A 51734-nucleotide genomic window follows, 5' to 3' on the forward strand; every position below is an offset into this window, starting at 1 on the left:
TGTTGTGGTGACTATATTATACAAAAAAGAGAGCTGAGTAAAACATTTTTTTTAAAATGTTACTCAGCTTTTTTTATGAAATATTCTTAAAAAAATTTCTCAATGATTATTTTTAAAAGTGTAATAGTAGTGACCCCAATGAAAAAAGGCTTTATAAGTTTACTACCTTTTTTTATAGCAAACTTAGTTCCAATTTGTCCTCCTAAAAACATAAAAAATCCTACTATAAAACCATAGATATAATTAACTCTTTCATAATAGATAAACATCATTAAACTAGAAAGGTTACTAACTAAATTTAAAATTTTTGCATTTCCACTAGAAAGAATAAAATCCATTCCATAAATTTTAATGAAAGCAAACAATAGGAAAGACCCACCACCAGGACCAAAAAAACCTATGTAAAAACCTATTATAAAAGATATGATAGACCCCAATATTGTAGATTTTAAAGTTGTTTTAGTAAAATTATTTTTTAATCCTATTTCTTTGTTAACAATAGTATAAATTAGTATTAAAATTAAAAGAAAAATAATAATAGGTTCTAAGAAATTTTCATCTATCTTATTAAGAATATAAACTCCTAAACATGCACCTATTAAATGAAAAGGAACTAAATATTTTAAGATATTAAAATTTAATTTTCCATGTCTAAAGAAACCAACACTACTACCTAAAGTGGATAAAGTAGCTGAAAATTTATGAGTTCCCATAACTAAATGTATAGGAAATCCAGCAGAAATATAAGCTGGAAGACTTATAAGTCCACCACCACCAGCTATGGCATCAACAAAAGAAGCTAAAAAACATAAAATAATTAAAATAATGAGATTTTCTATTGAGATATCAGAAAACATAAACTCACCTTATTTAAAATAAAATTTCTAAATAGTATTTATAAGATTTTTCTAAATGATTTCTAAATGCTTTAACAGATTCTTCTTTTTTACCAGATAAAATTAAATTAATAATTTCTATATGTTCTTTATTAGATTCAGCAATTCTCTCTTTACTTTTTTTATCAAAGGATAATCTTCTAACTCTAACTAAATGCTCAAAAGTTGTATTTAACATATTTTTAACAAAAATATTATCAACAGAATTAAAAATATATAAATGAAAATCATTATCTAATTTATCTCTTTCACTTTGGTCACAGTTTTCATAAGCTTCAAATCTACTTTTGAATAATTGTAATTTAACAGAAGAGAGATTAGAAAATGCAATTTCTAAAACAGCAGGTTCAAAGTGTATTCTCACTTCAAAAATATCATTTAAAAGATGTTCATCTACTTCTGTAACAAAAATCCCCTTACGAGGCATATTTTTTACCCACATTTCATTTTCTAATCTAGATAATGCTTCTCTAATAGGAGTTCTACTTATTTCTAAAAGTTCTCCTAATTTTTTTTCTTCTAAATATTCTCCAGGCTGAAAATCAAGATTAATAATTTTATTTTTTATAATATCATAAGCTTTTTCTTTTAAATTGACATAATTCCCCATAAAGAACTCCTTGTTAAGATAAAATATCGTTTTTTATAGTATACTCTTTTTATAAAAAACTATCAAGCTATAAAAAAACCTTTTAATCATTAAGATTAAAAGGTTTATAATTTAAATTGGCTGGGATGGCTGGATTCGAACCAACGCATAACGGAGTCAAAGTCCGTTGCCTTACCGCTTGGCGACATCCCAATTATTAAGCTATTTTAAATTATAGCAAAATAAAAATATATTGTCAATATTATTTTTGAGTTTTTTCTATTAATTTATTAACTATTTCTTCTAAAGCATCATGAGAGGCATTTTTTTCTTGAGAACCAATATATGGAATTCCAGAATCTCCTGCTATAACAATAGATGGATTCATAGGAACTTTTCCTAAAAATTCAACATTAAGTTCTTTAGCAGTTTTTTCTCCACCACCAGTTTTGAAAATATCTATTCTTTCTCCACAATGAGGACAAACAAATCCACTCATATTTTCAACTATTCCTAAAATAGGAAGATTTATAAGTTTTGAGAATTTTATAGATTTTCTTGAATCTAAAATAGATACATCTTGAGGAGTAGTAACAATAACACTACCATCAGCTTTTCCGATAGATTGAGCTATTGTTAAAGGTTCATCACCTGTTCCAGGAGGTAAGTCAACTACAAGATAATCTAATTCTCCCCATTGAACATCTCCTAAAAATTGATGTATAGCTCCTATTTTAGCTGGACCTCTCCAAATGATAGGGTCATCAGAAGAACCTATAAAGAAACTTAAAGAAATAACTTTTAAATTTCCATCAAGTAAAGAGATTGGAGCAAATGATGTGGCTTTAACTCCCTCTTTTCCTAACATAAGAGCTACGTTAGGTCCATGAATATCGGCATCTAAAATTCCAACTTTATATCCTTTTAGAGCTAGTCCATAAGCAATATTAGTAGATATAGTAGATTTTCCAACTCCACCTTTTCCACTCATAACAACTATTTTATGTTTTATTTTTTCCATATTATTTTTAACTTTTATATCAAGTTCGCTCATTTGTTTGTTATTGGCCATTAATTTTTTCATCCCCTTATTTAATTTTTATATCTAAGAAATTTTACTACTGAAAATATATATTGTCAAATATATTTTATTATGATTTTTATAAAGGTTTTTCTCTTTCAAAATCCCAAGGATATTTATTTGTGTAAAAATCAGCAAAAGGAATAAATATAGAAATAATTGTTAAAATAAATAAAAGTCCTTGATACCATAAAAATGGAAAGACATCAAAAAAGCTTATGGCTCCTCCAGTAAAACCGATTAATATTAACATTTGAGCTCCATAAGGAATAACTCCTTGAGCTACACAAGAGAATATATCTAAAATAGTAGCTGTTTTTCTAGGGTCAACCTTATATTTATAACTAATTTTTTTGGCAATAGGACCATTAATAATAATAGCAATAGTATTATTAGCAACAGCCATATCAATAACTCCAACTAAAACTCCTATTCCTAAAAGAGCTGATTTTTTTCCTTTGATAAAAGATTGGATTTTATCTATTAACCAATTTATTCCACCAGCATTTTTTACAAGTTGAGCTAATCCACCAGTAAGAAGGGAAAGTAAGAAAATTTCATTCATACTTATAAAACCACCATATATTTCATTAGCTAATTTTAAAATAGTAAATTCTCCATATATTAAACCAATAATTCCAGAACTAATAATTCCTAAAGTAAGAACTAAAAATACATTTATTCCTATTAGAGAAAGGACTAAAACTAAAATATAAGGTAAGATTTTAATGAAATTATATGTATAATTTTGAGCTTCAACTATAATTTCAGGTCTACCATAAATAATTAGTAATATAACAGTAATTATAGCACTAGGAGCAGCTATCATAATATTTACTCTAAATTTATCTCTCATATCAACCCCTTGAGTTCTAGTAGCAGCAATAGTTGTATCAGAAATAACAGATAAATTATCTCCAAATATTGCTCCACCTATTAAAGAGGCCATTACAAGAGCCATAGAAACTCCAGATTTTTCAGCTAAACCTACACCAATAGGACCAAGAGAAACAATAGCTCCTACAGAAGTTCCAGTAGCAGTAGAAATAAAAGCAGCAATAATAAAGATACCAGCAGCTATGTATTGTGGTGGGATAAAAGTAAGCCCAAAATTAACAGCTGAATCTACTCCACCCATAGCCTTTGAAACACTTGCAAAAGCTCCAGCCAAAAGATAAACAATACACATAATTAAAATATCTTCATTTCCACAACCTTTCAAAAAATTATCAAATTTGTCATTAAAATTTTCTTTTAATATAATAAAGGCAGATATTATTCCAATAAAAATTGCTACAGGAGAAGGAAGTTGATAAAAAGCCATGTCTACTCCTCTAAAATGAAGAAAAATACCTGTTCCAAGGTATATTAAAATAAATATCAGAAAAGGTACTAAACCTAAAAAGTTACTTTTTTCTTGTTCTTTCATATTAATGTCTCCTTATTAAAGTAAAAAAATAATAATCATTATATTATAAAACAAAATATAAATAAAAGTCAATTTTTCATTTATTAAAATAAAAAGAGTGTAATAAAAAATCTATGGAAATTAGATAATTTTTATGATATAATTTACAAGTTAAATATAAGAAAAAGTAAGGAGAAAAAAATGTTTGGAAAATTAGATGAAGTTGTAAAAAGACATGAAGAGTTAACAGCATTATTAGGAACTGTTGAAGTAGCTAGTGATACAAAAAAAATGATAGAGTATAATAAAGCTTTAAACGAAATAACTCCTATAGTTGAAAAATATAATGAGTATAAAACTTATAAAGAAGATTTAGATTTTATAAAAGAGAATATAAAATCAGAAAAAGACCCAGAAATGAAAGCTATGATGAATGAAGAAATGGCTGAACTAGAAAGTAAATTACCAGAATTAGAAAATGAATTAAGAATTTTACTTCTTCCAAAAGACCCTAATGATGAAAGAAACGTTATCATAGAAATTAGAGGTGGAGCAGGAGGAGATGAGGCTGCTCTATTTGCTGGAGACCTATATAGAATGTATACAAGATATGCTGAAAGAAAAAGATGGAAGATTGATGTAATAGAATTCCAAGAAATTGGAGTAGGTGGAGTAAAAGAGGTAGTATTTTCAATCAGTGGACAAGGAGCTTACTCTAAATTAAAATATGAATCTGGAGTTCATAGAGTACAAAGAGTTCCTGAAACAGAAGCTGCTGGAAGAGTTCACACTTCAACAGCAACAGTTGCTGTATTACCAGAAGTAGATGAAATAGAGCAAATTCAAAGTATTAACCCTTCAGAACTAAAAATAGATACTTATAGGTCTGGTGGAGCAGGAGGACAACATGTTAATATGACAGACTCAGCTGTTAGAATTACTCATTTACCTACAGGAATAGTAGTACAATGTCAAGATGAAAGGTCTCAATTAAAAAATAGAGAAAAAGCAATGAAACACTTACTTTCAAAATTATATGAGATGGAATGTGAAAAACAAAGATCTCAAGTTGAAAATGAAAGAAAGTTACAAGTAGGTAGTGGAGCTAGATCTGAAAAAATAAGAACATATAATTTCCCTCAAGGAAGAATAACAGACCATAGAATAAAATATACTGTTTATCAATTAGAAGCTTTCTTAGATGGAGATTTAGAAGAAATGATAGATGCCCTAACAACATTTGACCAAGCTGAAAAGTTAAAAAATATTGCGGGGTAATTATGAAATTATTAGAAATAATAAACTTTTCGAAGGAGTATTTGGAAAAATACTCCTTTTCAAAATCTAGGGTAGAAAGTGAAAAATTAATTTCATATGTTCTTCAAATGGAAAGAGTAAATCTTTATTCAAATTTTGAAATGGAACTTACAGAAGATGAAAAAACAAAAATAAAATCTTTTTTAAAAGAAATGGCTAGAAAAAGAAAAACTTTTGATGAAATATTAAAAGGTAGAAAAGAAATAGAAAAAAATGAAATAGAAATTTCTAAAAATTATAAAAATGAAAATATTGAAATTTTAAGTAAGTCTATTCAATATTTAAAAAAATTTGGTGTAGAAAATGCTAGAATAGATACTGAATATATTTTTGCATATGTTTTAAATGTTAAAAGAAATTCTCTTATGTTAAATTTTAATAGAGAGATAACAAAAGATGAGAGAGAAAAAATAAAAGAATTTTTAATAAGAAGAGGAAAAAGAAGAGAGCCACTTCAATATATATTAAAAGAGTGGGAATTTTATGGATTGCCTTTTATAGTAGATGAAAGAGTACTTATCCCAAGACCAGATACTGAAATATTAGTTGAAGAGTGCAAATTTTTGTTAGAAGAGGTTGAAAGTCCAAAAATTTTAGATATAGGAACAGGAAGTGGAGCAATAGCTATTACTTTAGCTAAATTATTTCCTAATTCCAAAGTAATAGGTGTAGATATAAGTTCAGAAGCTTTAGAAATTGCTAATAAAAATAAAGAATTAAATAATATCAATAATGTAGAATTTATTTTATCAGATGTTTTTGAAAAAATATTAGAAAAAGATTTTGATTTAATAGTTTCTAATCCACCTTATATTTCAATAGATGAATATAGAGAATTAATGCCAGAAGTAAAAAATTATGAACCTAGATTAGCTTTAACTGACAATGGAGATGGGTATTATTTTTATAAAAAAATATCAAAAGAAGCTTTTGAATATTTAAAGAAAGGTGGATATCTAGCTTTTGAAATTGGGTATAATCAAGGAGAAGAAGTAAGTAAATTAATGAAAAAAGATGGTTATGATGTAAAAGGTGTAATTAGAGATTATGGAGATAACCAAAGAGTAGTGGTAGGTAGAAAGGAGTAAAATGTCTACATTATTAAAAGATTATGATTATAATTTACCAGCACATTTAATAGGACAACATCCTACAGAGCCAAGAGACCATTCAAGATTAATGGCTGTCAATAAGAAAACAATGACTACAGAGGATAAACATTTTTATAATATAATAGATTATCTTAATGAGGGAGATGTTTTAGTAAGAAATTCTACAAAAGTTATTCCAGCTAGATTAATTGGAAGAAAAGAAACAGGAGCTGTTTTAGAAATCTTTTTACTAAAAAGGCAAAATTTAGATACTTGGGAATGTTTAATAGGCCATGCTAAAAAATTAAAATTAAATCAAAAAGTGTATATAGGTGAAAATAATGAGCTTATAGGTGAATTATTAGAAATAAAAGATGATGGAAATAGAATAATAAAATTTCATTATGAAGGGGTATTTGAAGAAGTTTTAGATAAGTTAGGAGAAATGCCTTTACCACCATATATAGTTGAAAAATTAGAAGACCAAAGTAGATATCAAACTGTATATGCTAAAAGAGGAGAGTCTGTAGCTGCTCCTACAGCTGGACTTCATTTTACAAAAGAATTATTAGAAAAAATAAAAAATAAGGGAATTACAATAGTAGATATTTATTTGGAAGTTGGATTGGGAACTTTTAGACCTGTTCAAGTAGAAGATGTATTACAACATAAAATGCATACAGAAAAATTTGAAATTCCTAAGGAAGCTTGTGAAATTATAAATAAAGCTAAGAAAGAGGGAAGAAGAATAGTAGCTGTGGGAACTACTACAGTTAGGGCTTTAGAATCAGCAGTTAATGAAAATGGAGAATTAATAGAAGAAGTAGCAGATACAGATATATTTATTTATCCTGGATATAAATTTAAAATGATAGATGCTCTTATTACTAATTTTCATCTTCCAAAATCAACTTTATTAATGTTAGTTTCAGCTTTTAGTTCTAGAGAATTTATGTTAAAAGTATATAAAGAAGCAGTTGAAAAAGAATATCATTTCTTTAGTTTTGGAGATGCAATGTTTATATATTAATTATAGGAGGTAGATTTTTGAAAATAATAGCAGGAGAGGCAAAAGGAAGAAAATTAAAAAGTAGAAAAGGAACAGACACAAGACCAACATTAGCTAATGTAAAAGAATCTTTATTTTCTATAATTCAAAATTATATAGAGGGATGTAGATTTTTAGATTTATTTAGTGGCACAGGAAATATTGCTTTAGAAGCTTTGAGTAGAGGAGCTGAAAAAGCAGTTATGATAGAAAAAGACCCAGAAGCCTTGAAAATTATAATAGAAAATATAAATGATTTAGGTTTTGAAAATAGATGTAGAGCTTATAAAAATGATGTAATAAGAGCTATTGAAATATTAGGGAAAAAGAATGAGAAATTTGATATAATATTTATGGACCCTCCATATAAAGAGGAACTTTGTAGAAAAGTTTTGAAAGCTATAAGAAAGGCTGATATAATAGAAAAAAATGGACTTATTATTTGTGAACATCATATATTTGAAGATTTAACAGCTGATGAAGAGGGATTTAAGTTTACTGATAGAAGACTTTACAATAAAAAAGCTATATCTTTTTTTGTAAATGAATAAAAAGAGAAGGAGGAAGTTATGAAAAAAATAGTACTTTTAGTATTTTTTATTTTAGAAATTTTTTCTTATGCCAGTAACAAAATTACAACTGTTGACGAAGGATTTCTTATTAATAATTATGAAAAAACAAAAAAATATAACTTCCTTTTAGAAGAGAAAAAAAGATATTTAGAAGAAAAATATTCTTTAAATTTTAATGATAATGTAGAAGAACTTCGGAAAAATGAAGAATATCTAGAATATGAAAAATTAAGAGAAGAATATGTGAGAGAAATAAAATCAGATGTAGAATGGGTAATGTTTTTAACTTGTGAAGAAGAATTTTTATTTGATAAAAGATTGGTTTTATTTGGAAAAACTAAAGATATAAGTAAAAAAACTTTAAAAAATTTAAATAAAATTTATAAATTTGAAAATCAATTTAAAAATTTTGATAAAAACAAAAACCTAGAAACATTGGTATAATAAAAAAGACTATTACAATTTTGTAGTAGTCTTTTTTTATAAAAATAAATATTTTGATAGAATTTATTGAATGTTTATTTCTAAAATATTTTCTTGTTTATTTGTATCCATATCTAAAGCTTGATATTTTACTTTTTCAAAATCAATTTTTTTTAAGTCAATCTTTCTTATTTGACTGTTGTACATAGTCTTATAATAAAATTCTTTATTATTCAAATCACTTACAGCAGTCCATTGTGTAGCACTAATAACATCCTTTGGAATATGATTTTTGTATTCTTTAGGAAATTCAGCTTCAATAGGAATATCAAAATTATTTAAAATATGAAATGCTTTATTTACAGCAAGTTGTGAATTTTCTGGATTTCCAACTGAATTTAAATAGAAAAATGCTCTTATAAATCTTGAAGGAGGAGTTATATCTCCAGGTAAACCTAAAGCACCTGTTCCAGCTCCGAAAGAAAATATTTTTTCTTCATTAAATTCAAAAGAAGGGGCATTCCCAGTATAAAGATTAATATAATTATTTAGATTTTTTATATGCCAAGGATAATCTGGAGAATTTGTTAAAACGCCCACTTTATTTTCATATATTTTAATTTCTCCATTATTGATAATTTCAATAACAATATTTTTTCCAAAAGAATCAGATACTCTCCAATGTGCAGTAGGTAGAGGATTTCCCTTCTCATCAAATCCAATATTAACTATTTTTATATTTTTTAATCCATCAATAACTTCATCTACAGAAGAAAAATTTGAAAGTATCCAACCAACTAATTCTACATCAGCAATAGATTTGTTAGAATACTTTTGATTGTATCTTTCTAAGCTTCCATAGTGAGGAAAATAAAATAAACCAGCATTCAATCCTTTTTCATTAATTCCTTCTCCAATAAATTTATCTAAGACTACAGTAGCACCAACAAAACCATATTTAGAATTCCATTTAAGTCCATTTTCTTTTCCATCTGGAGTAAGAGAAATATATTCTTTTCCTCTAGGAGAAATAACAATTTTACTATTAAGATTACTTTCACCATATTCTATGGTTCTTCCTTGAATAAAATTTTTGTCTTGAGTTTTTATACTAATTCCTGTACAACCAAAAGAAAATAGTGATATACAAAAAAATATTCCAACAATAGATAATAAAAAATTTAACATATTTCCTCCTCTTTAAATATTAGTTATAACAATTTTTAGACTTGTATAATTAAAATAAGGTTTATTTTTTATATATTTTATAATTTCTAAAATAAAGTGATGATTTTTTTTAAAAAATATAGTAAAATATATTTAGAAACATTGTTGTATAGGTGATACTGTGGAAAAATTATTACATTCAATTGATATAATTGCTTTATATAAAATAATAATTATGTTTATAGCTTTTAATGTAGGAATAAAATTTCCTGATTGGGATTTTCAATTAAATTTGAAACATAGAAATATAATAACACATAGTCCAATTATTTTATTAATATTTTTACAATTTTATCAACTTGATAAGAGTGAGTTTCTTAGAGTTTTTATAAGTAGTTTTTCAATGGCAATGGCAGTACATTTTATTTTTGATATTTTTCCAAAAGGTTGGTCAAGAGGTGCTTTATTACACGTTCCAATTTTAAAATTAGAGCTTAGTCCAAATATATCAAAACTTAGTTTTTTTATTTTTATAATAATATCTATGTTTATATGTTTAAATACTACTGAAAATTTTGAAGAATACATAGTTCTTGGAATTTTTTCAATGATAAAAATAATAAGAGATATAAAAAGAGAAGGAAAAATAATTAGACCTTTTCTATTATTTTTGTTGTTTTTTTGTTTATTAGGTAGTATGAAATATAAAGAATTTGAGAGGAAAATGATTAAAAGTAGCTCAATTTTAGTTAAAAAAATTGACAAAATAAGTAAAAAAATAATATAATAAATATATTATTAATATTGAAAGGGGTAAATTTTAAATGAAGGATATTAATCTTTTATCAACAAAAGCTAATGAAATCAGAAAAGATATTGTTACTATGATTACAGAAGCTAAATCTGGACATCCAGGAGGGTCTTTATCAGCAACTGATATTTTAACAACATTATATTTCTATGAAATGAATGTTGACCCAAAAAATTTAAAAATGGAAAATAGAGACAGATTTGTTTTATCAAAAGGACATGCAGCTCCAGCTCTATATTCTGTGTTAGCAGAGAGAGGATATTTTGATAAAGAAATTCTAAAAACTCTTAGAAAATATGGTTCTATTTTACAAGGACATCCTGATATGAAAAAAGTTCCAGGAGTAGAAATTTCTACAGGTTCATTAGGACAAGGATTATCTGTAGCTAATGGAATGGCATTAAATTCTAAAATTTATAATATAGATTATAGAGTTTATGTATTAATGGGAGATGGAGAAACTCAAGAAGGACAAATTTGGGAAGCAGCTATGACAGCCTCTCATTACAAATTAGATAACTTATGTGCTTTCATTGATTGTAACAATCTTCAAATAGATGGAAATGTTGATAAAGTGATGAACATAGAGCCAATTTCTGATAAATGGAGAGCATTTGGTTGGCATGTAATTGAGATAGATGGACATAATTTTGAACAAATTATAGGTGCTCTTGATGAGGCAAAAACAGTAAAAGGAAAGCCAACTTTAATTGTAGCAAGAACAGTAAAAGGAAAAGGAGTTTCATTTATGGAAAATGTTTGTGGTTTCCATGGAGTAGCTCCAACAAAAGAAGAGTGTGAAAAAGCTTTAGAAGAATTATCTTGTAATGATTAGTAAAAATAAATTGAGTTTATATTATTTGGAGGAAAAAGAATGATAAAAAAAGCAACGAGAGAAGCTTATGGAGAAGCTTTAGTTGAACTTGGAAAAATAAATAAAGATGTAGTAGTTTTAGATGCTGACCTTTCTGGGTCAACAAAAACTAGTATGTTTAAAAAAGTATTTCCAGAAAGACATATTAATGTAGGAATAGCTGAAGCTGATTTAATAGGTACAGCTGCTGGTTTAGCTACATGTGGAAAAGTGGTTTTTGCTTCAACATTTGCTATGTTTGAGGCTGGACGTGCTTTTGAGCAAATTAGAAATACAGTAGCATATCCAAAATTAAATGTAAAAATAGCTCCAACTCATGCTGGAATTTCTGTAGGAGAAGATGGAGGTTCACATCAATCTATAGAAGACATTGCTTTAATGAGAAGCATTCCAGGAATGGTAGTATTATCACCAGCTGATGCTACAGAAACTAAAAAAATGATTTTTGCAGCAGCTGAATATGAAGGACCTGTATATATTAGAATGGGAAGATTAGGAGTTCCTGTAATATTTGATGAAAATTATGATTTTCAAATAGGAGTAGCTAATACTTTAAAAGACGGAAAAGATGTAACAATAGCAGCTACAGGATTATTAACTTATGAAGCTTTAAAAGCAGCTGAAGAGCTAGAAAAAGAGGGAATTTCAGTAAGAGTAATTAATGTAGGAACAATAAAACCACTTGATGGAGAAACTATTTTAAAAGCAGCTCAAGAAACTAAATTTATAGTTACAGCTGAAGAACATTCTGTAATTGGTGGATTAGGTTCAGCTATATCAGAATTTTTATCAGAAGTACATCCAACTAAAATAAAAAAAGTTGGAATTTATGATAAATTTGGACAAAGTGGAACTGGAAATGAACTTTTAGAGAAATATGAGTTAACTTCAGAAAAACTTATTTCTGTAATAAAAGAGAATTTATAATTTTTATTATAGAGGCAAGATATTTATATTTTGCCTCTATATTATTATTTTATAGAATTTTATGAGGATGGTAACATATGCAAAAAGAATCTAGACAACTATATATATCTCTTGAAATGATTAAGGTATTTTTAAGTATTATTTTTGCTACTATAATTTACAATTTTTTTATTTCTGGAATATTAAATACAAATAGCCAAATAAATAGTTTAAGAAATATTGATTTTATATCAGCAGAATTACAAAATAATTTAACTAAAGAACAAAAAAAAGAGTTGGAAATAAAATTACTTAATGTTCCTGAAATAAAAAAAGTAACCTATGTTAATAGTTATATAGCCTTTCAAAATTTACAAAAGGATTTAGGAATAGTACTTCCAAAAGGAGATAATCCACTTTCTGATTCTTTAAGAATATATGTAAAAAGTATAAATAATATTCAAAAAATTCAAGAAATATTAGATTCTACTCAAGAGATTAAAGAATATTTCTTAGATACTACATATTCAGATAATGTAAATAAAAAAATAAAGTTTTTTGAAGTTTTATTAACAGGATTTACTTTAGGAGCAATTTCTTTAATATTTGTAATAGTAACAATTGCTTCGTTACAATTTAAAATTGATTATGTAGGTTCCCTTATTAATAATGGATATCATAAAAATCTTTTATTAGCTACAAAACAAATAAATTTATTACCATGTAGTTTGGCAATATTAATAGGGTTGATGTTTTTTTCAAATGTATATACATTATGTAGAAATTGGTTTATAGTAAATGATATATCTTCTTCACTGTTAACTTTACTTCAAATAGCACCAGTACAAATAATAGCAAACATTATTTTAATTGTGCTTATTTGGTTGATTCCTGTGAAAGAAAGATGGGAGAATTAATAAATGAAAAAAATATTTTTATTAATATATATATTAATTTTTTCTATTGGATATTCTAATACTAAGGTTAGTATGACAGATAAACTTAAAAAAATTGATATAGAAATAAATAATAAAAAGCAAGAGATAAAAAATATTGATACTAAAAAGAAATCTTTAGAGGAACAAATAGAAGATTTAAGAGTAGATATTTTAAAATTAAATGGAGAAAAAAGTAAGTTAGAAGAAGAGATAACTGCAACAGAAAAAAAGATTGATTACAGTAATATAAATTTTAATTATAGTCAAAAAGAGTTAGAGAGAAAAAAAGCTGAATTTAGTGCCAAAATCATAGCTTGGAATAGAAGAAAGAACAATAATCTTTCTTTTGAAGAAGAGGTAATGTTGAAAAAACAATTTGGAAAAATTCTTTATGATGATGTAAAGAAAATTAATCATATTTCAAAAGTAAAAAAAGATATTGCTCTAGTTAGTTATGATATAGAAGAGGAAAAGAAAAAGTTAAGTGGACTAAAAAATAGTTTAAATAAAAAAATTAGAGATATAGGTAGTAAAGAAAAAGAAAAAAATACTCTTATAGCTAAATTAAACTCTGAAAGAAATAAACATGTAACAACTCTTACAAGTTTAGAAAAAGAGAAAGAACGTATACAAAAAGAAATAGAAAAAATATTACAAGCACAAGTGTCTACAGGAAAAAAAGTAGATTATAGTATAGCCATTAAAGGTATAGGAAAAGGAGTAAATCCTTTACCAAATGGAAAAGTGGTTGTTAAATTTAAAGAAAATAAAACAAAGAATATAGTAAGTAATGGAGTTGAAATTTTAGATAAATTAGGTTCTCCAGTAAAGGCTACACATGGTGGAAAAGTTATATATGCTGGAAAAATACAAGGACTTGGAAAAGTTATAATGATAAACTATGGATATAATACAATAGGGGTTTATGGAAACTTAATTTCTACTAAGGTAAAATTAAATGAAACAGTAAAACAAGGAGAAAATATAGGAGTTTTAGGTTTTGCAATGGATGGAAAACCTGTTCTTTATTATGAAGTTAGACTAAATCTTAAACCTATAAATCCAATAAATGTATTATAGATTTTAGGAGAAAAGTTATGGGAGAAAAATGTGTTATTTTTTATAATTCAAATAAAGCTAAAGCAGTGGAAATTTATACTGAGTTAAAAAAATTTTTAAAAGAAAGAGGAGTAACTTTATTATTGCCTAATGAAATAGAGGAAGCTACTTTTTCTATTGTTATAGGTGGAGATGGAACTTTGCTTAGAGCATCTAAAGAAATTATAAAAAAAGATAATATTCCTGTTATTGCAATAAATGCTGGAAGTCTAGGTTTTTTAACTGAAATAAAAGAAATTGAAGCAAGAAAAATATGTGAAAACTATTTAAATAAAGATTATGAAATATGTAAAAGAGGTTTATTGGAATTAAAAATAAATAATGATGTTTACAATGTTTTAAATGAAATAGTTATTTCAACAGGAAGATTGGATAAAAAATTAATGTCTGTAGATATTTTTACAGATAGAGGAAAGGTAAATACCTATATAGGAGATGGAGTTATAATAGCTTCTCCTACTGGTTCAACTGCTTATTCTTTGTCAGCTGGTGGGCCAATAGTGTCATATAGATTAGATGCTTTTATAATAACTCCTATTTCTCCACATAATTTGTCAACTAGAACAATAATTTTATCTTCTGATGAAATAATTAAAGCTAAAGTTAATTATAGTGATATAAATAATTTCTTGATGATAGATGGTGATTTTATTAAGAAGCTAACTATGGAAGACGATATTGAAATAAAATATTCAAATAAAAAATTAAATTTAGTTTTACCAAAAGATAGAAATTATTACTCTGTATTGAAAGAAAAATTAAAATGGGGGGATAATCTATTTTAAATGAAAGTAGGGTTTATACAATTTGATGTTAAAAAGAATTTTGAAATAAATTTTAATATCATAGAGAAGCATTTAGAAAATTTAAAATGTGATTTAATTGTGTTGCCAGAATTAGCTTTAAGTGGTTATCTCTTTAAAGATAAGGAAGAATTAAAAAGCAAGGGAATAATTATTGAAAAAAGTCAAGAAATAGAAAAAATAAAAAAATTATCTGAAAAATTTCAATGTATTATGATTTTAGGGATAGTAGAGAGATTAGAAGATAAATTTTATAATACAGCAATAATTATTTCAAAAGGAAAATATATAGGAAAATATCAAAAAATACACCTTTCTGATTTTGAAAAAAATTTTTTTGAAAGTGGAAAAGAAAATAAAGTTTTTGATGTTGATGGAGTAAAAATTGGAGTTCAAATCTGTTTTGATTTATGGTTTTCTGAAATTTCAAGGGAACAAATAAGAGAAAGAGCAGATATATTAGTTGTGCTTGGAAATTTTGGTGGTGAAACGACTGCTAATATTTTGCCAATTCGAGCCATAGAAAATTTGACTCCAATTATTCTATGTAATAGAGTAGGAGAAGAAAATATAATTTTTAATTCAGAATCTATAAATACCTTTTTTATAGGGAAAAGTATGGTTGTAGATAGAAATGGAAAAGTTTTAATAGAACCAAAAGAAAAAATAGAAATAAGTGAAGTAGTAGATATAAAATTAAAAAAAGAAAAATCTAATATAATTTGTAAAAATTTTTTTGAAGAGATTGATTTTCATTATAATAAATAGAGAGTAGGGGGACAGAAATTTATGTTAAGAGAATTATTAATTGAAAATTTAGCAATAATAGAAAAATTAAATCTTGAATTTGGAGATGGATTAATAACTCTTACAGGAGAAACAGGAGCAGGAAAATCAATTATTTTAAATGGAATAAATTTACTTTTAGGAGAAAAAGCTTCAATTGATATGCTTCGTAGTGGAGAAAAACAACTTGTAGCTCAGGGCGTTTTTGAAGTAAATAATGAACAAAAAAATGAATTGGAAAAATTGGATATAGAAGTAGAAAATGATGAGGTTATAATTAGAAGAACTTTAGATGCTCAAGGAAAAGAAAAATCTTATGTAAATGGAGCTAGAGTTCCTAGAACTAGATTAAAAGAGGTAATGAAATCTTTAGTTGATATAGTTGGACAACATTCTCATCAAATGCTTTTAAATAAAGAAAATCATATAAAACTTTTAGATAAGTTTATCGAAGAAGAAGCAGTAGATATAAGAAAAAAAATAGAATTTTCTTTAGATAAATATAGTGAAGTTTGTGAAAAAATAAAAGAGATAGAAAAAGAAAAAAATGAAACTGCAGAGAAAAAAGAATTCTATGAATTTCAATTAGATGAGATTGAAAAAGCAAATTTAAAAGTAGGAGAGGATATTGATTTAGAAAATGAATATAAACTGCTTTTTAATGCTGGAAAAATAAAGGAAAAGCTTTCTATTTCTGAATTTCAACTAAAAAATGATGAGATAAATGCTTTGGATATAATATACTCTTGTAAAAAACAAATAGAAGCAATAGTGGATTATGGAAAAGATTTTGAAGAAATTTATGAACAAATAGAAAGAGTTTATTATGATTTAGAAGACTGTGTGTCTACTATAGAGCAACTAGAAAGTGATATAGAAATAGATGAGCATAGATTAGAAGAGGTAGTATCAAGATTAAATCTTATAGAGAAATTAAAAAATAAATATGGTTCTACTATAGAAGAGATATTAGAATTTGTAGAAAATATAAGTAGTAAATTGAGAACATTAGATGATAATAATTATCAAACATCTTTATTAGAAAAAGAGAGAGAAAAATATAAAAAAGATTATTGGGATGCTGCTTTTCAGTTGAGAGAAGTGAGAAAAAAATTTATTAAAAAAATAGAAGAAAATTTAGGAAAAGAATTAGATTTTCTTAATATGAAAAATGCCAAATTGGATATAAAATTAGAAGAAAAAGAGATTATGTCAAAAAATGGTTCTGATACCATAGAGTTTTTTATAACTACTAATATTGGACAGCCACCAAAACCACTACAAAAAATTGCTTCTGGTGGAGAGGTAAGTAGAATAATGTTAGCTTTAAAAGTTATATTTTCTCATGTAGATAATATCCCTATTCTTATTTTTGATGAAATTGATACAGGTGTTGGTGGAGAAACAGTAAGAAAAATTGCTGAAAAACTTAGAGAGATTGGAAAAAATGCTCAAGTTATATGTATAACTCATTCTCCAGCAATAGCTTCTAAAGCCCATGAACAATATTATATTGAAAAAAATATAAAAAATGGAACTACTTTTACCTCTGTTAAAAAGTTATCTGATAAAGAAAGAATATATGAAATAGCTCGTATGTTAGCTGGAGAAAGTATATCAGACTCTGTGTTAAAACATGCAGAAGAGTTATTGAATGAGGAATAATATGGATTTAGTAAAATATTTTTTAGAAGAATTGAGAAAAGAAAATATTATTTCTGAAAATACTATAAATTTTTATAAAAGTGATTTAGATTATTTTCAAAAATTTATAAAAAATAATAATTTATTGGAGATTTCAAAAGATGAGTTAGAAGAATATTTGCAACATATAAAAGAAAAATATTCAGAAAATTCAGTTATAAGAAAGATAACTTCACTTAAAAGTTTTTATAAATTTTTAGTGAAAAAAGAGATGTTGAAAACTTCTCCAATTGATAATATTTCAACAAGTAGAAAAGATATAAAAGTTAAAAAAATTATAGAGGAAAGAGAGTTAAAAGCTATTATAGATGTTTGTGAAGATACAAAAATTGGTAATAGAGACAAAGTTATTATTAAATTATTGAGTGAAACAGGTCTAAAGATAGTAGATATTTTAGGAATAGAATTAAATCAGATAAGAGAAAATAACTATAGATTTTTTTTAGTAAAACAGAGAAACATATATGTTTTAATAAACTTATCTGAAGAGTTATCAAAAGAATTAAAAGAGTATGTTGAAAGGTATAATATTGATTCTAAATTTATATTTGAAGAATTAGATAATCAAAAATTTAAAACCAATTTTTTAAAATATGTAAAAAAAGCTAATTTAGATAGGAATATAGTTCCAAGTATGATAAAAAATAGATGTAATTATGAAAGAGAAAAAATAAACAATTATCATAATTTAGATGAGATAGAAATTTTTGATGAGATTAAGAGAGAATATTTTGCAATAGGAATAGGAGATGAGTAAATTTTATGAGAGCAGGATTTATAGCTGTTGTAGGAAGACCAAATGTTGGAAAATCTACTTTAATAAATAAATTGGTAAGTGAGAAAGTGGCCATAGTTTCAAATAAAGCTGGAACTACAAGAGAAAATATAAAAGGAATATTAAATATGGCAGGAAATCAATATATTTTTATTGATACTCCAGGAATTCATAAACCTAAACATCTTTTAGGTGAATATATGACATCTTCAGCTATAAAAATTTTAAAAGATGCTGATATAATTCTTATGATATTAGATGGAAGTCAAGAGATTAGTACAGGAGACCAATTTGTTATGGAGAAGGTTTTAGAAGCTAAAAGGACTCCAAGAATATTGGTTATAAATAAAATAGATAAATTATCTGATGAAAAATTAGCAGAAAAAAGAAAAGAAGTTGTAGAAAAATTAGGTGAATTTGATGGAATAGTAGAAATTGCTGGAGAGTACGGAATTGGACTTGGAAAACTTTTAAATACAATAGACCCATTTTTAGAAGAGGGAATACAATATTATCCTGAAGATATGTATACTGATATGCCTGTATATAGAATAATATCTGAAATAGTAAGAGAAAAAATATTATTGAAAACAAGAGATGAAGTTCCACATTCAATAGCTATAGAAATAATAAATGTTGAAAAAAGAGAAAAGGGAAAAGATTTATTTAATATAAATATATATGTTGAAAGAGATTCTCAAAAAGGAATAATAATTGGTAAAGGTGGAAAACTTTTAAAAGAGATAGGAATAGAAGCTAGAAAAGAAATTGAAATATTATTAGGAAGAGAGATTTTCTTAGATTTACATGTAAAAGTTAAAGAGGATTGGAGAAAGAAAAAACCATTCTTAAAAGAATTAGGATATTTTGATGAAAATTAATAAAGTTTAAGAAAGAATAAAGAGTTTAGGTAGGTGGTATAGGTGAAAGTATTATTAGTTAATGGAAGTTCTCATAGAGGTTGTACATTTACAGCACTTTCAGAAGTCACTAAAATTTTTGATGAAGAAAAAATAGAATGGGAAATTTTTGATGTGGGAACAGAACCTTTGAGAGATTGTATAGGATGTAATACTTGTAAAAAATTGGAAAATAGATGTATATTTAATGATGATAGTATAAACAAATTTATAGAGAAAGCTGAAAAATGTGATGGATTTATATTTGGTTCTCCTGTTTATTATGCTCATCCAAGTGGAAGAATATTATCATTTCTTGACAGAGTTTTTTATGCTGGAAAAAAAGTTTTTATGTATAAACCAGGAGCAAGTGTCTTATCAGCTAGAAGAGGTGGGACAACAGCTTCTTTTGATGTATTAAACAAATATTTTACAATTTGTCAAATGCCAATAGTTTCATCTACATATTGGAATATGGTTCATGGAAATACTCCTGAGGAAGTTTTAAAAGATGAAGAGGGATTACAAACAATGCGTAATTTAGGGAGAAATATGGCTTGGATATTAAAATGTATTGAGGCTGGAAAAAATAATGGAATAGTACCAGCTAAAAGTGAAACAGAATATAGAACAAGTTTTATTAGATAGTGGGGTGAAATATGATACTTATAGTGGCGAAAAGTATAATAAAAAAAGAGTGTATCGAAGAATATAAAAATTTAGTAAAAGAGCTAATTGAAAAAAGTAGAAAGGAAGAGGGAAATATCTCTTATGATTTACATCAAGATATAAATAATCCTCAAGCTTTTGTTTTTGTAGAGTATTGGAAAGATATTGAATCAATAGAAGCTCATAATAATTCAGAACATTTTAAAAGAATTATTCCTGAAATTAATAAAATTAGAGAATCAGCAGAAGCTGTTCGTTATGAAAAATTAGATTATTAATAATAAATAAAATTTTCATAATTTAAAAATATATAATTTACAAAAAAGTTAGATTAACTTAATGAAATAAATCTCAGTTAATCTAACTTTTTTTACTATAGAATAGTTTTTAATTTTTGTTTACTTTAATTCTTTTTCAATTTCTTCTATTTTTTGATTATATTCTTTAAAAGCTTCTTTATATTCCAATATTAATTTTTGTTTTTCTTTATCTGTTTTTAGAGTTTTAAGCTTAGTTTCAAATTCATATAAAAGATAGGCTTTTTCATTTCCTAAATCTAATAATTGTTGTCTTTTTGGAACTATAACTTTATTCCTATAAATATCACTAGGAAGAAGAAAAATATCCATTATTGTAGAACAAATATAATCTCCAACAACATAGGGAATACCAATAATAGAGACTATAAAAAGATTATTTTTTAATCCTAATACTTCTGGAGTAGGAGCTGAAAAAGTTGGAATATATGGAATTTCTTTAGCTTCATAGTGATTTCCTCTATCATAAATTTTACGTTTTTCTATAGAAGTACAACCAACTAAAGTTAAAATTAATAAAAGTACAGACAGTTTTTTCTTCATAAAATCTCCTTTAAATTTAAAATAGTATTAGTTAATCAATCAGTATCCCATCTTTATAATTTTTTATTTCCTTATACCCATACTTATCATAATAAATTTCTTCTCCATCTTTTTTTCCATCACTATAATTGGTGATTTTTCTATAATTATTATCTTTTAAATCATTATCATAATATTCTATAATTTTTATAATTTCATTCTTTTTATAAAAAATATCCATTCTATCATTTCCACTTTTATAAAATTCTTTTACAAATATTAAATTATTTTTAGAATAAATTTCATATTTAGATAAAAATCCATTTAAATAATAAGAAATCTTTTTTTGCTTTTTTTCTAAATTTTCAATTAAGTTTCCAGAAAATTGTCTTTTTTTCTTTAAATCAAAAAGGTATTCTCTATTTTGAACCTTTCTTTTTTCTAATATTTTATTTTCATCTTTATAAATTATACCTAAAGACTCATAGGGTTCTTCTAATAAAAAGCTAGTATCTGTCTTTTCAGAAAGAGAGTATTCTAAATTATTAATATCTGTTGGAGCTCTTTCTATTGAATCACGATTAGTTATTGATGAAATAAATACTTTAGTTCTAATTTTATCATCTTTTAAAAATTTATTAATTTGTTCTTTAAAATTAAATATTAATAAAATTATTATTGATATTAAAAATAAAATACATAAAAAAAAATTTAAAATGTTTATTTTAGACTTTTCTTTTTTGTCAATATTATCATAATTGGAGTTTTCTTTATTAGTTTCTTTCTTCCCAAGTTCCAATTTTTTCATTATTTTTATATTCTCCTTTTACATATTTATTACCATCTTCAGAATATTTTTCATAAACTCCGTGAAGTCTACCATTTTTATACTCTATTTTTTCTTTTAAATTTCCATTTTCATAATATTTTTCTTGGATACCATCAAATTTTTTATTAGGACCTGTTCCGACAGTTCTTTCTACATATTCTAAATTTCCATTTTCATAATAATTTTTTTCTTCAATTCTTTTTTCAAACAAATCCATAATAAAATAATTTTGAATTTTTCCATTTTTATAGTAACGATATCTTTCAGTAGTTTTTTCATTTTCAAAATCTAATGTATTAATATTTCCATTAGTTGAATAAAAGGCACGATAAACACATATTCCATTTTCATATTTTGAATAAGAAAATAAATTTGTTGTATTATCATAATAATCTTTTATCTCCCCTGTAAAAAGAGTCTTTTTTCCCTCTTCATAATAGATATGAGTTCCAGGTTTACAAATTAATTTAATTTTTTTGTTATTTTTATTATCAGGTTTAGGATAATCTTTTTTTTCAATTACCTTACCATTAGTATCAAAAGTTTCCCAAGTACCAATTTTTGTATTATCTTCATATTGTCCACTGACTTTTAAATTTCCATTAGGATAATATTCTTTGTAGAAACCATCTGCAACACCTTTTTTCATTTGCCTTTCTAGTAACAAACTACCATTAGTATAATAATACTTTATTATTCCATTTTTTTTACCTTTTACATCAGAACTTTCATATTCTAAAATTCCATGTTCATAGTAATGTTTTGAATTACCATCTAGTAAATCATTTTTCCATTCTTGATAAATTTTTAATTTTCCATTATTATAATAAAGTTTTCTAATACCATTCTTTTTACCATTTTTATAATTAGAATCTTCAACAATTAAACCATCTTGTCCATATGAAATAGAAAGTCCATCTTTTTTCCCATTTTTATATTGAGATTTAGTTTTTATATTTCCATTCTCAAAATATTCAAAAATAGTGCCTGTAACTTTTTCATTTTTTCCTTTAATATAGACAATATCATTTTTATTTTCAGTATCTTCAATATCAATTTCCATAGAAAAAATATTTATACTCAATAAAATAAATATCAAGTATTTTAAAATTCTATTCATAAAATTTCCTTTTGATGCTTTTGACTCTCATTCATTAGGAATTTATTTTATTAGTTTATAATTTTACCATCTTTAAAAGTTTTTTCTTCATAAGAACCATCTTTTGAATATATTTTCCAAAGTCCATCTTCTTTTCCATTTATAAAATTTCCTTCTGAATGTAATTTTCCATCTTCATAAAAATATACAAGATAGCCGTCAAATACTCCATTTTTATAACTTCCTTCTCCAGATAAGTTACCATTGTCATAATAAGTTTTAAAAGGGCCATCCATAACATCTTCTTTTAAATGTGCTAATTTTTTTATACGACCATCATCAAAATATTCTTTCATAGTACCTGTAAATTTTTCATTTTTTATAATTCCATCAATCATTAAATAACCTTTTTCAGAATAAACTTTTATAGGCCCCTCTTTCATATTATCTTTTGAAAAGGTATCCATTTCTAATTGTCCGTTTTTATGATAAGATTTAAAAGGTCCATTAAGTTTTCCATCCACAAATGTTAATTCTTCTTTTAAAGTTCCATCAGGATAATAGCCTTTCCACAATCCAGTAGCTTTTCCGTTTTCAAAATATCCTTCTGATTTTAATTTATTATTCCAATAACGAGTTTGAGCTTTTCCAGAAAATGTAACTTCTTGATTAGGCAGAAAAAAATACCATTTTTTTCTACTAAATCATCAGTAAGTATTACATTATCTTTCTGAAGTTCATCATAAGATTCTTTTCTCTTTTTCATAATTATACCAATGATTATGATTGCTACTAAAAGTGTAAAAATAAATAAAGTGTTCATTTGCAATCCTCCTTAAAAATTAATATGAATCAAGATATTTAAATAATAGCATTTATTTTTTAAAAAATCAATTTTTTTCCAACTTAAGTGTTTTTTTTTTGTACATAATTTCGGTAAATAAACTTGAAAAAATTTAATACTTATAGTATACTAATGTCATAAAATAATTTAAAGCTCCAATTAAAATAAAAAATTATATATAGGAGGAAAAATGAAAAAAATAATATTCTATTTTTTATATTTAATGATTAGTTGTTTTTTATTTGGAAAAAATATTGAAAAGGAAGTTACATATTATAAAAATGGAAATATAGAAAGTATAGTTCAAAATAATTTTACTGAAAAAAGAAAGAATATTATTTTTTATTATCCAGATGGAAAAATTTTAGAAGAAAAAAATATAATTGTAAATGGTGATAAAGAAATAAAAGATGGAGTAGAAAAAGTTTATTATTCAAACGGAAAACTTCTGAGAGAAAGATATTATAAAAATGGTAATTTAGAAGAATATAAAGAATATAATATTTATGGAAATATTTTAAAAGAGAAAAAGAAAATAGAAAATGGATATGAGATAAAAGAATATTTCTTTTCTAAAGAAAATGAAACTCCTAAAATTTTAAGTCATATAAAAATAAATGGAAAGAAAAAAATAGAAAAATATTGGAATAATGATGGGAAAGAAGTATTATATACAGAATATAAAAATGATAAAAAAGATGGACAAGAAATAATTCAAGATAGAGTATTAGGATTTACTAAGAAAAGAAATTATAAAGAAGGAATAGTTCAAGGAGAAGAAGAGGTATATTTTGGAGATAAATTTTTTGCTAATGTTAGCGAAAATGAAGAAAATTGGCGTGAGTATAGTGATGAATATTTAAAAGATTATATAGATTTTAAATATTTTCCTAAGTTAAAAAAATCAAGTAATAAAATATTTAATTTTAGATTTGGTTATAACTTAATACATCTTTTTGTTTATAAAGAATCTATTTTAGCAAATGGAGGAAAATTTTTTTCACATTTTGTAGATAATGAAGGTTCTTTAACAACAAAAATAGTTTTTAAAGATAGAATTTTTATGAGGTTTTATGAAACAGGACAAATAAAAAAGATAAATGATAAAAATAAAAATATTGAATATTATAAAAATGGACAAGCTAAAAAAGAAGAGATTACAAAATATAAATATATTCCATTTCTAAAAAAAGTTATTGTAAAAGAATATTATGAAAACGGACAACTGATGTTTTCAAACGAAAATAAAGATAGTGAGGAATATTATGAAAATGGAAACTTAAAAGAAAAAAGTTTAGATAAAAAATATATTACATATTATGATAATGGAATTGAAAAAACAGTAGATGAAAAGAATATAGTTGGAGAATATAAAAATATAATAAAAAATTATACAAGAACAGGTAAATTAGAAAAAGAGGAGATGATTGGAAAGGAGAAACAATTTATAAAAATATATAATGAAGAAGAAAAATTAGCGTTAGAAAAAGAAATTGTGGGAGATATAATTAGTGCAAAAGTTCATACAGATGATGGAAATGTAATGGAATATACAGGTATACGACCACAAAGTTATAAAATAATAGAAGAAAGAGATTATTCTTCTATAAGTGTTATATTAATTCTTATAGTTATTTGTGCAATAGGAATGGCAATGATTAATAAAAAAGAGGGATTTGGTTTAAAGTACCTTTTATTTATAATAATACTTCTATTACTAAAAGTGGTTTTACCAAGATTATTATAAAAAATCATAAGGAGGAAAAAATGAAATATTTAAAAAGAATTGTGGTTAGTTTATTTATTAGTTTATTTATGATTGGTTGTATGAACTTGAATAGTCATCTTTTGGATTCCCAAGTGATATATAATAAAGAATTTGTTTTTGATGCAGAGAGAATAAAAAAAGTTTTTTGTCAATGGGAACTTACAAAGGAAACTACAGAGGATGAACATTTTTTAAGATTTTATAATAAAGAAAAAGATATATGTATAGATTTTTCTAATTATGGAAAAAGAGATACACCTGAAAAAATGGCAAAAAAATTTCATAAAGGAGCTTTAAAAAAAGGATTTAAAGAAAATGTTCAAGGAAATATTGAAGCAGAAAAATTTTTCAATGAATATTCAAAAGAATATACTTATAGAAGTTCATCAGAAGATATTATAAGAAATGATTTAATTTTTGGAAATTTAACTGTAGTTTTTTGGGTAACAAATGGAAGTGAAAAAGATGTTATAGATACTTTCAAAATGATAAAAGAAGCTATTGACCCAAATGAGCCAATAAAACCAAGAAAACCTTTAGGAAAAGTAACATATTATCAATTTGAAGATATATTTGATACAGGAATTTTAGAAGAAGGATTAAAAAAATATCCAGGAAAATATAAAAAATATATTTCAGGAAATAATAGTAGTAAAGAAAGTCCTTCTGGATATTTATATGTCTTTAATGATGGAAAGAAAAGTTTGAGAATAGAATATAATAAGAATTTTTCAAAAGAAGTTATAAATAAAAGATGGGATAAGGAGATGTGGTATCCAGAGCCAGGTTCAATTATAAGAACTTATTATGGAAAAGAAAATAAAACATCTATAAAATATTTTGGCGTTCCTGCAATGGAGTATAGATTAACATCAAAGTATGATATTCCTTCAATGAGTTATAAATCAACAAAAAATCCTTATTTAATTATTCAATATTACTATGTAATTACAACAGATATCTATTCTATAATTTTGAAATTAGAAGAACCTAAACAAAAAGAAGAAAAAGATGTAAATATAGAGTTTGAAAAATTATTAAAAATAATAGCTAAATCAACAAAATTAAAATAAAAATTAAGAGGAATAAATATGAAAAAAATATTTAAGATAATAATCATAATATTATTATTTTCATTAACAGCCTGTGGTGTTTCATCTAGCAAAGCAAAGCGAGCTTTACATAAACACTTTATAGAAAGATATAAAGAACCTTTTGTTGTAGAGCATGTTGGTCGTCGTTCAGATGGAAAAGAAGAGTGGTATGAGGCACAAGTTTTTCCAGCAAAATATATAGGAACTCCTAGACAATATGATAAATATTATTATAGTAAAGGGAATGTGGATATAAAAAAAGGGATATTTGGAGAAAGTATAGATTTTGTTGGAGATTTATACAGATTGGTTATATTAAATGAATCAGCCAATGAGTTTTATGAGAAAAAATTAAAAGAGCTATTTGGAGAATATGTATTACCAATTTTTTATATAGATGTAGGTAGTGCTGATATATTTCCAAAATATGAAGAAACTTTAAAAGAAAAACTAGAAAATGATGAGTATATTGATATAAAGGGAAATATAATCATTTTTGGTAGAATAAAAAATAAAGAGGACGAACAGAAATATAAAGAAAAAATATTTCAATTTGTGACTTTTGTAAAAGAACAAGGGATACAAGAAAAAGTGTCTATAAATTTTGAGGTAGTTGATGAAAGAATATTAGCTAAAGATGCTTTATCATATATTAATAAATTAGAAAAAAGAGAAAATATTGATGAAGATTTTAAAATATTAGATGAGGCTTTTGAAAATACTCCTGAAGAAAATAAAAAAGCTAAAATAGATAATTTTTCAAAAAGTGAAATATATACTCAATTAAATAGATATGGTGCTTATCTACTTTCAACAAGAATAGTTGGAAAAGAATATCTCAAAAATAATATATTTTTATTACATCAAAATGCTGATAGTCTATTTTTAGCTTTTGGAATATGTAGTATGCCTATAGAAATATTTTCTAATAGTAAGAGGTGTATATTACCAAAGGAGATAGAATATAATAGTGTAGATGATTTAAAATTTAATATAAAAACAGAAGAAAAAGAAATAGAAAAAGATGGAAAAACATATTATAAATATTATTTGAATGATGAGTTGGTATGGGAAAAAGTTCTTAACAATGAGTTAGCAGATTATGAATATGAAAATTTTTATAAGAATGGAGAATTATATTTAGAATATAAATATATTGAGAAACGCAGAAATTTTTATAAAAATGGAAAAGTTTATAAAAATGATGTAATACTTCCAAATGATATAGAACTTAGATTTGAAAATAATATCTTAAAAACTATTACAACAACAAAATATTCAGGGAAAAAACATATTAGATATCTTCTTGATAATAATAGAGTAAGAGAAGAAATAAGTTCAAAAATATATGAAAAATTAAATCCTACGGATATATGGTATTCTAAGGATAATTTCCTAGCTTTAGATGAAAAAGATAGTTATTTTAATAGTGGAATAGGTAGAATAAAAGACGGAGAAAATATAGAGTATTTTTTTAATAAAAAAGAAAATAAAAAAAGTCAGATTAAAATAAAAACTTTTTATAAAGATGGATTATTAGATGGAAATTATGAAGAGTATTTTCCTAACGGAAATATTAAAATAAAATGTTCCTATAAAAAAGGATTTTTAGATGGAGAATATAAAGAATATTCTGTTGATGGAAAACTTGAAAAAGAATATATTTATAAAAATGGAGTAATAATAAAATAAATTTTGTAGAAAGGAAAAACTATGAAAAAATTTATTATATTTTTAATTTTACTTTTTCATAATATTATTTATGGAGAAATAATTTATGATGATGGAGAAGTAAAATTAAATTTAGTTATGAATAATAATGGAACATATACAGTTTATAATATTAATGATAACAATAAACCGTTTACAGGAGACATAAAAATATCAGGAAAAGATACTGATTTTAGATATGAAGATTTTTATTTCTTAGGATATGTAGATAATAAAAAAGGGTCTATAAGAGAGAAAAAAGAATATAAAGAGATGAATGATTATAAAAATTTAAGAGGAGTTCATGACCATAAATTTAGAAATACAGCTTTTTTTAAATTTTATGAGTCATATCCTCATTATAATGGATATTATAGACCTGCTCTTGGAGAAGACCCCTATTATGATGTTTATTTTTTAAAGATTAATATTTTAGGAGATATAAAGTCTGTATTTTTATTTAGAGATGGAATTTTAGAATTAGAGATTATGGATATAATTTCTAATGTAGATACTTTTAATAGTCAATGGCTTATGATATATTTTTATCCAGATGGAAATATACAGAGAATAAGACATTCTTGTGGTTCTTTATTTCCTTTAGAGAGAGAATATTATCCAAATGGTAATAAGAAAAATGTTAATAGTGTTAATGTGAGAACAGGGGAATTAGATGCTTTTGAAGAATATTCTCAAATGAGTAGATTTGATAGAAGTTTTTTTTCTGAAGAAGATTTGAATGATGGAAGTACAGAATATTATATAAATGGAAAAATAAAAAAAGAGGCAAAATACCGTAATGGAAGAGCAGTAGAAGAAGCATTTTTTTATTCTCCAACAGGTAAGTTAAGAGAAAAAATAGATGTAGAAAAAGGAAAAAATACAATTTACAAAGATAGTGATATTTTTTATAAAGATAGCGAAAAAGAAATAAGATTAGAGGAAAGAGGGGAAAAAATCTACGCTATAAACTCTAAGGATAATAGTTTATTTACAGGAAAATTAGTAATTGAATCTAATGAAGATAAAAATATTTCAAAAAAATCAGAAATAAATTATAAAAATGGACTTCAAGATGGTTTAACAAAAATAATTACAGAAACAAAAGTTAAAGTTAAGCATCAAAATACAAAGCGTGAAGTAAAAAAAACATATGTATTTGCAAGTTATACTTCTTATAAAACAGAAACAGAAGAAATAATGTATAAAAATGGTGAAAAAAATGGGAAGTATAAAAAAAATATAGATATAAAGACTGATGTTGAAACCTATCGAGATATAATAAGTATACCAAAAAATAAAAAAGCTGATAAAGAAAAAGGGATAGAAACTGAAAAAATAATAATTGAGGGATATTATTCTAATGATAAAAAAGAGGGTGAATTTACTAGATATTACAAAAGAGATTTAACTTTAGGCTCAAAAAATTATGAAGGAGATGAGATAAAAACAGTAACCCAATATAAAAATGGAATGAAATCTGGAAAATCTATTACTTATGATTTTAGAGGTTATTTAATAAAAGTTAAAAATAACTTGCCTAAAGATGAACCACTTATTATCAAAGAGGAAAATTATATTTTAGATAAATTACATGGAACACAATATTATTATTCAAAAGATGGGGAAAAATGTCAACATTTTTATATTTTAGGAGTTGAATTAGAGAGTAAAGAAGAAAAAAATATTTAGAAATATTAGCAAAAGTTGAGCATAATCAGAATGGAATAACAATGAATGTAGAAATATATGATACTGAGGGGAAAGTATTAGTAAGAAATACTTATGATAACAAGAAATCAATAGCTACTTATACTTTATTTGATGAGAATGGAAAAATAAAAAGAGAGAGTAAAAGAGAGGATTTAGCTTGGAGTAGATTTCATGTTAATCATAATCTGATGAGTATGTATGAATCTTTTATGTTAGATGAAAAAAATAGGAAAGATTTTTTGGAATTTGCATTAGATATAGATAACTTATAAAGAATATTTTAGTATAATAAGATTTTTTAAAAAAGGATATTGTAAATTAAATACAATATCCTTTTTATATTTTTCTAAATATTAAAAGTTTTTATTTGTTAAATACAGGTTTAAATCTTTCAAAAATTTCATGGACAGAAACTATATCTTTTATTTTCCAAACATCTCTTCCAGCAAAGAACAATCCATTTTCTAAATCCCCTTTGTGTCCATCTATAAGTCTTTGGCTTACACAGAATTTTCTATTACAATGTTTTAAACAACTAGAACAAGTGCTAGGTGGTGTAGTTATTTCATTTAAAACTTTTTCAGAATAATTACTTTTAATAGCATTAGCAGGTAATCCTACAGAACTCATAATTTTTATAACATCACCTTTTTTTGTATTAACATACATTTGCTTGAAAGCCTCATCAACATCACATTCATGAGTAGCAACAAAACGAGTTCCCATTTGTACTCCTGTAGTTCCAAGAGATAACATTCTAGTAGCATCTTCTGGAGTAATTACTCCACCAGCTCCAAAAACAGGAAGAGAGACATTTTTAGTAATTTCTTCCATAATATCCCAAGAATCTAATTCTGTTCCAAGATGTCCTCCAGCATTTCCACCTTCAACAACAATAGCATCAGCCCCTAATTTTTCAGATATTTTTGCAAGTTTTAGAGATGAAACTATTGGAAATAATTTTATTCCTGTACCTTTAACCATAGAAAAAATATCTCTAGAGAATCCAGCACCACAAATTATAACATCAACCTTTTCTTCTATACAAACTTTTACACTTTCAGCAAAAGAAGATACAGCAAACATAATATTTACTCCAAGAGCTCCTTTTTTATTAGTTATTAAAGTTCTAGCTTTTCTTATTTCTTCTCTTAATTCTTCAAGAGGAAGAGCTGAACCAGCTATAACTCCTATTCCACCTTCATTTGCCACAGCTGAAGCAAGTTTTGACATAGAACATCTAATAGCCATTCCCCCTTGAATAATAGGGACTTCAATTTCTAAACCATTTATATTTATCATAATACAACCTCCATTAAAAATTACATATGTATTATAACATATCGTATGTTATTTTTAAAGAGAAAACATAAATCTAAAAATAAAATAACAATATAATTTTATTTTTTGTTTATAGATTAAAGAGTTTTTTTATAAAAAAAATACTAAAAAAATATATGAAAATAACTATACAAAAATATAAATTTAGATTAATAATGTTATAAAAATAAAAAAAGAGGATGTTATAAATACAACACCCTCTTTTTAAATTATTATAAATATGATTTTAAAATTTCTACTTTTCCAGATATAATTGTTTTTAAAGTAGCTGGAATAAAGTATGTATTGCCTTTTACAATCTTGTAAGAGATGTTATTACAAATAATTTCCCCTTCACCATCTAAGATAGAAAAAATTTTAAAGTTTTTATTAGTTTCATCTTCAAAAGTACCATCAACTAGATATTTATCAACATTAAAATATTGACCTCTTACTAATTCCTCTTTTATAGCTCCAACCAATTGTAGTTTTTGTCTAGATTCGTTAGTAGACATTTGAACATCACCTTCAAAGTCTATTACATCAAGAGCCTTATCAATATGAAGCTCTCTTAATTTTCCGTCTACTAATCTATCGAAATCATAAATTCTATAAGTTGTATCTGAGTTTTGTTGAACTTCACAAATTAAAATAGAACCTTCTAAAGTAGCATGAACAACTCCAGGAAGAAGATTTATAAAGTCTCCTTTTTTTACTTTTATAGTTTTAAAAAGTCCATCAAATTCTTTCTTATCAACTTTTTCTTTAAATATTTCTTTTGTAATTCCCTCTTTGATTCCTAAAATAAGAGTTGCATCAGAACTAGCTTCCATAACGTACCAACATTCACTTTTTCCAAATTCTCCTTCAACTCTTAAAGCATATTCATCACTAGGATGAACTTGAACTGAAAGTCTATCATTTATATCTAAATATTTAATAAGTAATGGGAATTTTCCTTGAAATCTTTCAACAATTTCTTTTCCAAGTATAGTTTCTTTATCACTTTCAATAACTTCAACAAGAGATTTTCCAGCAAATTCTCCATTTTCAATATAAGAAAGTCCACCTTTATGAGAACTTACTTCCCAAGATTCTCCATAAAGATTTTCATCAGGTAACTCCATATTTAAAACATCTTTAAATTTTCTTCCACCCCAGATTTTTTTTACTAAAGTTTTTTTAAATTTTAATGGATACATATTTTCCTCCTAAAAAAATTTTGTGTTCTTATAAAAGTATATTACAAAAAAATAAATATGTCAAAGTAAATTAAGTTCAAAAAATAAAAGAAAGAGAATTTCTTCTCTTTCAATTTATAAATCAGCAATCATATCATACCAAACTACTCCCCCATGAGTAGAATCAGATATTCCCATATTTTTATATCCAAATTGCTCATAAAAACCAATTAAATTTTCCTTACAAGTTAAAACCATTTTTTCACGATTAGATTTTTTAGCTTCTTCCATTAAATGTCTCATTAATTTACAAGCTATACCTTTATGTTGATATTTTGGTAATACATCTAAACCAAAAACAGTTTGATTTTTTCCTAAAGGATTATGTCCACCATTAGCCTCATATAATTCATCTATAATTACATTACTGTCGGTAACACAGCCATTTATAAAACCAATAATTTTTTTATCAATAGTAGCCACATAAAAACTATCTGGAAAAGTTTTTATTCTATATAAAAAAGAATCATAAGTAGCTGCTTCAGCTTTTGGGAAACAAATACTTTCTATTTTTGTAACAGAATCTAAATCTTCAATTTGTACTTTTCTAATTATAACTTCCATTTTGTCCTCTTATATATCTGATAAAACTTTTATTACTTTTCCAACAACATTAAAGTTTTCTCCAGGACCAATATATATTGGAGAATAATTAGGATTATCACTTACTAAAGCAACATAGTTTTTCGTTATTTTAAGTCTTTTTACAAAGGCTTGTTCATCAATAAAAAATGCTCCAATCTCTCCACTTTTTATATCTAAAGTTTTTTTACAAATTATAATAGAACCATCTTTAATAGTAGGTTCCATAGAATCTCCAACTACATTAACAGCAAAAAGATTTTGATTTGTATTATTAAGACCAGGTAACATAATATAATCTTCAATATCATTGTCAGTAAAAGCTCCAAGTCCTGCTGAAATTCTTTCAAAAAGAGGAATAGCATTATCTGATATTTGTGTAGCCTCCTTAGCAGTTTTCTTTATATTACTTTTAACTTCATTTTTTAATTTTTCAATTTTATCCATTATTATTTTAGGAGTTCTTTCAATAGCAGCTAAGTATAACATTTGCTCCTTTTCTTCAGGATTAAGATTTAAACAATCAGCAATTCTAAGCAGTACTTCTTCACTAGGTGGATTTTTTACTTCTCCTCTTTCTATTGAATTAAAATAAGATTGAGTTATATTTATCATTTTAGCAAATTTATTTTGACTAATCCCAAGAGCTTCTCTTTTTTCTTTTAAAAATTCAGTAAAAATCAAATTATATCCCTCCTTTAAAATAAGTTATATTTTCTTATAAATAATCATATAAATAATTATACTATATTTTAAGATAGAATGCAACATTTTAAAAAAACTATTGACAAAAATAGTTAGATAAGTTATAATAAGTTATAGATAAATATAGTTAAGTTTGGAAAAGGAGGATTATTTATGAAAATACTTATAAAAAATAAAAAATGGAATATTTTTTTAGGAAATACAACTACTTTAGAATGTGATGTGATTCAAAGAGAAGGATTATTTTATATTCAATTTGAATATGATAAAAAATTATTTAAAATAAAAAGTAAAAATATAGATAATACTCTTAGATATTTAGAAGATATGTTTGTAGGGATAGAATTAAGAAAAGAATTAAATAGTAGAATAGCTGTTTAAAATTTATAATAGGAAATCTTTATATGAATAGAAATTTTATAATATATTAAAAAGAGGGATTGTTCTAATTACAATACCCTCTTTTTTTTATTTTAGGATTTTATAAATTTTATCTATATCTAAATTTTGACGCATTAATCTAGCTAGATTTTTAAGTTCTGTTTCTTGATGAGATTCCATATTTATATATTCTAAAATAGGATTTAAACCTTTTAATTCTCTTAATTTATTTAAAAATTTTCTTGTAAATTTTGGAGAATCAAAAAGCCCATGAATATATGTTCCTATAATATTATCTTTACAAATTAGAGTAAAATCATCCTCTCCTGTAACAGAATATTTAGAAGCCTCTCCTGTTGTAACTCCTTGATGAATTTCACAACCAGATACCACTATTCCGTCAAAATCTTTTAATATTCCTGTACAATTACACAAAGTTTTAGAAACTTGTTTTGTATATTTCTTTTCCTTCATAGTAGTTGTCATTGGAAAAATATTAAGAGTTTCAGCTTTTAAGAAAGAACTTTCTATCTGTTTTAAATCTTTAATAGATTTACCAAGCATTTGGAATCCACTATGAATTCCTAAAATAGGTGTTCCTTTTTTTACATGTTCCATTATACCATCAGTTATTTTTCTTGTATTTATAATTGAAAAATCATAAATAGCATTTTTACTACCAGGTAAAATTATAAGGTCAAACTCTTGGTTTAAATCCTCTTTTGTATTTATATATGTAAGTTTTACATCTTCATAAACCAATAGAGATGTAAAATCAGTAGAGTTAGAAAGTTTTTCAAAATTAATGATAGCTATATTTAAATCTTTTTTTGGTTTTTCATCTTCTTTTGAAAAATTATAACTATCTTCATTTTCTATTTGAATTTTTGTATAAGGTAAAATACCGAGACATGGAACATCTAAATTTTCAGATTTTAATTTTTCATCTAACATTTTAATTCCATCTTTTAATAAATCTACATCACCACGGAATTTATTTATAATATAACCTTTTATACGGTTTCTATCTTTTTTATCTAGTAACATTAAAGTTCCATAAATAGAAGCAAAAACTCCACCTCTTTCAATATCAGCTATAAGAATTACGTTAGAGTCAACCATTTCAGCAATACCCATATTTACTAAATCAGTTTTTCTAAAATTTATTTCAGCAGGACTTCCTCCACCTTCCAAAACTCCAATATCAAAATTTTCTTTTAAAATATCATAGTTTCTCTTAATTATTTTTTTAAAAAATTCATATTCTTCATAATATTCTTTAGCTTGCATATTTCTAAAAACAATACCTTCTAAAATGACTTGTGAAGAAAAATTATCTCCTGTTGGTTTTAAAAGTATTGGATTCATAAAAACTTTAGGCTTAGTATTAGCTGCTTCAGCTTGAATAACTTGAGCTCTACTCATCTCTTTTCCATCTTCATCAACAGAAGAGTTAAGAGCCATATTTTGTGATTTAAAAGGAGCTACCTTATATCCATCTTGAGAAAATATTCTACATAGTCCAGCAGTAAGGAGAGTTTTTCCAACTGATGAACCTGTACCTTGTAACATTATTTTTTTATGCATAATAAACCCCTTATTAATTAATTTATTTAAATCTCTAAAAAATAGTTAATTATTTTTTTCTAGCTAAAATTATAACACTTTCAGTATAACTAAATCCGTATCCAAATCCATAACCACTTGTACCTCTTACAGCTTCTGTTTCATGTAAAATTCTTTTACTACTAGTAATATTTCCAGCATCATATTGATATCTATAACTTCCAGAAGTAATAGGAGTGATTGATACAATTTCATATCCTTCATTATTAAGATTTGTGATAGCTCTATTTATATCATCAGTTAAAAGTTCTCCATCAATAAGACAATCTGAATATCCAGTAGTTACCCAAACTTTTTTTTCTTCAAAAATTTCTTTTTGTTTACCAAAAAGCCCTTTTTCAAATTTACCTGTAGGTTCATGAGAGATTCTGTATTCACCAATAGGTCTAAATTTAGCTTTAACATAAACAACTTTTTCCATATTTCCTCCTCTATTTAATAGTGGCTTATACTATAAATATATCATTTTTTATAAAAAAATTAAAGTAAAATAAATGTTAAATAAAAAATTATTATGTTATAATTATAGAAAAACTTTTATGGAGAAAAAAATGACAGAAAAAGAAAAATCTAAATTGGGATTATTATATGATGCTAACTATGATAAAGAACTTTTAGAAGAGAGGAAAATTTCTAAAGAGTTATGTTATGAATTTAATATTTTAAAACCTTCTGAAAAAGAAAGGGGAAAAGAAATTATAAGAAAACTTTTTGGAAAAATTCAAGGAAAATTTTCAATTAATCAGCCTTTTCATTGTGATTATGGATATAATATAGAAATTGGTGAAAATTTTTATTCTAATCATAATTTAATAATTTTAGATGGAGCAAAAGTTAAAATAGGAAACAATGTTTTTATAGGTCCTAATTGTTGTATAACTACAGCTGGACATCCTATAGATGTAGAAGATAGAAATTGTGGATTAGAATATGCTTATCCTATAACTATTGGAGATAATGTTTGGATAGGAACAAATGTGAGTATTTTGCCAGGTGTAAAAATAGGAGATAATAGTGTAATAGGAGCTGGAAGTGTAGTTAATAAAGAGATTCCAGAAAATGTTATAGCAGTTGGGAATCCTTGTAAAGTAATTAGAAAAATTTCTAAGAAGGATAAAGAAAAATATAAAAGATAAAAAATAATGGGACTTTTTATACTTAAAAAGTCCCAATCTATTTTATTATATAATTTTTGCCTTTTTTATTCTATTACTTTGTATAGCTAGAAGAGTTGAAATTTTTAATTTCTTCCATAACTTCTTCAGCAGTAGCAAGAGATAAAACTTTTTCAACTAGAGCTTCACATTGAGTTTTATCAAGTGACATTATATTTCTTTTTATTCTTGGTACTGATATAGCTGACATAGAGAAAGCATCTAGTCCCATACCAAATAATATAGCTGTAGCATTTTCATCTCCAGCAAACTCTCCACACATAGAGATACTTATATTTTCACTGTGAGCTCCATCTATAGCACATTTTATAGCTTGAAGTACAGCTGGATTATAAGAGTTGTAAAGGTTAGAAATTTTTTCATTTCCTCTATCAACAGCTAATGTATATTGAGTTAAATCATTAGTTCCAATAGAGAAGAAGTCACATTCTTTAGCAAAAGAAGAAGCTCTAAAGGCAACAGCTGGAGTTTCAACCATAATTCCAAGTTGAATATTTTCATCAAAAGCTATTCCTTCATTTCTTAATTCTTCCATACACTCTTTTAATAAAGCTCTTGATTTTCTAACTTCTGTTAAAGAAATTATCATAGGAAGCATTATTTTAATATATCCAAAAGCAGAAGCTCTTAAAAGTGCTCTAAATTGAGTTTTTAAAATTTCAGGTCTATCAAGACAAACTCTTAGAGCTCTCCATCCTAAGAAAGGATTTTCTTCTTTTGGTAATTCCATATAAGGTAAAGATTTATCTCCACCAATATCCATAGTTCTTATAGTAACTGGTTTTCCTTCTAAAGCTTCAGCAACAGCTTTATAAGCTTCAAATTGTTCATCTTCACTAGGGAAACAATCATTATTCATAAATAAGAATTCTGTTCTATAAAGTCCAATTCCTTGAGCTCCATTTTTTAATACCCCATTAATATCTTTAGGAGAACCTATATTAGCCCAAGCTCCAACTTTTTTACCATCTTTAGAAACAGCATCTTTATCTTTTAATTGTTTTAAAAGTTCTTTTTCAGCTAAAAATTCATCTCTTTTTAAAGTATAAGTTTTTATTTCTTCTTCAGTAGGATTTAATATAACAACTCCTTCTAAAGCATCAACTATTATAGAATCACCAGATTTTACATCTGAATATTTTTCTCCTGTTCCAACAACAGCAGGGATTTCAAGAGACCTAGCCATTATAGATGAATGAGCTGTTTTTCCACCAATTTCAGTAACAAAAGCTAAAACATTTTCTAAATCTAATTGGGCAGTATCAGAAGGAGTAAGGTCTTTAGTAATTATTACAGAATCTTTAGGAAGATTAGATAAATCTAAAATTTCAGTCCCTGTGATATTGAAAAGCCATCTTTTTCCAATATCTTTAAGGTCAGCAGCTCTTTCTCTTAAATAAGGGTCTTCTAAACATCCTAACATTTCACAATATCCAGCAAGTCCTTGCTCAAGAGCATTTTCAGCTGTTATTTGTTCATCTTCGATTAATTCGACTACTTCATCAAATAAATCTTCATCTTCTAATAAAGTGATATGTCCATCAAAAATACTTGCTTTATCTTCACCTAATTTTTTAGCAGTTTTTTCTCTTATAGCAAGTAATTGTTCTTTAGAAATATTTCTTCCATTAAGTAATCTTTCTTTTTCTAATTCAGTATCTTCAATATTATTTTTATTAATAATAATTTCATTTTCTTTATATAAAAATACTTTTCCTACTGATACCCCAGGTGATGCAGGAATTCCATTAATAATAATACTCATTTATTATACCATCCTTTTAATTTTTGATAAAAAAGAGGGGATACCTATCCCCTCTTACTTAATTAACTAGTCTTTTAAGTTAGCAAGAAGTTCAGCTAATTTTTCAACAGCTTCTTGTTCATCTTCTCCATCAGCATAAACAGTAACTTGAGTTCCTTTTTTTATTCCTAGAGAAAGAAGTTTTAAAAGAGAAGTCCCTTTTACTTTTTTTCCTTCAGCATTTTCTACTTCAATAGAAGATTTAAAAGTTTTTGCTAAACTAACAAATTCATTTCCTGGTCTAGTGTGAAGTCCAGTTTCGTTTGTAATTTCTACAGTTTTAGATAACATTATTACCTCCTAAAATTAATAAAGATTTTTATTATAAATAAGACAAAATTATATAAACAGTATGAATATAATATACTATTTTATAAAAAATGTCAATAAAAAAACATTTCACTTTTTAAATAATATTTATTAGTTCATAAAAAGTACTAAAAATAGAAAAATTAATCTTTTTTAACAAAATGTTTTCTTCTTTCAGCATCAGTTAAATATTTTTTTCTAAGTCTTATGAAATTAGGTGTAACTTCTACATATTCATCTTCAGAAATATAGTCAAGAGCTTGTTCTAAAGTTAATTTTCTAGGAGGAGCTAATTTAACAGCATCATCACTTCCAGCAGCTCTCATATTTGTAAGCTTTTTAGTTTTACAAGCATTAACAATAAGGTCATTTTCTTTTGCATGTTCTCCAACAACCATACCTTCATAAACATCTACACCTGGTTCTATAAATAACTCTCCTCTTTCTTGGATGGCATTAAGGGCATAAGCTATAGATACTCCAGTTTCTGTGGCAATAAGAACACCTTTTTTTCTACCTGTAATAGGTCCTTTAAATGGCTCAAAATCATAGAAAGAATGGTTAAGAATTCCAGAACCTTTAGTGTCAGTTAAAAATTCATTTCTATATCCAATTATACCTCTTGAAGGTATTTTAAATTCTAAACGAGTATATCCATCTTGTCCAGGAGTCATACTTACAAGTTCTCCTTTTCTTGAACCTAATTTTTCAATAACTACTCCTGTATAAGCATCTTCTACATCTATTAAAGCCATTTCAATAGGCTCATAAGTTTTTCCATTTATCTCTTTTAATATAACTTTTGGTTTAGAAACTTGAACTTCAAATCCCTCTCTTCTCATATTTTCTAATAGAATAGATAATTGAAGTTCTCCTCTTCCTTTTACCACAAAGGCATCTGGAGAATCAGTAGCTTCTACTTTCATACTAACATTTTTTTGTAATTCTTTTTGAAGTCTATCCCAAATATTTCTTGATGTAATATACTTTCCATCTCTTCCAGCAAATGGAGAAGAGTTTACCATAAATGTCATAGAAAGAGTAGGCTCATCTATATCAATTAGAGGTAAAGCCACAGGTTCATTAACATCAGCAACAGTTTCCCCAATATCAATACTGCTTAATCCAGCTATTGAAACAATTTCTCCACAGAAAGCTTCTTCAACTTCAACTTTATTAAGTCCTTCATAACCATAAATTATAGAGATTTTATTTTTTACCATTGTTCCATCTCTTTTTATAAGCATAACCTCTTGGTTTCTTCTCATTTTTCCATTGTGAATTTTTCCAACAGCTAATTGCCCAACATAGTTATCATATTCAATATTAGTGATTAAAAATTGAAGTGGTTTATTAACATCTCCACTTGGGTCATCTACTTCACTAAGAATAGTTTCAAATAATGGTATCATATTAGTATCAGTATCTTCTAATTCTTTTTTAGCAAATCCACCTTTTCCAGAAGCATAAAGAACAGGGAATTCTAATTGATGTTCATTGGCATTAAGCTCAATAAATAAATCATAAACCATATAAAGAACTTCTTCTGGTCTTGCATTTGGTTTATCAATTTTATTAACAACAACTATAGGTCTGTGTCCTTGCTCTAATGCTTTTTTAAGAACATATTTTGTTTGAGGCATTGGACCTTCAAAAGCATCAACTAAAAGAATAACAGAATCAACCATTTTCATAATTCTTTGTACTTCTCCACCGAAGTCAGCATGTCCTGGAGTGTCAATAATATTGATTTTATAGTCTTTATATTTTACAGAAGCATTTTTAGAGAAAATTGTAATTCCTCTTTCTCTTTCAATATCATTAGAGTCCATAACTCTTTCAGAAACTTTTTCAAGTTCATGAGCTCCAAAAACTCCAGCTTGTTTTAATAAACAGTCAACAAGAGTAGTTTTACCATGGTCAACATGGGCAATAATTGCAATATTTTTGATTTTCATAAATCTCCATCCTTATATTAATAGTATTTATAACCTTTTAATCTGTTAGAACTCACATAGGCAAGTCCTAAAAACTCATCAGTTCCTTCAAAATAAATTTTGTAGAATCCGTCATTAGTATTATTTACTACAAGAGTATTTCCATTTAAAAATAAAGTTTTATTTTTTTCAGTAGAAATTGTAAGTGAAGGATATTTAAAATATTCTTCAACAGTTCTAATGAAAGAACAATCTTTATTTGAATATAAACTTTCAATCTTTTCTAAAGTAAAACTATTTTCAATATTTTCACTACCTACAGAAATTCTTTCAAGTGATGTCATAGTAGCAAAAGTTTTTAAATCTATTCCAATATCATAAATAAGAGAACGGATATAAGTTCCTTTAGAAACTTTACAATAGATTTTTGCTTTTTTACCATTAAATTTTAAAAGAGATAAATCATAAATTGTTATATCTCTAGCTTCTCTTTCAATAGTTTCACCTTTACGAGCTAAATCATAAAGTTTTTCACCATTTATTTTTATGGCTGAATACATAGGAGGAATTTGTTTTATATTTCCAAGAAATTTTTTTAAACATTCCTCTAATTTTTCAGAAGAAACAGAAAAATTTTTAACTGAATCAATAATTTTTCCCTCAGAATCATATGTATCTGTAGAATAACCTAATTGAAACTCAGCAATATATTCTTTTTCTAATTTTTCTATATCTTGAACTAACTTAGTAGCTTTTCCAACACAGACAACTAAAACACCAGAAGCTAATGGGTCAAGAGTTCCTGTATGTCCAATCTTTTTTATTTTTAAAATTTTTCTAAGTTTTCTGATAACATCAAAAGAAGTAATACCAGAAGGTTTATTTATATTAATAATTCCGTCCAATAAATCAACTCCATTTTAAATTTTACATAATATTATATCATAAAAATTAAAATAAGAAAAATAAAAAATAGAGAGATTTTTCCCTCTATTTTTTATTGTATTATTTAAGTTCAAAAATTTTATTTTTCACTCTCTGGATAAAGGATAACTTCTACATAATTATTATTTTTTATAAAATCTTTTACAAAATTTTTAAGATTTTTTTCATTAATTAATTTATTATATTCATCAGGAGTTAAAACTTTAAAATTATCCTTTTCTAAACTTTTATTTGATAGGTAATTTATCCAATAACCATTAGTTTTAATATTATTTTCATAAGAAAGTTTATAATTTTTTTGAATGCTTTTTAAAGCTTCTAAATTGATGTTTCCATCTAATAATTTTTTTAATTCCTCTTGAACTTTATTAATAACTATATCTTTTTTCTTAGGGTCAGTTGAAAAAGATATATTAAGGACTCCTTTTTCATATTTAGAGAAGTCATCACTAACAGATATTCCATAAACTCCTGAAATTTTTTCTCTTACTTCTTCAATAAAATTGATTCTTAATATTTTTGCTATAGAAGAAATATAGTAAGAATTTTCCAAAGAGTATTCACTATATATAGGATAAGAAAGATTAACTCTTATTTTTTTATCAATTCCTTTAGTAACTTCACCTTTAATAATTCCATCTGGATATGTTATATTTAAATTTTTCCAACTTTCAATATCATTTTCAATAGGTAGAGAAGCAAAATATTTTTCTAAAATCTCTATAGTTTCTATTTCAGGGATAGACCCTACTATAACTCCAGAATAGCCATTAAAATTAGTAAATTTTTTCTTAAATACATTTAACATATCTTCATTATAAAAGTGTTTAAAATCTTCTTTAGAAAGATTTAATTTTCTAGGATGGTTACTGTATAATAATTCAATAACTTTATCAGAAAAAAGTTCACTAGGTAGATTTTCCCTATTGTTAAGTATATTGCTTAATCCACTAATTTTATTAGCATATAATTCAGGTGATAATTTTGGATTTCTTACAAGATATGAGAAATATTTTAAAGCTTCATTTAAAGATTTTTTATTGGAGTTTATTATAATTCCCTCTGTATATGTATTTATATATGGAGAGATAGAGAAATTTTTACCTTTAAAATATCTATCAAGATTTTCAAAAGTAATATTTTCTACTCCAGAATTAAAAATAAAATCTCCAGAAAAAATAGAGTTTATTGCTTCTGTATCATCTAAAGTTGAATTTCCACCCTCTTTAAAAAGTTTTATGGTGATATCATCTTTTTTAAAATCAGTATATTTATAAAGAAAACTCAATCCATTTGATAATTTAATTTCTTTGTAATCTGTATATGTAGTTATAGCTTCTACTTTTCCTCTTTCTAAATTAGGCTCTTTAAGAATTAAAACTTCATTATTATTTTGTTTCTTTTCTAACTTTTTATTTTTACTTTCTAAAATAATATTTTTAAAAGATTCTTTTGTTATACTTATCTCATCTTTTTCAGGAACAAATAAAACAAATCTAGTATTATCATTATAAATCTCTTTAGCCTTTTCTTTTATATCTTTAACAGTAATCTCTTTAAAATAACTTTCAAATAATTTTAAAGTATCTTCTGAATCAAGGAAAATGTCATCACTAATAAATACATCAGTTAAATAACCTATTAACTCTCTGTTAAGAATAGAATCTTTATTATTATTTTTATCTTTTAGATTATTTAATATATTTTCTTTTTCTAAATTTAATTCTTTTTCACTTACCCCAAATTTACTTATATATTTTAAGGTATTTATTGTAGAGTCTATACCCTCTTTTATTTTTTTCTCTTCAAAAGATGATGAGATAATTAAAAGATTATCTTTTATATAACTATCTTCACTTATATTTCCAGAAATGATAGGGTGCTTACTAGAATTACTTTCATCTTTTAGTTTACTATTTAAAAGATTTTTAAATAATTCCAATGTAACTTCATCTTTTATATTTTTCTTATTATATTCATTTTTATTATCAGTTCTAAAACTCATTATAAACTGAGGAATGATGATTTCTTTATCTTTAAATACAAAATAATCAGTTGGTAACTCCTCTAATTTATAAATTTCTGGTTTAGTAAAAGTTGAATTATCAGTAAAATTAAAATATTTTTTTATAACAGAATCAGCATAAGCTTCATCTATATCTCCAACTAATATAATTCCCATATTTTCAGGTCTATACCATTTATCATAATAATCTTTCATAGTAGAATGGTTAGCTCCTCTTATAATGTCCATTTCTCCAATAGGAAATCTATCTTTATAATGAGATTTATCAAAGAAAACCTCTTTCCAAAGAGATGTTATTCTTTCAGGAAGTCCTTGAGAAAGTCTCCACTCTTCTACTATAATTTCTTTTTCATTATCTATATCCTCTTGTTTTAAAGAGGCGTCAAAAACCATTTCTTTTAATATTTCTACACCTTTTTCAAATTTTTCTTTGTCATCAGTAGGAAGATGAAGTTTATATACAGTTTCATAAAAAGATGTGTGGGCGTTTAAATCTCCACCAAAATTAAGTCCAATAGACTCAAAATATTTTACAATATTATTTTTTTCATAATTTTTAGTACCATTAAAAGCCATATGTTCAATAAAATGTGCTAATCCCTTTTGATTTTCCTCTTCTTGAAGAGAACCAGCTTTTACTACTACATTTAAAGATACTCTATTTTCTGGCTTACTATTTTTATAAAAATAATAAGTCATACCATTATCAAGTTTTTTTATTATTAATCCTTTAGAATGATTAACTAGATTTTCTGCAAAACTTAGAATAGAGATTATAAAAAATAACATAAAAATAAATAAATTTTTTTTCTTCATAAATTAAATACCTCGTTTGTACATATAGTTTTATTTAATTTTTGTTTTAATTGTAACATTTTAATATTTAAAAAACAACAGAAAAAAATATAAAAATTTTACAAAAGAAAAATAAAATGGTATAATTTTATTAGAAAAATATTTTTTATTGAAAAAATTTTCTATTGATGAAAAATATTTTTTCGCCAAAAAAACGGAAGTTTTAACTTCTAAAAATAATTATTAAGTATACAACTTATTAATCTATAAATAAAAATCACTCTTTTTAATCTAAGGTACAATTATAACCCTTGATTTACGAGTGATTTTTGTATTTTTTACTTTGTAATTCTTTATTTTTGTTGATATTAAGACATAATAAATATCTGTTTTTGGTATATAATTAGGTAGTTTTTATATAAGAAAAACTCGAGATTTCTCTCGAGTCCTTGCTTTTATAATTTATTATGATGAAACTAGAATTTGTAACCTATTCCCATTCCTACTGTCCATTCATCTTTTGAATTTTCATGTTCAAATGCATAATTTCCTCTTACATCAAATGATAATCCTTTTTCTGTTGCTATTTCATAACTTCCATTTAATGAGAATCTATCTGCTTTTTCACCTACTAACATATCAAAGTTACTTCCACCTACAAATCTTCCTGTTAAGTATTCTTCTTTATCTCCACTAAAGAAAGTGTTATAACTTACTCCTAATGTTAATTCATGGTTAAAAGTTTCTGTTGGTATTACTTTTTTAATATCTAATCCCACAGTTCCACTTGATGTTTCAAATATTTTAGAGTCTACTTCTATTCCTAGTACTCCTTTTTCACTTACTTCATCTTGTTGGATACGATTATAATCTACTGTCATTCTTGGTTCTAAGAAGAAATTATTTCCAAGCGCATAACTGTATCTTCCATCTAAGTAAATATTAAATCCTCTATCGTGATAATTTTCAGAAAATTCTCTAGTTGTAGTTATTCCACTATATCCATTAGCTTTTCTATCAGCTTTATAATCTCCATGTTGTACACCTATTCCAGCAGTTAATTTTAAGTTTCCAAATTTTTGTTTTCCATAAACTCCAAAGTAGAATGAATCTCCCTCAAGTTTTGAACCATTAGATAAAGAAACCTCTGAATTATTTCCACCAAAGATTAAACCAGTAGTAAAGTTTTCAGATTTTCCATATTCAGCTTTAGCATATCCACCATAGATTTTTGTATCAGCATCAATATCAATACTTCCTACATCATAAGTATAATAACCTTTTCCATAGTAAGTATCTTTTGTACCACCATCAGTATGAGTAAGTCCACCATAAATAGCCCAAGATTTTAAATCAGGATTTAAATCTTTTGAAATTGCAATTTCATCAAACATTGTTAAAGTTTTTCTAGAAATTTCAGTTGAATAAGAATAAGGCGTTCCTGCATAAATATCATTTAAGTATTTTGTAAACTCTGTTAAAGTTTTATCATCAGTTATATTAAATTCTTTAACTTGGTCAGTTATTCTTATACTTTGATATATTTTATTTAATTGACTATAATTCATATTATTAACATAAGGAATATTTGATACTGTTGTTACTTTCACAGAATTATCATTAATTTTTTCTATATTATGAAGAAGTGAAGTTGTATCAATAGTTGTTTCTTTTAATCCTTCCTCATTTCCTTTCATAGTTTCATCTAATGAAGTACCTCCAAAACTAATGGTTTCTCCCTCTCCTACTCCATTAAGAGCAAGTAAAAGTTTTCCTCCCTCTGATGAAATAGTTCCTGTATTTCCAGAAAGAGCATGAGAGTTTCCATTTGTACTATCTATTCTTAGTATTAAATTTCCATCAGAAGAAATTTTTATACTATCTGTACCTGTTACTTTTGAGTTTTCAAAGAAAGTTACATTAGTATCTATATCCATGTTTTCAAAACTATCTATATTACCAAAAATAATTATATTATCATCATTAGATTTTGTAGTGGAATTATTAAATGTTAAAGTATCTACTCCATCTCCACCTAATAAATCTCCATTAATTTGAGTTTTATCATCTAAAGTTAAATTATCATTTCCATTACCTAAATCAGTATTTCCGTTGATTATTGTGCCATTAGTTAAAGTTAAATTATCAATATTATTACTTCCTTTGATAGTAGCACTTGTTTCATCTATTCCACCATTGATAATAGAATTGTCTAAAGTTAAACTTCCTCCATTTTCATTAAAAACAATAGCAGAAGTATATCCATTTACAATAGAGTTTGTAAGAGTTTTTTCTCCATTTACTTTTAAAGTATTAGTAATTCCATTATAAATCATATCTGTTTTATTATCTTCTAAAACTATACTTTCACTTTCAGTAGCTGTCCAATTATTTTGATTTTTATTTTGTTCATCAGTAAGAATAGCATTTATAATAGTTTTATCTTCTGATTTTATTCCTGTATTTCCTACTCCTTGAATTTTATAATTATTATTTATCTTATTCCAACTAAACATCATTCCATTATTAATATAGCTATTACTTATAAAATTGCTAGAATCTCCAATCAATAATCCATTATTTGTTGCATTAGCATTGGCTCCATGAATTGTATACCTATCAGAAAAAACTACTCCATTATTTATTAAATTTTCCATTTCTTGTCCAGAAATACCATAAATATTAAGTTTTGATTTATCTTCTCTTTCATCTCTAGCTTCAATTATTCCATCATTTTTTAATTGAGTTTTATTTTTAATAGGAGTCATGTATATTCCAGCAGATATCATTTTGGTTCCTGCAGATATCATTTTGGTTCCTAATGAATAGATTTTACCATTATTGATTAAACTTTTTAATTCTCCTGAATTATATATTCCAATAGCTTGTTCTCCAAATACATCTATTAATCCATTATTTTCTAATTTATTTATTTTAGCTATTGAATCATAATTTTTTGTATTGCTAATTCCGTAAGTTCTGATCACTCCAGAACCTTTTATTATTCCATTATTTATTATTTCATTTATATTGTTATCTTCATAATTTTCAAAATTTCCATTAAAAATAATTTGAGTTTCTTTTTCTGAAGTTCCATAAAGATTACCATTATTTATAATACTTCCTTCAATATTTCCTCCTTCATTATTAATTATAGTAATATATCCTTTACTTTCTCCAATTACATTACCATTATTTATAACATTATTATAATTTCCAGCATAATTATTAATAGCAAAAATATTTCCATTAGCTTTTATATTTATTTCTCCATTATTTATTAAAGTTTTTAAAAGACTTTTCTTATTATTTATACCCCAAGCATTTTCATTACCAGAATTATCTATTATAATTTTTCCTTCATTAATTAAATTATTAATAGTTCCACCATAATAATTAGCTATTCCTATTGCTCTATCATCAGAATTTACAGTTATATTTTTATTATTTATTAAATTATCAATTTTTTCCTCATTATTTATAATTCCAAAAGCTAAACCAGAAGATGTTTGAACATATATTTCATTGTTATTTATTAAATTTTCCATTGTACCAAAATTCTCTATTCCTATTGTTTGAGTATCAGCTATTATTTTTATAACTCCATTATTTTCTAAATTTGTAACAGTTCCAACATACATTCCCCATGCAGAATTATTTGTAACATTTGCTTCTATTAATCCATTATTTATTAAATTATCTATTTTTGACTTATAATAAATATTTATTAATTCTATATATTTTTCTCCAGAAAATTTAATATTTCCATTATTGATAAAAGTTTTAAGAGAAAAATTATCTACTCCTTTTATACTTACAAAATCTAATTCACTATTATTGGTATAAACACCATTTTCAAAACTATTTTTACTATATGGATTTTCTCCCCAATTTTGATTATCTACACTAAACTCTATTCCATTTGCTCCATCTCTAATATATAAAGTGTCAGCAAAACTTAAAGAATTTCCAACTAAAAAAGCAACTATAACTCCTATAGTTATTTTAACTTTTCTTTTTAACCATCTTTTTAAATTTTTTTCAATATCTTTTACCATAATCCACCCCCATAATAAAAAAAGCAACTTAAAATAGATATAGAAAAAATTTTCTTTTTTTTATACCTCTCTAAATTGCTACTATTTAAAAATATATTTCTATTATGAGTATACTTCAAAAAAAAAAAAAAAAGCAATACTTTTTTGGCGAAAATATAATTTTATATAAAAAGTCACTGTATAAAAACAGTGACTTTCTTTTTTTATTTTCTAAATTTAAAAATTTTTTATAAAATCCATTAAATCTTTTCTAAGAATTCCTTTTTTATATTGACTATATAATTTCCATCTATCATAAGACCACATCCATTGTTCAGGATATTCTCTCATAACAATTTCCATTTCATTAAACATATTTTGCACAGTTTTTTGAACTCTCTCTTTAAATGATAATGATTCATCATCACATTTTTCTATTTTTCTTATATAAACCTCTGTAGTATTATCTTTTGTTAATACACAATACATAAGATAGAAAGGTCTATTATATTTTAGTGCAATACTTGATACACCAGTAGGAGCTGTAGTAGACTCCCCAAAAAAAGTTATATTAGTTCCATTACTATCTCTATGGTCAGTAAGTAAAATTGGGTATCGTCCCTCTTTTGCATATTTTATTAAATCTCTACTTGTAGTATTTCCTTTTTGTAATAAAGCTATATTAAATCTAGTTCTATTTTTTATAATTAAATTATTTATATATGGATTTGTTCTATCTTTAGCAACAGTTACTATAGGAATTCTATTAGCTAATTTTACAGGAGCTTCCATATTTCCAAAGTGCATAGCTCCAAAAACAGAAGGACCATTGTCAATAGCCTCTTGTAATAAATCTTCATCAATAATTTTAAAATTTTCATCTTTTTCTAAATATTTGTCAAGCCACATATTTACAAAAAAAGCTCTACTCATAGTTTTACAAGATTCTATAGCCAATTTTTTTATCTCATCATTTGATTTTTCTGGAAAAGCAAGTTTTAAATTAAGAAGAGTGATATATCTAACCTCTTTAACTACCCTAAAAGTTAAAACAGCAAAAAATTCTCCAATATTAAAACGAACTTTTTCAGGTAATAACATAAATAATTTTGTAAAAAACATTATTAATAAATACTGAATATAGAAAATAATATTTTTAATCTTTTTTTTCATTCTCTCTCCTTTAAAATTATTTTATAGTTTTAGCAAATTCCATTAAATCTTTAGGTAATTCCCCTTTTTTATATTTTCTATAAAATTTCCATCTATCATGCATCCACATCCACTGTTCAGGGTATTTTCTTATAACATCTTCCATTTTATTTATCATATTTTGAGTAGTTTTTTGAACTCTATCTTTAAAAGAAATAGTTTCATCCACACATTTTTCAATTTCTTCTATAAAAGCTAAAGTTGAAAAATCTTTTTGATATATACAGTAGACTAAAAACAATCTACGATTAAATTTACAAGCAATACTAGTTACTCCAGTAGGAGCTGTAGTAGGTTCAGAGAAAAATAATACATCTGCTCCACTTCCCTTTTGGTCAGATAATAAAGCTATATTTCTTCCCTCCTTAGCAAACTTTACAAGCTCTCTTCCTACAGATGGACTTCTTTGTAATAAAGTTATATTAAAACATTTTCTATTTTTTATTATTTCATTATTTACATAAGGATTATTTTGAGTTTTTCCAACAGTAACTACATTAAATTCTTCAGCTATTTTTAATAATCCCTCCATATTTCCAAAGTGCATATTAGCAAAAGTAGCTGGAGAACTTTCTTTTAAAATAGGCATCATTTCAGGATTAGCAATTTTAAAGTTTTTTTCTTTTTTTACATACTTATCTAACCATAGTGTGCCTATAAAAGCTTTTCCTATATTTTTATAAGATTCTATAGCTATTTTTTCTAATTCTTCTAAAGACTTTTCAGGAAAAACGAATTTTAAATTGATAAGAGAAGTAACTCTTCTAGACTTTAAAAGTTTATAGGCAAGAACTGATAATTTTTCAGCAAAAATAAAACGTATTTTCTCTGGGAAAATAAGTAAAAAAGTTTTTAAAAATTTAAATAAAATGTATTGTATAAAAAATATAAATTTTTTCATAAGTTTTCACCACCCTAATTCTTAAGAACAAGTTATTATATCATAATTTTAAAAAATATTTAAATTTTTTTATCTTGACATAAAGATATAGTATATTTTAAAATATAAGGCAATAAAAAATTGGAGGTAGGAAGATGAATATAAGGGAAATATTGGAAAGAAACCCAATTATTCCAGCATTAAAAAATGACCAGGATTTAAAAGAAGCATTAGAAAGTGGTAGTGAAATAGTTTTTATAATAATGGCAAATTTAATGAATATTGAAAATATTGTATCAAAATTAAAAAAAGAGGGAAAAATTGTATTTGTCCATGCTGATATGATAGATGGACTTTCTAGTTCTAATTATGGTGTTGAATATTTAATTAACCATGTAGACTTAGATGGAATAATAACAACAAAACATAATATGGTAGCTTTTGCTAAAAAGAAAAATATCCCTGTTATTCAAAGATATTTTATACTTGATTCTTTTTCTTTTAAAAATACTATAATACATATAAGAGAAAATAAACCTGATGCAGTTGAAATTTTACCAGGACTAATGCCTAAAATAATAAAAAGAATTTGTAATTTAGTAAATTTACCAGTAATAACTGGAGGACTTATTGATGAAAAAGAAGATGTTATGAACGCTCTAAGAGCTGGAGCAGAGGGAATTTCAACAACTAAAAAAGAATTGTGGCAAATATGATTTAAAATAATAAAAAATGATTATAAAATGTGTCTTGACAAAAGAGATAAAACAATATAAAATTATCTTAATTAATTAAATAATAAGCAATGTGAGAAAGTGAGTGCTTAAAAAAATTACTAAATTTTAGTAATATTTTAAGCATTTTTTTGTATATTATTTTAAATAAAATTGGAGGCGGATTTTATGGAAAAAAAATACATTATAGCATTAGACCAAGGTACTACTAGTTCAAGAGCTATTGTTTTTGATAGTGACCAAAAAATTGTTG

49 protein-coding genes and 1 tRNA gene are annotated in these 51734 nt (G+C 25.1%); 25 read left to right on the forward strand and 25 right to left on the reverse strand.

Translation table 11 applies throughout. From position 1 onward, the window contains the following. Positions 1 to 86: 86 nt before the first annotated feature. The 5 genes from HF862_RS07760 to HF862_RS07780 form a co-directional block, all read right to left on the reverse strand. Complete coding sequence (locus HF862_RS07760; protein ID WP_170187302.1) at positions 87 to 857, reverse strand: sulfite exporter TauE/SafE family protein; 771 nt, start codon at positions 855 to 857, stop codon at positions 87 to 89. A gap of 13 nt (positions 858 to 870) precedes the next feature. Continuing rightward, a complete protein-coding gene (locus HF862_RS07765) occupies positions 871 to 1506 on the reverse strand; it encodes a GntR family transcriptional regulator (RefSeq protein WP_170187303.1) in 636 nt (211 codons plus the stop codon). Between the two features lie 117 nt (positions 1507 to 1623). Next, a tRNA-Gln gene (locus tag HF862_RS07770) sits at positions 1624 to 1698 on the reverse strand. A 49-nt stretch (positions 1699 to 1747) separates the two neighbouring features. Continuing rightward, positions 1748 to 2569: an Mrp/NBP35 family ATP-binding protein gene (locus HF862_RS07775; RefSeq protein ID WP_240934807.1), complete on the reverse strand. Its 822-nt coding sequence runs from the start codon at positions 2567 to 2569 to the stop codon at positions 1748 to 1750. 76 nt (positions 2570 to 2645) lie between these two features. After that, a complete protein-coding gene (locus tag HF862_RS07780; protein ID WP_170187304.1) occupies positions 2646 to 3995 on the reverse strand; it encodes a Na+/H+ antiporter NhaC family protein in 1350 nt (449 codons plus the stop codon). Between the two features lie 180 nt (positions 3996 to 4175). On the opposite strand from HF862_RS07780, the gene prfA reads away from it, so the two are divergent. From prfA to HF862_RS07805, 5 genes are read left to right on the forward strand one after another with little or no spacing between them, the layout of a single operon-like run. Further along, a complete protein-coding gene (gene prfA, locus HF862_RS07785) occupies positions 4176 to 5252 on the forward strand; it encodes a peptide chain release factor 1 (RefSeq protein WP_170187305.1) in 1077 nt (358 codons plus the stop codon). A 2-nt stretch (positions 5253 to 5254) separates the two neighbouring features. Then, entirely contained in the window at positions 5255 to 6379 is a 1125-nt protein-coding gene (gene prmC, locus HF862_RS07790) for a peptide chain release factor N(5)-glutamine methyltransferase (RefSeq protein ID WP_170187306.1), read from the forward strand. 1 nt (position 6380) lies between these two features. Further along, positions 6381 to 7412 (forward strand): tRNA preQ1(34) S-adenosylmethionine ribosyltransferase-isomerase QueA, encoded by a 1032-nt coding sequence (queA, locus tag HF862_RS07795; RefSeq protein ID WP_170187307.1) that lies wholly within the window; start codon positions 6381 to 6383, stop codon positions 7410 to 7412. A gap of 17 nt (positions 7413 to 7429) precedes the next feature. Further along, positions 7430 to 7981: a 16S rRNA (guanine(966)-N(2))-methyltransferase RsmD gene (gene rsmD / locus HF862_RS07800; protein WP_170187308.1), complete on the forward strand. Its 552-nt coding sequence runs from the start codon at positions 7430 to 7432 to the stop codon at positions 7979 to 7981. Positions 7982 to 7999: 18 nt separating this feature from the next. Continuing rightward, positions 8000 to 8446 (forward strand): hypothetical protein, encoded by a 447-nt coding sequence (locus HF862_RS07805; RefSeq protein ID WP_170187309.1) that lies wholly within the window; start codon positions 8000 to 8002, stop codon positions 8444 to 8446. 63 nt (positions 8447 to 8509) lie between these two features. Here HF862_RS07805 and HF862_RS07810 read toward each other — a convergent pair whose 3' ends face one another. Next, complete coding sequence (locus HF862_RS07810; RefSeq protein WP_170187310.1) at positions 8510 to 9613, reverse strand: linear amide C-N hydrolase; 1104 nt, start codon at positions 9611 to 9613, stop codon at positions 8510 to 8512. A 160-nt stretch (positions 9614 to 9773) separates the two neighbouring features. On the opposite strand from HF862_RS07810, the gene HF862_RS07815 reads away from it, so the two are divergent. From HF862_RS07815 to HF862_RS07870, 12 genes are all read left to right on the forward strand, one after another. Further along, positions 9774 to 10379, forward strand: a complete 606-nt coding sequence (locus tag HF862_RS07815) for a hypothetical protein (RefSeq protein ID WP_170187311.1) — start codon at positions 9774 to 9776, stop codon at positions 10377 to 10379. A gap of 37 nt (positions 10380 to 10416) precedes the next feature. Beyond that, positions 10417 to 11238: a transketolase gene (locus tag HF862_RS07820; protein ID WP_170187312.1), complete on the forward strand. Its 822-nt coding sequence runs from the start codon at positions 10417 to 10419 to the stop codon at positions 11236 to 11238. A 39-nt stretch (positions 11239 to 11277) separates the two neighbouring features. After that, positions 11278 to 12204 (forward strand): transketolase family protein, encoded by a 927-nt coding sequence (locus HF862_RS07825; RefSeq protein WP_170187313.1) that lies wholly within the window; start codon positions 11278 to 11280, stop codon positions 12202 to 12204. A 77-nt stretch (positions 12205 to 12281) separates the two neighbouring features. After that, the gene (locus tag HF862_RS07830) at positions 12282 to 13100 is read left to right on the forward strand and encodes a permease-like cell division protein FtsX (protein WP_170187314.1); all 819 of its coding nucleotides are present in this window, start codon (positions 12282 to 12284) and stop codon (positions 13098 to 13100) included. 3 nt (positions 13101 to 13103) lie between these two features. Next, positions 13104 to 14201, forward strand: a complete 1098-nt coding sequence (locus tag HF862_RS07835; RefSeq protein WP_170187315.1) for a murein hydrolase activator EnvC — start codon at positions 13104 to 13106, stop codon at positions 14199 to 14201. A gap of 17 nt (positions 14202 to 14218) precedes the next feature. After that, entirely contained in the window at positions 14219 to 15025 is an 807-nt protein-coding gene (locus HF862_RS07840; RefSeq protein ID WP_170187316.1) for an NAD(+)/NADH kinase, read from the forward strand. Then, positions 15026 to 15811, forward strand: coding sequence for a carbon-nitrogen hydrolase family protein (locus HF862_RS07845; protein WP_170187317.1), 786 nt, complete (start codon positions 15026 to 15028; stop codon positions 15809 to 15811). It abuts the gene before it with no gap. A 21-nt stretch (positions 15812 to 15832) separates the two neighbouring features. After that, positions 15833 to 17494: a DNA repair protein RecN gene (gene recN, locus HF862_RS07850; RefSeq protein WP_170187318.1), complete on the forward strand. Its 1662-nt coding sequence runs from the start codon at positions 15833 to 15835 to the stop codon at positions 17492 to 17494. Between the two features lies 1 nt (position 17495). Beyond that, positions 17496 to 18290 (forward strand): site-specific integrase, encoded by a 795-nt coding sequence (locus tag HF862_RS07855; RefSeq protein ID WP_170187319.1) that lies wholly within the window; start codon positions 17496 to 17498, stop codon positions 18288 to 18290. 5 nt (positions 18291 to 18295) lie between these two features. Then, on the forward strand, positions 18296 to 19189 hold the full coding sequence (gene era, locus HF862_RS07860; protein WP_170187320.1) for a GTPase Era: 894 nt from the start codon (positions 18296 to 18298) through the stop codon (positions 19187 to 19189). 42 nt (positions 19190 to 19231) lie between these two features. Next, positions 19232 to 19855 (forward strand): flavodoxin family protein, encoded by a 624-nt coding sequence (locus HF862_RS07865; protein ID WP_170187321.1) that lies wholly within the window; start codon positions 19232 to 19234, stop codon positions 19853 to 19855. Between the two features lie 11 nt (positions 19856 to 19866). Continuing rightward, entirely contained in the window at positions 19867 to 20154 is a 288-nt protein-coding gene (locus HF862_RS07870) for a putative quinol monooxygenase (protein WP_027128689.1), read from the forward strand. Positions 20155 to 20274: 120 nt separating this feature from the next. Here HF862_RS07870 and HF862_RS07875 read toward each other — a convergent pair whose 3' ends face one another. The 5 genes from HF862_RS07875 to HF862_RS07895 are packed head-to-tail and all read right to left on the reverse strand — an operon-like array spanning position 20275 to position 23466. Next, entirely contained in the window at positions 20275 to 20736 is a 462-nt protein-coding gene (locus HF862_RS07875) for a hypothetical protein (protein ID WP_170187322.1), read from the reverse strand. A 31-nt stretch (positions 20737 to 20767) separates the two neighbouring features. Further along, positions 20768 to 21523 carry a hypothetical protein gene (locus HF862_RS07880; protein ID WP_170187323.1) on the reverse strand — a complete coding sequence of 252 codons (756 nt, stop codon included), beginning with the start codon at positions 21521 to 21523 and terminating at the stop codon, positions 20768 to 20770. Further along, entirely contained in the window at positions 21489 to 22664 is a 1176-nt protein-coding gene (locus HF862_RS07885) for a toxin-antitoxin system YwqK family antitoxin (RefSeq protein ID WP_170187324.1), read from the reverse strand. The genes HF862_RS07880 and HF862_RS07885 overlap by 35 nt, the downstream gene beginning before the upstream one ends. Positions 22665 to 22714: 50 nt before the next feature. Then, positions 22715 to 23320: a toxin-antitoxin system YwqK family antitoxin gene (locus HF862_RS07890; RefSeq protein WP_370456853.1), complete on the reverse strand. Its 606-nt coding sequence runs from the start codon at positions 23318 to 23320 to the stop codon at positions 22715 to 22717. Continuing rightward, on the reverse strand, positions 23257 to 23466 hold the full coding sequence (locus HF862_RS07895) for a hypothetical protein (protein ID WP_170187326.1): 210 nt from the start codon (positions 23464 to 23466) through the stop codon (positions 23257 to 23259). Before HF862_RS07895 ends, HF862_RS07890 begins: the two co-directional genes overlap by 64 nt. A gap of 211 nt (positions 23467 to 23677) precedes the next feature. On the opposite strand from HF862_RS07895, the gene HF862_RS07900 reads away from it, so the two are divergent. Genes HF862_RS07900 through HF862_RS07920 form a run of 5 tightly spaced genes read left to right on the forward strand, consistent with a single transcriptional unit; the run spans position 23678 to position 30044 of the window. Continuing rightward, positions 23678 to 25234: a hypothetical protein gene (locus tag HF862_RS07900; protein ID WP_170187327.1), complete on the forward strand. Its 1557-nt coding sequence runs from the start codon at positions 23678 to 23680 to the stop codon at positions 25232 to 25234. A 20-nt stretch (positions 25235 to 25254) separates the two neighbouring features. Further along, positions 25255 to 26328: a hypothetical protein gene (locus HF862_RS07905; protein ID WP_170187328.1), complete on the forward strand. Its 1074-nt coding sequence runs from the start codon at positions 25255 to 25257 to the stop codon at positions 26326 to 26328. Positions 26329 to 26346: 18 nt separating this feature from the next. Further along, positions 26347 to 28041 carry a toxin-antitoxin system YwqK family antitoxin gene (locus HF862_RS07910; RefSeq protein ID WP_170187329.1) on the forward strand — a complete coding sequence of 565 codons (1695 nt, stop codon included), beginning with the start codon at positions 26347 to 26349 and terminating at the stop codon, positions 28039 to 28041. 21 nt (positions 28042 to 28062) lie between these two features. After that, positions 28063 to 29751, forward strand: coding sequence for a hypothetical protein (locus HF862_RS07915; RefSeq protein ID WP_170187330.1), 1689 nt, complete (start codon positions 28063 to 28065; stop codon positions 29749 to 29751). A gap of 41 nt (positions 29752 to 29792) precedes the next feature. Continuing rightward, the gene (locus tag HF862_RS07920; RefSeq protein ID WP_170187331.1) at positions 29793 to 30044 is read left to right on the forward strand and encodes a hypothetical protein; all 252 of its coding nucleotides are present in this window, start codon (positions 29793 to 29795) and stop codon (positions 30042 to 30044) included. A gap of 91 nt (positions 30045 to 30135) precedes the next feature. Here HF862_RS07920 and HF862_RS07925 read toward each other — a convergent pair whose 3' ends face one another. The 4 genes from HF862_RS07925 to HF862_RS07940 form a co-directional block, all read right to left on the reverse strand. Continuing rightward, the gene (locus HF862_RS07925) at positions 30136 to 31074 is read right to left on the reverse strand and encodes a nitronate monooxygenase family protein (protein ID WP_170187332.1); all 939 of its coding nucleotides are present in this window, start codon (positions 31072 to 31074) and stop codon (positions 30136 to 30138) included. 251 nt (positions 31075 to 31325) lie between these two features. After that, on the reverse strand, positions 31326 to 32294 hold the full coding sequence (locus HF862_RS07930; RefSeq protein ID WP_170187333.1) for a type I phosphomannose isomerase catalytic subunit: 969 nt from the start codon (positions 32292 to 32294) through the stop codon (positions 31326 to 31328). Between the two features lie 114 nt (positions 32295 to 32408). After that, on the reverse strand, positions 32409 to 32897 hold the full coding sequence (locus tag HF862_RS07935) for a GNAT family N-acetyltransferase (RefSeq protein ID WP_170187334.1): 489 nt from the start codon (positions 32895 to 32897) through the stop codon (positions 32409 to 32411). Between the two features lie 9 nt (positions 32898 to 32906). Further along, entirely contained in the window at positions 32907 to 33599 is a 693-nt protein-coding gene (locus HF862_RS07940; protein WP_170187335.1) for a LexA family transcriptional regulator, read from the reverse strand. 174 nt (positions 33600 to 33773) lie between these two features. On the opposite strand from HF862_RS07940, the gene HF862_RS07945 reads away from it, so the two are divergent. After that, positions 33774 to 34001: a hypothetical protein gene (locus HF862_RS07945; protein ID WP_170187336.1), complete on the forward strand. Its 228-nt coding sequence runs from the start codon at positions 33774 to 33776 to the stop codon at positions 33999 to 34001. Positions 34002 to 34088: 87 nt separating this feature from the next. Here HF862_RS07945 and HF862_RS07950 read toward each other — a convergent pair whose 3' ends face one another. Then, positions 34089 to 35588 carry a cobyric acid synthase gene (locus HF862_RS07950; protein WP_170187337.1) on the reverse strand — a complete coding sequence of 500 codons (1500 nt, stop codon included), beginning with the start codon at positions 35586 to 35588 and terminating at the stop codon, positions 34089 to 34091. A 49-nt stretch (positions 35589 to 35637) separates the two neighbouring features. Next, positions 35638 to 36048: a hypothetical protein gene (locus HF862_RS07955; protein ID WP_170187338.1), complete on the reverse strand. Its 411-nt coding sequence runs from the start codon at positions 36046 to 36048 to the stop codon at positions 35638 to 35640. Between the two features lie 130 nt (positions 36049 to 36178). Between HF862_RS07955 and HF862_RS07960 the strand changes: the two genes are divergently transcribed. Next, entirely contained in the window at positions 36179 to 36763 is a 585-nt protein-coding gene (locus HF862_RS07960; protein ID WP_170187339.1) for a sugar O-acetyltransferase, read from the forward strand. 73 nt (positions 36764 to 36836) lie between these two features. Here HF862_RS07960 and ptsP read toward each other — a convergent pair whose 3' ends face one another. The 8 genes from ptsP to HF862_RS08000 form a co-directional block, all read right to left on the reverse strand. Further along, positions 36837 to 38567 (reverse strand): phosphoenolpyruvate--protein phosphotransferase, encoded by a 1731-nt coding sequence (ptsP, locus tag HF862_RS07965; protein WP_170187340.1) that lies wholly within the window; start codon positions 38565 to 38567, stop codon positions 36837 to 36839. 66 nt (positions 38568 to 38633) lie between these two features. After that, positions 38634 to 38897, reverse strand: coding sequence for an HPr family phosphocarrier protein (locus HF862_RS07970; protein ID WP_170187341.1), 264 nt, complete (start codon positions 38895 to 38897; stop codon positions 38634 to 38636). 161 nt (positions 38898 to 39058) lie between these two features. Beyond that, entirely contained in the window at positions 39059 to 40873 is a 1815-nt protein-coding gene (typA, locus tag HF862_RS07975; protein WP_170187342.1) for a translational GTPase TypA, read from the reverse strand. Between the two features lie 17 nt (positions 40874 to 40890). After that, positions 40891 to 41757 carry a tRNA pseudouridine(55) synthase TruB gene (gene truB, locus HF862_RS07980; RefSeq protein WP_170187343.1) on the reverse strand — a complete coding sequence of 289 codons (867 nt, stop codon included), beginning with the start codon at positions 41755 to 41757 and terminating at the stop codon, positions 40891 to 40893. Between the two features lie 119 nt (positions 41758 to 41876). Further along, entirely contained in the window at positions 41877 to 44612 is a 2736-nt protein-coding gene (locus HF862_RS07985; protein WP_170187344.1) for a pitrilysin family protein, read from the reverse strand. A 482-nt stretch (positions 44613 to 45094) separates the two neighbouring features. Then, positions 45095 to 48676: an autotransporter outer membrane beta-barrel domain-containing protein gene (locus tag HF862_RS07990; RefSeq protein WP_170187345.1), complete on the reverse strand. Its 3582-nt coding sequence runs from the start codon at positions 48674 to 48676 to the stop codon at positions 45095 to 45097. 216 nt (positions 48677 to 48892) lie between these two features. Continuing rightward, the gene (locus tag HF862_RS07995) at positions 48893 to 49828 is read right to left on the reverse strand and encodes a lysophospholipid acyltransferase family protein (RefSeq protein WP_170187346.1); all 936 of its coding nucleotides are present in this window, start codon (positions 49826 to 49828) and stop codon (positions 48893 to 48895) included. Between the two features lie 16 nt (positions 49829 to 49844). After that, entirely contained in the window at positions 49845 to 50768 is a 924-nt protein-coding gene (locus HF862_RS08000; RefSeq protein WP_170187347.1) for a lysophospholipid acyltransferase family protein, read from the reverse strand. Between the two features lie 134 nt (positions 50769 to 50902). Here HF862_RS08000 and HF862_RS08005 point away from each other — a divergent pair, with 134 nt between their 5' ends. Beyond that, positions 50903 to 51463, forward strand: coding sequence for a glycerol-3-phosphate responsive antiterminator (locus tag HF862_RS08005; protein WP_170187348.1), 561 nt, complete (start codon positions 50903 to 50905; stop codon positions 51461 to 51463). Positions 51464 to 51734 lie beyond the last annotated feature (271 nt).

This window comes from Fusobacterium sp. FSA-380-WT-3A, from assembly GCF_012843705.1.
Lineage (GTDB): Bacteria > Fusobacteriota > Fusobacteriia > Fusobacteriales > Fusobacteriaceae > Fusobacterium_B.

Bases quoted from the DNA above. Each gene is read 5' to 3' on its own strand.
- HF862_RS07765 (WP_170187303.1), bottom strand. From the start codon at position 1,506: ATGGGGAATTATGTCAATTTAAAAGAAAAAGCTTATGATATTATAAAA.
- HF862_RS07870 (WP_027128689.1), top strand. From the start codon at position 19,867: ATGATACTTATAGTGGCGAAAAGTATAATAAAAAAAGAGTGTATCGAA.
- HF862_RS07855 (WP_170187319.1), top strand. From the start codon at position 17,496: ATGGATTTAGTAAAATATTTTTTAGAAGAATTGAGAAAAGAAAATATT.
- HF862_RS07950 (WP_170187337.1), bottom strand. From the start codon at position 35,588: ATGCATAAAAAAATAATGTTACAAGGTACAGGTTCATCAGTTGGAAAA.
- HF862_RS07935 (WP_170187334.1), bottom strand. From the start codon at position 32,897: ATGGAAGTTATAATTAGAAAAGTACAAATTGAAGATTTAGATTCTGTT.
- HF862_RS07875 (WP_170187322.1), bottom strand. From the start codon at position 20,736: ATGAAGAAAAAACTGTCTGTACTTTTATTAATTTTAACTTTAGTTGGT.
- HF862_RS07780 (WP_170187304.1), bottom strand. From the start codon at position 3,995: ATGAAAGAACAAGAAAAAAGTAACTTTTTAGGTTTAGTACCTTTTCTG.
- HF862_RS07985 (WP_170187344.1), bottom strand. From the start codon at position 44,612: ATGTTATTTTTTATAATCTCTATTCTAAGTTTTGCAGAAAATCTAGTT.
- era (WP_170187320.1), top strand. From the start codon at position 18,296: ATGAGAGCAGGATTTATAGCTGTTGTAGGAAGACCAAATGTTGGAAAA.
- HF862_RS07775 (WP_240934807.1), bottom strand. From the start codon at position 2,569: ATGAAAAAATTAATGGCCAATAACAAACAAATGAGCGAACTTGATATA.
- HF862_RS07820 (WP_170187312.1), top strand. From the start codon at position 10,417: ATGAAGGATATTAATCTTTTATCAACAAAAGCTAATGAAATCAGAAAA.
- HF862_RS07930 (WP_170187333.1), bottom strand. From the start codon at position 32,294: ATGTATCCATTAAAATTTAAAAAAACTTTAGTAAAAAAAATCTGGGGT.
- HF862_RS07995 (WP_170187346.1), bottom strand. From the start codon at position 49,828: ATGAAAAAAAAGATTAAAAATATTATTTTCTATATTCAGTATTTATTA.
- prfA (WP_170187305.1), top strand. From the start codon at position 4,176: ATGTTTGGAAAATTAGATGAAGTTGTAAAAAGACATGAAGAGTTAACA.
- HF862_RS07925 (WP_170187332.1), bottom strand. From the start codon at position 31,074: ATGATAAATATAAATGGTTTAGAAATTGAAGTCCCTATTATTCAAGGG.
- HF862_RS07880 (WP_170187323.1), bottom strand. From the start codon at position 21,523: ATGAAAAAATTGGAACTTGGGAAGAAAGAAACTAATAAAGAAAACTCC.
- HF862_RS07810 (WP_170187310.1), bottom strand. From the start codon at position 9,613: ATGTTAAATTTTTTATTATCTATTGTTGGAATATTTTTTTGTATATCA.
- HF862_RS07805 (WP_170187309.1), top strand. From the start codon at position 8,000: ATGAAAAAAATAGTACTTTTAGTATTTTTTATTTTAGAAATTTTTTCT.
- HF862_RS07825 (WP_170187313.1), top strand. From the start codon at position 11,278: ATGATAAAAAAAGCAACGAGAGAAGCTTATGGAGAAGCTTTAGTTGAA.
- HF862_RS07970 (WP_170187341.1), bottom strand. From the start codon at position 38,897: ATGTTATCTAAAACTGTAGAAATTACAAACGAAACTGGACTTCACACT.
- HF862_RS07915 (WP_170187330.1), top strand. From the start codon at position 28,063: ATGAAAAAATTTATTATATTTTTAATTTTACTTTTTCATAATATTATT.
- HF862_RS07900 (WP_170187327.1), top strand. From the start codon at position 23,678: ATGAAAAAAATAATATTCTATTTTTTATATTTAATGATTAGTTGTTTT.
- HF862_RS07830 (WP_170187314.1), top strand. From the start codon at position 12,282: ATGCAAAAAGAATCTAGACAACTATATATATCTCTTGAAATGATTAAG.
- HF862_RS08005 (WP_170187348.1), top strand. From the start codon at position 50,903: ATGAATATAAGGGAAATATTGGAAAGAAACCCAATTATTCCAGCATTA.
- HF862_RS07945 (WP_170187336.1), top strand. From the start codon at position 33,774: ATGAAAATACTTATAAAAAATAAAAAATGGAATATTTTTTTAGGAAAT.
- HF862_RS07835 (WP_170187315.1), top strand. From the start codon at position 13,104: ATGAAAAAAATATTTTTATTAATATATATATTAATTTTTTCTATTGGA.
- HF862_RS07910 (WP_170187329.1), top strand. From the start codon at position 26,347: ATGAAAAAAATATTTAAGATAATAATCATAATATTATTATTTTCATTA.
- HF862_RS07845 (WP_170187317.1), top strand. From the start codon at position 15,026: ATGAAAGTAGGGTTTATACAATTTGATGTTAAAAAGAATTTTGAAATA.
- recN (WP_170187318.1), top strand. From the start codon at position 15,833: ATGTTAAGAGAATTATTAATTGAAAATTTAGCAATAATAGAAAAATTA.
- ptsP (WP_170187340.1), bottom strand. From the start codon at position 38,567: ATGAGTATTATTATTAATGGAATTCCTGCATCACCTGGGGTATCAGTA.
- HF862_RS07920 (WP_170187331.1), top strand. From the start codon at position 29,793: ATGAATGTAGAAATATATGATACTGAGGGGAAAGTATTAGTAAGAAAT.
- HF862_RS07955 (WP_170187338.1), bottom strand. From the start codon at position 36,048: ATGGAAAAAGTTGTTTATGTTAAAGCTAAATTTAGACCTATTGGTGAA.
- prmC (WP_170187306.1), top strand. From the start codon at position 5,255: ATGAAATTATTAGAAATAATAAACTTTTCGAAGGAGTATTTGGAAAAA.
- HF862_RS07885 (WP_170187324.1), bottom strand. From the start codon at position 22,664: ATGAATAGAATTTTAAAATACTTGATATTTATTTTATTGAGTATAAAT.
- HF862_RS07960 (WP_170187339.1), top strand. From the start codon at position 36,179: ATGACAGAAAAAGAAAAATCTAAATTGGGATTATTATATGATGCTAAC.
- HF862_RS07990 (WP_170187345.1), bottom strand. From the start codon at position 48,676: ATGGTAAAAGATATTGAAAAAAATTTAAAAAGATGGTTAAAAAGAAAA.
- queA (WP_170187307.1), top strand. From the start codon at position 6,381: ATGTCTACATTATTAAAAGATTATGATTATAATTTACCAGCACATTTA.
- HF862_RS07760 (WP_170187302.1), bottom strand. From the start codon at position 857: ATGTTTTCTGATATCTCAATAGAAAATCTCATTATTTTAATTATTTTA.
- HF862_RS08000 (WP_170187347.1), bottom strand. From the start codon at position 50,768: ATGAAAAAATTTATATTTTTTATACAATACATTTTATTTAAATTTTTA.
- typA (WP_170187342.1), bottom strand. From the start codon at position 40,873: ATGAAAATCAAAAATATTGCAATTATTGCCCATGTTGACCATGGTAAA.
- HF862_RS07895 (WP_170187326.1), bottom strand. From the start codon at position 23,466: ATGAACACTTTATTTATTTTTACACTTTTAGTAGCAATCATAATCATT.
- HF862_RS07905 (WP_170187328.1), top strand. From the start codon at position 25,255: ATGAAATATTTAAAAAGAATTGTGGTTAGTTTATTTATTAGTTTATTT.
- HF862_RS07840 (WP_170187316.1), top strand. From the start codon at position 14,219: ATGGGAGAAAAATGTGTTATTTTTTATAATTCAAATAAAGCTAAAGCA.